The sequence below is a fragment of the Patescibacteria group bacterium genome (assembly GCA_024654625.1).
Classification (GTDB): domain Bacteria; phylum Patescibacteriota; class Minisyncoccia.
The window spans coordinates 1-57671 of record JANLHB010000016.1 but is presented as its reverse complement, the minus strand read 5'-3'; the positions used below and the strand labels follow the sequence as shown (position 1 = coordinate 57671).

General features: G+C 38.5%; 50 protein-coding genes and 1 other RNA gene (1 of these 51 running past the window's edge). 7 read left to right on the top strand and 44 right to left on the bottom strand.

Going from position 1 to position 57671, the window contains the following annotated elements:
• The 9 genes from rplL to NUV40_01160 form a co-directional block, all read right to left on the bottom strand.
• Positions 1–94 carry the 5' portion of a 50S ribosomal protein L7/L12 gene (gene rplL / locus NUV40_01200; GenBank protein ID MCR4342502.1) on the bottom strand. It extends 314 nt beyond the left edge of the window, so only the first 94 of its 408 coding nucleotides appear in the window; its start codon is at positions 92–94; its stop codon lies beyond the left edge, outside the window.
• Between the two features lie 141 nt (positions 95–235).
• A complete protein-coding gene (gene rplJ, locus NUV40_01195; protein ID MCR4342501.1) occupies positions 236–751 on the bottom strand; it encodes a 50S ribosomal protein L10 in 516 nt (171 codons plus the stop codon).
• A gap of 348 nt (positions 752–1099) precedes the next feature.
• Positions 1100–2017 carry a hypothetical protein gene (locus NUV40_01190; GenBank protein MCR4342500.1) on the bottom strand — a complete coding sequence of 306 codons (918 nt, stop codon included), beginning with the start codon at positions 2015–2017 and terminating at the stop codon, positions 1100–1102.
• A gap of 58 nt (positions 2018–2075) precedes the next feature.
• Complete coding sequence (locus NUV40_01185) at positions 2076–6866, bottom strand: lamin tail domain-containing protein (protein MCR4342499.1); 4791 nt, start codon at positions 6864–6866, stop codon at positions 2076–2078.
• The gene (locus tag NUV40_01180) at positions 6845–7372 is read right to left on the bottom strand and encodes a hypothetical protein (protein MCR4342498.1); all 528 of its coding nucleotides are present in this window, start codon (positions 7370–7372) and stop codon (positions 6845–6847) included. The genes NUV40_01185 and NUV40_01180 overlap by 22 nt, the downstream gene beginning before the upstream one ends.
• A gap of 276 nt (positions 7373–7648) precedes the next feature.
• Positions 7649–8314, bottom strand: coding sequence for a transposase (locus NUV40_01175; protein ID MCR4342497.1), 666 nt, complete (start codon positions 8312–8314; stop codon positions 7649–7651).
• A 29-nt stretch (positions 8315–8343) separates the two neighbouring features.
• A complete protein-coding gene (locus tag NUV40_01170) occupies positions 8344–8988 on the bottom strand; it encodes a hypothetical protein (protein MCR4342496.1) in 645 nt (214 codons plus the stop codon).
• Between the two features lie 261 nt (positions 8989–9249).
• Positions 9250–12798, bottom strand: a complete 3549-nt coding sequence (locus NUV40_01165) for a peptidoglycan-binding protein (GenBank protein MCR4342495.1) — start codon at positions 12796–12798, stop codon at positions 9250–9252.
• A gap of 640 nt (positions 12799–13438) precedes the next feature.
• A complete protein-coding gene (locus NUV40_01160; GenBank protein MCR4342494.1) occupies positions 13439–14284 on the bottom strand; it encodes an ArsR family transcriptional regulator in 846 nt (281 codons plus the stop codon).
• A 129-nt stretch (positions 14285–14413) separates the two neighbouring features.
• On the opposite strand from NUV40_01160, the gene NUV40_01155 reads away from it, so the two are divergent.
• The 3 genes from NUV40_01155 to recA are packed head-to-tail and all read left to right on the top strand — an operon-like array spanning position 14414 to position 18065.
• The gene (locus NUV40_01155; protein MCR4342493.1) at positions 14414–16675 is read left to right on the top strand and encodes a DNA translocase FtsK; all 2262 of its coding nucleotides are present in this window, start codon (positions 14414–14416) and stop codon (positions 16673–16675) included.
• A 26-nt stretch (positions 16676–16701) separates the two neighbouring features.
• On the top strand, positions 16702–17052 hold the full coding sequence (locus tag NUV40_01150) for a hypothetical protein (GenBank protein MCR4342492.1): 351 nt from the start codon (positions 16702–16704) through the stop codon (positions 17050–17052).
• 2 nt (positions 17053–17054) lie between these two features.
• Positions 17055–18065: a recombinase RecA gene (gene recA, locus NUV40_01145; GenBank protein MCR4342491.1), complete on the top strand. Its 1011-nt coding sequence runs from the start codon at positions 17055–17057 to the stop codon at positions 18063–18065.
• A 76-nt stretch (positions 18066–18141) separates the two neighbouring features.
• Here the strand turns inward: recA and NUV40_01140 are convergent, their stop codons facing one another.
• Both NUV40_01140 and NUV40_01135 read right to left on the bottom strand, forming a co-directional pair.
• Complete coding sequence (locus NUV40_01140; protein ID MCR4342490.1) at positions 18142–18492, bottom strand: hypothetical protein; 351 nt, start codon at positions 18490–18492, stop codon at positions 18142–18144.
• A gap of 2 nt (positions 18493–18494) precedes the next feature.
• The gene (locus NUV40_01135; protein MCR4342489.1) at positions 18495–19055 is read right to left on the bottom strand and encodes an RNA polymerase sigma factor; all 561 of its coding nucleotides are present in this window, start codon (positions 19053–19055) and stop codon (positions 18495–18497) included.
• Positions 19056–19163: 108 nt separating this feature from the next.
• On the opposite strand from NUV40_01135, the gene NUV40_01130 reads away from it, so the two are divergent.
• Entirely contained in the window at positions 19164–19742 is a 579-nt protein-coding gene (locus NUV40_01130; GenBank protein ID MCR4342488.1) for an elongation factor P, read from the top strand.
• Between the two features lie 72 nt (positions 19743–19814).
• Here the strand turns inward: NUV40_01130 and rpsR are convergent, their stop codons facing one another.
• The 28 genes from rpsR to NUV40_00990 all read right to left on the bottom strand — a co-directional run bounded on the left by rpsR (position 19815) and on the right by NUV40_00990 (position 49144).
• Positions 19815–20015 (bottom strand): 30S ribosomal protein S18, encoded by a 201-nt coding sequence (rpsR, locus tag NUV40_01125; GenBank protein ID MCR4342487.1) that lies wholly within the window; start codon positions 20013–20015, stop codon positions 19815–19817.
• A gap of 31 nt (positions 20016–20046) precedes the next feature.
• A complete protein-coding gene (locus NUV40_01120; GenBank protein MCR4342486.1) occupies positions 20047–20493 on the bottom strand; it encodes a single-stranded DNA-binding protein in 447 nt (148 codons plus the stop codon).
• A 21-nt stretch (positions 20494–20514) separates the two neighbouring features.
• Entirely contained in the window at positions 20515–20982 is a 468-nt protein-coding gene (locus tag NUV40_01115; GenBank protein ID MCR4342485.1) for a 30S ribosomal protein S6, read from the bottom strand.
• Positions 20983–21018: 36 nt separating this feature from the next.
• Positions 21019–21834, bottom strand: a complete 816-nt coding sequence (locus NUV40_01110) for a TatD family hydrolase (protein ID MCR4342484.1) — start codon at positions 21832–21834, stop codon at positions 21019–21021.
• Complete coding sequence (metG, locus tag NUV40_01105) at positions 21834–23288, bottom strand: methionine--tRNA ligase (GenBank protein ID MCR4342483.1); 1455 nt, start codon at positions 23286–23288, stop codon at positions 21834–21836. The genes NUV40_01110 and metG overlap by 1 nt, the downstream gene beginning before the upstream one ends.
• Before the next feature lie 7 nt (positions 23289–23295).
• The gene (locus NUV40_01100) at positions 23296–24351 is read right to left on the bottom strand and encodes an AI-2E family transporter (GenBank protein ID MCR4342482.1); all 1056 of its coding nucleotides are present in this window, start codon (positions 24349–24351) and stop codon (positions 23296–23298) included.
• Between the two features lies 1 nt (position 24352).
• The gene (locus tag NUV40_01095) at positions 24353–25633 is read right to left on the bottom strand and encodes an insulinase family protein (protein MCR4342481.1); all 1281 of its coding nucleotides are present in this window, start codon (positions 25631–25633) and stop codon (positions 24353–24355) included.
• 2 nt (positions 25634–25635) lie between these two features.
• Positions 25636–26943 carry a glycine--tRNA ligase gene (locus tag NUV40_01090; protein ID MCR4342480.1) on the bottom strand — a complete coding sequence of 436 codons (1308 nt, stop codon included), beginning with the start codon at positions 26941–26943 and terminating at the stop codon, positions 25636–25638.
• A gap of 22 nt (positions 26944–26965) precedes the next feature.
• Complete coding sequence (locus tag NUV40_01085; protein MCR4342479.1) at positions 26966–28876, bottom strand: hypothetical protein; 1911 nt, start codon at positions 28874–28876, stop codon at positions 26966–26968.
• 49 nt (positions 28877–28925) lie between these two features.
• Positions 28926–29510, bottom strand: a complete 585-nt coding sequence (recO, locus tag NUV40_01080) for a DNA repair protein RecO (GenBank protein ID MCR4342478.1) — start codon at positions 29508–29510, stop codon at positions 28926–28928.
• 4 nt (positions 29511–29514) lie between these two features.
• Positions 29515–30519 carry a cellulase family glycosylhydrolase gene (locus NUV40_01075; protein MCR4342477.1) on the bottom strand — a complete coding sequence of 335 codons (1005 nt, stop codon included), beginning with the start codon at positions 30517–30519 and terminating at the stop codon, positions 29515–29517.
• A gap of 3 nt (positions 30520–30522) precedes the next feature.
• A complete protein-coding gene (locus tag NUV40_01070) occupies positions 30523–31443 on the bottom strand; it encodes a DMT family transporter (GenBank protein ID MCR4342476.1) in 921 nt (306 codons plus the stop codon).
• A gap of 45 nt (positions 31444–31488) precedes the next feature.
• On the bottom strand, positions 31489–32736 hold the full coding sequence (locus NUV40_01065; protein MCR4342475.1) for a glycoside hydrolase family 1 protein: 1248 nt from the start codon (positions 32734–32736) through the stop codon (positions 31489–31491).
• Position 32737: 1 nt separating this feature from the next.
• Complete coding sequence (locus tag NUV40_01060) at positions 32738–36343, bottom strand: class I tRNA ligase family protein (GenBank protein ID MCR4342474.1); 3606 nt, start codon at positions 36341–36343, stop codon at positions 32738–32740.
• 102 nt (positions 36344–36445) lie between these two features.
• Positions 36446–37801 carry an FAD-dependent thymidylate synthase gene (locus tag NUV40_01055; GenBank protein ID MCR4342473.1) on the bottom strand — a complete coding sequence of 452 codons (1356 nt, stop codon included), beginning with the start codon at positions 37799–37801 and terminating at the stop codon, positions 36446–36448.
• Positions 37802–37828: 27 nt separating this feature from the next.
• Positions 37829–38482, bottom strand: a complete 654-nt coding sequence (gene tmk, locus NUV40_01050) for a dTMP kinase (GenBank protein ID MCR4342472.1) — start codon at positions 38480–38482, stop codon at positions 37829–37831.
• An 83-nt stretch (positions 38483–38565) separates the two neighbouring features.
• Positions 38566–40014, bottom strand: a complete 1449-nt coding sequence (locus NUV40_01045) for a thymidylate synthase (GenBank protein MCR4342471.1) — start codon at positions 40012–40014, stop codon at positions 38566–38568.
• 10 nt (positions 40015–40024) lie between these two features.
• On the bottom strand, positions 40025–41116 hold the full coding sequence (locus NUV40_01040; GenBank protein MCR4342470.1) for a 2'-deoxycytidine 5'-triphosphate deaminase: 1092 nt from the start codon (positions 41114–41116) through the stop codon (positions 40025–40027).
• A 54-nt stretch (positions 41117–41170) separates the two neighbouring features.
• Entirely contained in the window at positions 41171–41848 is a 678-nt protein-coding gene (locus tag NUV40_01035) for a CYTH domain-containing protein (GenBank protein ID MCR4342469.1), read from the bottom strand.
• 151 nt (positions 41849–41999) lie between these two features.
• Positions 42000–42422 (bottom strand): 50S ribosomal protein L11, encoded by a 423-nt coding sequence (gene rplK / locus NUV40_01030; GenBank protein ID MCR4342468.1) that lies wholly within the window; start codon positions 42420–42422, stop codon positions 42000–42002.
• A 97-nt stretch (positions 42423–42519) separates the two neighbouring features.
• The gene (gene nusG / locus NUV40_01025; GenBank protein ID MCR4342467.1) at positions 42520–43065 is read right to left on the bottom strand and encodes a transcription termination/antitermination protein NusG; all 546 of its coding nucleotides are present in this window, start codon (positions 43063–43065) and stop codon (positions 42520–42522) included.
• 43 nt (positions 43066–43108) lie between these two features.
• A complete protein-coding gene (secE, locus tag NUV40_01020) occupies positions 43109–43288 on the bottom strand; it encodes a preprotein translocase subunit SecE (GenBank protein MCR4342466.1) in 180 nt (59 codons plus the stop codon).
• 142 nt (positions 43289–43430) lie between these two features.
• Entirely contained in the window at positions 43431–43805 is a 375-nt protein-coding gene (locus tag NUV40_01015) for a septum formation initiator family protein (protein MCR4342465.1), read from the bottom strand.
• Between the two features lie 123 nt (positions 43806–43928).
• Positions 43929–45716, bottom strand: coding sequence for a translation elongation factor 4 (lepA, locus tag NUV40_01010; GenBank protein MCR4342464.1), 1788 nt, complete (start codon positions 45714–45716; stop codon positions 43929–43931).
• A gap of 88 nt (positions 45717–45804) precedes the next feature.
• Positions 45805–46386: a Fe-Mn family superoxide dismutase gene (locus NUV40_01005; protein MCR4342463.1), complete on the bottom strand. Its 582-nt coding sequence runs from the start codon at positions 46384–46386 to the stop codon at positions 45805–45807.
• Between the two features lie 113 nt (positions 46387–46499).
• The gene (locus NUV40_01000; protein MCR4342462.1) at positions 46500–47066 is read right to left on the bottom strand and encodes a redoxin domain-containing protein; all 567 of its coding nucleotides are present in this window, start codon (positions 47064–47066) and stop codon (positions 46500–46502) included.
• Between the two features lie 44 nt (positions 47067–47110).
• Positions 47111–47392, bottom strand: a complete 282-nt coding sequence (locus NUV40_00995; GenBank protein ID MCR4342461.1) for a rubrerythrin — start codon at positions 47390–47392, stop codon at positions 47111–47113.
• Positions 47393–47446: 54 nt separating this feature from the next.
• The gene (locus NUV40_00990) at positions 47447–49144 is read right to left on the bottom strand and encodes a hypothetical protein (GenBank protein MCR4342460.1); all 1698 of its coding nucleotides are present in this window, start codon (positions 49142–49144) and stop codon (positions 47447–47449) included.
• Positions 49145–49194: 50 nt separating this feature from the next.
• Here NUV40_00990 and NUV40_00985 point away from each other — a divergent pair, with 50 nt between their 5' ends.
• Complete coding sequence (locus tag NUV40_00985) at positions 49195–49419, top strand: MerR family DNA-binding transcriptional regulator (protein ID MCR4342459.1); 225 nt, start codon at positions 49195–49197, stop codon at positions 49417–49419.
• 37 nt (positions 49420–49456) lie between these two features.
• On the opposite strand, the gene rnpB is transcribed toward NUV40_00985, so the two are convergent.
• Both rnpB and NUV40_00975 read right to left on the bottom strand, forming a co-directional pair.
• An RNA gene (rnpB, locus tag NUV40_00980) (RNase P RNA component class A) lies at positions 49457–50030 on the bottom strand.
• Positions 50031–50116: 86 nt separating this feature from the next.
• Positions 50117–52396, bottom strand: a complete 2280-nt coding sequence (locus tag NUV40_00975; protein ID MCR4342458.1) for an ATP cone domain-containing protein — start codon at positions 52394–52396, stop codon at positions 50117–50119.
• Positions 52397–52635: 239 nt separating this feature from the next.
• Here NUV40_00975 and NUV40_00970 point away from each other — a divergent pair, with 239 nt between their 5' ends.
• Both NUV40_00970 and NUV40_00965 read left to right on the top strand, forming a co-directional pair.
• The gene (locus NUV40_00970; GenBank protein ID MCR4342457.1) at positions 52636–53034 is read left to right on the top strand and encodes a hypothetical protein; all 399 of its coding nucleotides are present in this window, start codon (positions 52636–52638) and stop codon (positions 53032–53034) included.
• Between the two features lie 6 nt (positions 53035–53040).
• A complete protein-coding gene (locus NUV40_00965; GenBank protein MCR4342456.1) occupies positions 53041–55503 on the top strand; it encodes a TraM recognition domain-containing protein in 2463 nt (820 codons plus the stop codon).
• 15 nt (positions 55504–55518) lie between these two features.
• Here the strand turns inward: NUV40_00965 and NUV40_00960 are convergent, their stop codons facing one another.
• The 3 genes from NUV40_00960 to NUV40_00950 all read right to left on the bottom strand — a co-directional run.
• Positions 55519–56280, bottom strand: a complete 762-nt coding sequence (locus NUV40_00960; protein MCR4342455.1) for a hypothetical protein — start codon at positions 56278–56280, stop codon at positions 55519–55521.
• 71 nt (positions 56281–56351) lie between these two features.
• Positions 56352–56816: a hemerythrin domain-containing protein gene (locus NUV40_00955; GenBank protein MCR4342454.1), complete on the bottom strand. Its 465-nt coding sequence runs from the start codon at positions 56814–56816 to the stop codon at positions 56352–56354.
• Between the two features lie 8 nt (positions 56817–56824).
• The coding region (locus tag NUV40_00950) for a class I SAM-dependent methyltransferase (GenBank protein MCR4342453.1) at positions 56825–57671 on the bottom strand (847 nt) is incomplete at its 5' end.

Here is a 57671-nt window from a genome sequence, read left to right as displayed (position 1 = left end):
CTGAAAGGTCAAGAACACTCATCTTTTCAATCGCCTCAACAATCTCTTTGAATTTTGAAGGCACTACTACATCTTTTTTTGTTTCTTCTGTCATAATATTTTTTAAGAAAAATTCAAAAGTTATTTTCTGTAGGATTTCCTTTATGACCGTCCCTGCCTACCGGCAGGCAGGCTTAAAGAAAATAAGCTTTTTAATTTTTCGTGATTACTTTAAATTATTTTTAATTTTTCTGAACTACTTTTTAATTTGACCTAAAACTCTCACAAAATTACCCATAACTCCATTCAAAGTGACGACCATACCTTGAACCGGTGAATTAATAACATTAACGAACTTACCATAAAGCACCTCTCTCGATGGTATGTTGGCAAGCATCAAGGCTTTATTTGCGTCTATATACTCGCCTTCAAGCATACCTCCCAACATTGTGATCATATCCTTGTGCTTTTTCCCAAATTCGAACACCTCTCTGGCTGGAGCGACAGCATCTTCTTTTCCAAAGGCAACTGCCACTTCTCCGTCAAGCTCTGGAATCTCTCCTTTTAACTTAAGAGTGCCAAACGCCTTCCTTATCAACGTCTTCTTTGCCACCACATAATCAACACCGCTATTCCTAAGATTGCTTCTAAGCTCAGTCTCTCCAGCTACGTTCAATCCGTGAAAATTCACGAAAATAGCTGAAGCGGATTTTTTACCCTTATCTTCAATATTCTTCAATATTTCTTCTTTCTTTTGTCTTGTTATTGCCATAATTTAGTACTTAGCCATTAGGGTTTAGCCAATAATAATCGATTTTTTGTTAGATTTTCTAGTCGCTAGCGGCTATCCGCCGCGGCGGACTAGTGGCTAAAAAAATAAAAACGACCTATAAAAGTCGCAAGAAACAGCCAAAAATGGCCAATGTCTCGGCAGGGCTTATTTTTCCCGACTATCGGGATATGCCTACTGTCTACGACTATATGATTATCAGTATACTCAAAGACAAAATCTTGTCAAACTTTCAAAAAGATAAGTATACAAAGTAGAACGACCGCTTCAAAACGTATACATCATGACTACGGACGTCGCATGTCCGTAGTCCATGTCCGTAGTCTTCTCTTAAATTATCCTCAACATCTTCCCTAATATCAGAGCTAGAATAAAAGATACGGCTACCAAAAGCCATTTGTGCTCTAAGATATATATCAAGGTTGAGAGTAATTTCGCGTAATAATTACTCTGACCGGTTTGGTTATCTTGGTTATTGGCTTCATCTACGGACGTCTTTTTGTCTTTTAGGTTGTCTACTATGCTGTCTATAGTTTCTCCTGTTTTCTGTCCGACAGACTTGGCGATATCTTTTATATCTCCTATTTTAGTGTCTCCTTCATAACTACGTAGATCTTCTTCGTCTGTATTATTCCCAGAAGCAACTAATGGATTAGTGCCACTTGAAACTTCGTCCCCATCAAAAACTCCGTCCCCATCTGTATCTTTATTTAGAATGTCCGTCCCTAACGACTTCTCTTCCTCATCAGATAGGCCGTCATTATCATCATCAGTATCTACAGCGTCTCCAATCTTATCACCATCAGTGTCAGAATCAATGAACCTTTTATCAGTATGGGAAGAATCAAAAGTTAAAGTTACAGGCTCAAATCCGCCGCCAATAATCGCCTTTTTAGTATCAACCAATTTTATATAAATATTATGGTCGCCCTCCTTCACACTCCAATCTGTCCACTTCTCTACCAACCGCCCATTTATCACCGAAAATTCTGATCCACCAATAATTTCCTCGTTATCAAAAAATTGAATCTTGCCGACAATGTCAAAACCGGAATTATTTTGAATAGCCGAATAGATCCGCACATTGTCACCGGCAAAAAAATTATTACTTGAGTACCACAAGCCACTCACAAAACCGGCATTTATCGTCTCCCCTGCCTCTGCGCGTGGCGCGTTAAATAAAGCAAAGTTGATGCCTAAAATACCGAGCGTTAAAATAACAGTAAAAATAAATCTTTTTATACCCATAAATCTATTATACAAATCTGACGACTACCCATATCAAGGACGGTCCTTGATATGGGGCTTAAAATAAGCTTTCCGGACTGGTGTTGGCGGTATTGCTTATAAATTCTATTAAGCTGGCAGTGAGATTTGAAGCTGTGTCAACAAGAATACCAATCGCGTTATTCTCAAATAAAAGACTATTTAAGGTGGTGGAAGAATTATAGATTGCAAGCGCCCCTTGCGTGCCCCACTTACCGCTATAATTATTATCTCTAAATACAGAATTCTCTATTACTAAATTTTCCGACTGTTTAGACAGCAACCCGAATGGATAATTATTAGTAAATAGTGCTTCTGATATATGAGCGCTACCCTCTTCAATAGAGACTCCTGACTCACTATTTCCATAAAAATTATCACCCGCATAACGAACAGTAAATCCTTTAGCGTTCATTAATCCGCCCTTTAAAATATGGATACCCTTCCATTGAGGAGATAATTTCGGAGTAGTGGTGCCGCCGACAATGGTGCCGGGAAAAATCGTATCATCATAAAGACTTGTAAAGATGATATCATCTGACTCATTCCCTTCAATTATAAGCTTACCATTTATTCTAAAGGCAATATCTTTTGATTTAATGACCGCGCCGCTTTCAATGACCAGAGTAGAATCTTCAAATAAATCTATATCACTAATATTCGCCACATAAGGAATATTATCGCCTTTTAAAGTTGTAGTGGATCCACGATCAGCAATATGAGTAGAAATTATAATACCGTTTACACTGTTGCCTGAAGCGCTATTATTTGTAAACTTAGGAACAATGCCTGACACATAAACAGCCTCATTTGCATTTGAATCAAAAATATTTGAATCAATAACAATGCCGTTTCCTGTTACATAAAGACCTCTATCATTGTGTTTAACTGTATTATTTTTAAAAACAGGATTGCCTTCACCAATCACAACGCCTGAATTTATCGCAGACGAATCGTGACCTTTATTATTATTCCTGAAAATATTATCTGAAATTACAGAATCTGAATTTGAAAGCCATAATCCCGAGAGATATGATTCTTCAAAAATAGAATTGGTAACATGGGCAAAGGCGCTGTCAATCTTTAAATTAGCGCGCGGAGAATATTGCTTGTAGAAAGGAGCGCCGGCATAACGAAAGACTACGTTATCAAAGACAGATTCACCGGAATCATCGCCTTCAATCATTACACCATACCAACTACCTGATGTAGGAGAAGTTGATGTGGCATCATTGTTGATATCGCCACCATACTCATCATCATAAAAACTGGTAAAGACTATCGGGTCGTCCGGTGTGCCATCGGCGATAATACTTGCATTTTGGAATTTAAAACCAGCGGAACCATGAAACTTGATTACAGTCCCCGGCTCGATTGTAAGACTCGCGCCATCTCTAAAGGTCTGCCATTGATTGTCTACAAGATATGGACTTTTTTCTTTGGTTAATACTATGTCTTCTGTGATATACAGTTGCCCTCTGGCTATAAGATGAGAAATACTATTTCTTGATTTCGGTGTTCCCTTTATGGGAAAGTCGCCAGCATCTTTGCCGTCTATTATTATAAGATTATTTGTTCCCCAGTTTGAGCCATCTTCTCCGGATACAAGAGAATCTATTCTCTCCATTGTTCGATAATTAGAAGTTGATCCACCGATCCATACCCTTCTATTATTTTCTAATACTGTTTTATCAACAGTAGTAGTTGCACTCCCTTCTTTCTTGTAAGAAAGCATTAAGACCTCACCGCCATTGGAGAGCCCGGAGCTGTTTCCAACTCCACTAAATGGCGCAGGTAAATCCGCCTTTATGTCACTTATCGTGTCATCATCGCTTCGCTCAATCAGATAATAATCTTTTGCTTTTATAATTCCAGAGAGTGGAATATATGGCGCGCCATCTTCTGCCTCAAGTATCCAGTTATCAAGCGAAATGTCGTACTCTGTGTTGTTATAAAGTTCTACCCATTCATCAGAAGGACTGTCTGCCGTGCCGGCCCAAACCACTTCGTTTATCACCACAGGAGAGTTGAAGGTTGAGATGGTCCTAGTGCTTGTGGCGGATCTATTGCCGGCCTTATCTCGCGCCGAGACGCTAAACGAGAACAGAGAGTTTTCAGGCATAGAAACAAGAGTAGAAGTGGCTGTCGTGGTGGCAAAAGTGCCATTACTGTTAATCGTAAAGTAATCCAAGTCGCTAGCGCTTGAAGACCAGGAGATATGGGACTCTGTGCTTTTAGTGAGACAACCGGTGGAGACGAGCGAATTTTCGCACTCTAATACAGTAAGTGAGATGTCAGGAGAGACCGAGTCAACTAAGAGTGACGTCTCGGTCGAGCTTGAAGTATTGCCTGCCGTGTCTGTCGCGAAGAAATTGATGATACTTGCACCTTGTGGGAAAGCTAACGGTAGTTGCCAAGTGCCATTTGAGTCTACTGTGGTAGTGGCATTGTCAAAATCCGTCGAGATTATAGAGGAAGATTCGGCTGTGCCTTGAAAGACTATCGTGCTTGTTGTGAAAGTTTTAGAAAAATCTGAAGGCGAAGCGATGATGGGTGCGTCGGGTGGAACAGTATCTGCTTCAGAATTATTATTTTGTTCAACATCTTCAGTGAAAAATATATCTAGCTGACTATTGTTGGCATATCCCGCAGTTTGACTTTGAGTATTTTTCGTAGATTCTTCTGTTGTGATGGTTTTTACCACTGGAGGCGGTGCTCCCCCGCCGAAGCCGGGCGCGGGGATTGGTGTCGGTTGAGTTGCCGGGGTTTGATTATTCGCAATATTTTGAGTAGCAGATACTGCTATGACAGCGCCAATTGGGCTACTACTTAAGCTATTCGCTTGAGTTTGCAGGGTGTTGATCATGGCTTGCGCGCTGTCTAACTGACTTTGCAAGGAAGTTAAGTTGCCAGCGGATGAGAAAATCGGCGCTGATACTACAGAAGCCGAAGCTGTGTTAACAGCTTCGTTAATAACATCCGACGCCGGTGCTAATACAGCTTCCAGAACACTCGAGTTCCTCATCTGAAGATCGACTGGATTCTCCACGGCACTCAACACAGATGAAGTCTGCGCCACCGATGTGCCGGAGAAGAGGTTTTTGATACCTGAAACAGCGTTATTAATAATATCTTTCGACTTTGTCAAGTAAATATTTGTATCAACAACCGCCTTATCGTAAGCACCTATACTATTTACAGCAAGCAAACGAGGGGATTTCTGGATATAACTTGATATTGCCTCATTTGAGTCAGGAATTATTTCAGGCAATAACTCCGGATTTTCTTTATACATTTCAACTTCCCTGAAGAATAGGTCTAGGACGCTGGCACCGGTGAGAACTGCTTTAGGGGCGAGATGAGTGAAATATGATGGGAGAATAAGGGATGAGTCGTTGAGGGAATATACAATTTTACCTTTTTTAATTTCATAACTCGTGAGAGGAGTATCTTCATCATTATATAAATAGCCTGTCTTTTTAATTAAATTTTTCAAATCCGGCTCATTATACTCTTCATTACTGATAGTATCTTTTGAAAAAAAATTATTATTAGAATAATTCGCCAAATAATCAAATGCGTCTTGTATAGAAGAAAAATTTATTAAATTATCATTCTTTAAATTTTCCGCAATATCCAAGCTATTAAAATTAGTATAATTTTGAGCATATATTTCATAAGGGTCTTTAGTATCTCCGTGAATATCCGCATGCGTATCACCTCTTGTATGGGCAGGGACAGACACATCTTCCACCAAGTGAAGAATATGACCCAAGGCGATAAAAGCAGTTTTTTCATCCCCTTTTACATAAGCATTAATCGCTTTCTGCCATGTCTGATTGCCATATTGCCTGCCATAAGCCGATTGATATTCCTGGTTAGTTACCCAATCTATAGAGGCAATAGCCGGCATCGGCGCCATTGATTCACCTTCCCATAATCCTTCTTCTTCAGAAAGATCCCCGAAATGCTTCCCCGACCAGCCACTTTCATGAACAGGATCATAGAAGTGATTTATCCATCTAGCGGGCGTATCTTCATCAATAGCACCTTTTCTCATCCAGTCTATCTCTTTTTGAGATATCCCTAGACTCTGGTTATCATTTTTTAGATTCCAAAATTTGGCAATCTCCTCTGTTAAGTCCGGGTGAGTGTAGTATGGCGAATAGGCAAAAACTGAAGAGATTACAACAATATTAAAAATTAAGAGGAAAATTAGAATTGATTTTTTAAAAAATATTAAATTATATATTTTTCTGTAATCAACTTTATAATATAAAAAATAATATATAATAATAAAAATCAAATGTACAGGTAACATTAAATTAAATAAAACTGCGGCCGCTAAGCCGATCATATCTGTCTCACTTGCAGACAAACCTAGGGTAATTATAAGAAGTAAAGAGACAATAGAAATAATCGGGGTTAAAATTATCTTGATTATTTTAATGTGTTTAAAATACACGAGTAGGGCAAAACAAAACAAAACAGGCGCACTAAAATATATCATCTCTCCTCCATTAAAACCTGACAATAAGCCTAAACTTATAAAAATAATTAATAAGGCAACAGAAATAATTAAAGTTGAAATTAATTTAATATGAATAATATGTTTGATAAAAAATATATCCAATAACCCCGGCATAATCAATCCCACAATATATGAGCGTATCATCCAGCTGTCAAATTTCCCACTGAAAAACTGCAATATAAAATATCTAAATTCAAAATGATCTACAAAATATAAATAAATGAAAAAAACAACAAATAAAATAAATAACCCTAAAAGATATGATCTGATTATTTTTGTTATAGATTTATTATTTTCCATATTTTAGTATAAGGGTTGAGATAGAATTCAATTCTATTTTTTATCATATCATCTGTTCCTGGTTCTTTAACCATATAAAAATAATGAGCGCGAGTTTTATCCGCTAAAATAAAATCTGGCAAAGAGGTATCTTTTTGGAGTGGCGCAGAGAGTTCTCCAAGATACACTTTTAAGGTATCATCTTTCTTGGCTTCTTGTAAAAATTGTCTTTCTTTCTCCTGATCCCCCACTCTGTGATACCTACTCGCCAGCTCGATATCGCCCTCTTTTAAAGCGCCCATATACATAGCCCAGGTTTCCTCTGGTGTTTTACCACCATAAATATCATCTTTATACGGCTGTTCTAAGGCATTTTGAAAATTTTCTGTAATTTTATCAGCCTTACGAATATCAAGACCATATTTTACAATGCCACCGGCAAGATAACCAACAACAGCAGTTGCTAAAAGAATGGCAACTATTATGATTATTTTTAAAATTTTCTTAAATAATGTTTGATTTTCCATAATTTTAAATTCGATTATTAAAAAGGCTTTAGCGCATCTAAAAACGTCGGGCCAGCCCCCGGCCATTTCTCATCATAAGAGACCATGGTTCCAGCCACATACCCTACAACAAAAAATAGAAAGAAAATAATTATAATTGTAATTATAAACTTCCTAGACTTTAAAAAACTAAATAAAGTATTCATATACATTCATCCTACCCCAAATTAACCAAACCTTCAAATCTTTTATATCAATCCTATCCAAATCCTATCCAAGGGGTCCCCTTGGATAGTCTTAAAGTGTCACCTTTTTAGTTTGATACTTTAACCATTCACTTATAAAATCATCGAATTCCTTAAAATCAACAAAATACTCCGGAAACTCACTTTTGTTCAGGATCACTGCTTCTTCCCTGTTTTGCCCAATATAATCAAGATAACTTGAATATTTATAGCTATTTAAATACTCTTTTGTCTTCTCTATGTCAGAAATGCCCTTTTCTTTCCACTCCGGATCGATCAATTTAACAGGATTTAAGTGGATATAAGCGAATAAATACTTCAAATATTCATCATTATCCACATGGGTGGCCTTAAAAACTCCCTCAAAAAGCTTCCCTGTCCTCTCATTCTTTTTATTAAAATACATAGAATACCCTGTGGATAACTTACCCAAAAACTTAGTTATCCCTCCTTCGGTCTTTTCTCTAACTAGTATATGGAAATGATTCGGCATCAAGCAATAAACCCCAATATCCACTAATGTTTCCCCTCTATCAATCCTATCCAAGGGGACCCCTTGGATAATCTTAAATACAACAGATTTATTATTATTGCAGACAAACAAAAGCTTCATAAATCTTTCAAAGTCAGAACCATTTAAAAATATACCTCTTTTATCATTTCCTCTATTATAAATATGATAAAATTCACCTATAGAAAATTGGATTTTACGTTCCATGTGTTAACAATTATAACTCTCATTCTAAATTAATCCAAGGGGACCCCTTGGATAGGCATGGAGAAAAGGGACTTTAGGTCATCGGAAGTGTCCGGATTAGAGGCTATACCCTCCTCTAAGATGGCTTTTGCCTTTGCATCATCTTTCATACCATATTTATAAAGCTCATAGAAATTAGTGTAAATATAAATCTTTGAAGGGTCATTGGCTAGTGCTTTCTTAAAATTTACTTCAGCCTTTTGATAATCTTTTAGCTCATAAGTATATAAGTTACCTAGGTTAGCAAAAGAGGTAGAGTTTAATGGCCTTAATACGCCTGCATACTGCCACATATCTTCTGCGGCGCTATAATCCCCTATGGCCTTTAAATAAACGCCTAAAACAAGCCAATTATCAATAAAATCAGCATTTTCTTTAATCTCATCTATTGTAGTATTTATCTTTGATATATAAATCTCTTTAACGTCAGAAGGAAGACTGTCTTTAAAATAGAAATCTCTGTCTAGATCTGGCATTTTCTCGCTAATTTGACCTAAATTGCTACTATTTTCAGAATCCAAGGGGGCCCCTTGGATTAGTGGTGGTGGTAATTTATTTAGATCGCGCCAAGCATAAAAACCAGCGCCAGCCACGATTATCAAAATAGTAATTATTAATATATACTTATTTTTCATATGATTCTATTTTTTAATAATCCAAGTCCAAGGTGACACCTTGGACGTTAGATTGGATACTATTTAATAATAGGTAGCTATATTTTAACAAAATTCTGATAAAATACAAACTCGTCAATTAAAATCTCACTCTAAAATCAAATTCAATCAAATCCAAGGGGACCCCTTGGATTTGATTTAAATAGCAAAAGCCCCCGATCTCTTTCGAGAAAGGGGGCTTTTGACTAACCATCAGCCTAAGGCTGATCACAAGAGGTTAGATTATTGTGACAATACTTCCGCAGTCAAGTTTGCTCCTGGAAGACCGATTACGTTGTAACCGTTTATCCAGTCTGCATGCGCATTGGCTGAAGTTGTAGTTGCATTTGGTGACCAGATAAAGTCATCATTTGAACCAGCGTCATCGTCAACTAGAGTAACGTCACCCATGTAGCTAAGAAGCTGAGGGTATGCGGCGTCACCTTGTAGTTGTGTTGATACTGATGCTCCAGCTGCTGAACTTGCAACAGTGGCAGTAACCTCAAAGTATCGTGTCTGACCTGCTGGAATTTGAATGTTAGTAGCTGTACCTGCATTATCCATAACGACATTAATGTCTGCGTTGTTAGCAAATGAAGCTTTATCGCTGTTCATCAACTTACCTCCGGCATTAACACCTGATACTGGATTTGAGAATGCGGCGTCAGTATAACCATAAGCGTTTAAGTTTGTTACAACAGCAGTTGTTGTAGAAACCTGGACAGTGAACTTATACAATCCAACATCGCCTGCTGAATCAGCAGTAACCTTGAATCGTAGAAGTGTCTTTGTACCATTGCTTAAGCTATTTGTAGGAACAGATACCTTAGCAACTGTAGGTAGAGATTTGAACATCCTCAAACCATTTACAGCTGAGTCAGCTGTTGAACCTGTGTTGATTGTAGAGCCTGAATTTACACCTGTACCTCTTGTACCAGTTGAATCAGTGCCGTCATAATCAACTGTTACCAAGTGACCTTGTGTACCAAGACCTGTTGTGCCGATTGTAGCAAGATCAGCTTTAACTGTCATATACTTATCAGAATCTTTTGGAATTCTGAAAGCGCTTGTTAATGTTGATGTTGCGTTGTTAGCAGTCGTGAAGAATGCTTCGCCAACCTGCGCACCTGAATCGTAGTCATGCAATGTAACTCTTACAATGTCATTTCTAGATGTTGAAGCAGATGTTATCTGTAGAGCAACTCTAGTAATATCAATTGCTTCGTTTGTAGCATGGAACTTCAATACACCTACAGTATTACCTGTTGAACCGGCTACAGCCGCAGCTTTAGATGAAGGGCTCTTACCAGTATCAAGGGCTACTGTGAATGATCCGCTTGAAGCCAGTGTTATCAACTGACCATTCGCGTCTGTAGCTGTAGGAGTAACTGACTGATTTGATGTTAAGCCTGTTCCTGCAAATGTGGCTGCTGAATCAATTCCCCATAGGTACATACCTGTGGCATTTCCAGCTATATCACATTTCAATGAAACTGTCTTAACTGTTCCTTTAGGAATTACAAGTCCTGATCCATCAATAGTGAATGATGTTGAAGAACCGGCAGCTGAAGGATTAACAACATTTGAACCTGTTGTTATCTGTGAAGCGCCGTCATACAAAGCACAGCTTGTAAGGTTTGTTGCTGAACCGTCACCTGACACACCGTAAGCTAGAGGCAATGTTGACATCTTGATGTCTTCACCTGAAGCAGTTGTATCAAAGTAATAATTAGCAAAAGTGAATGTACCTCCGGCAACAACTGTCTGAGCAGCTGGATCCGGTGATACGGAAATTGTCAATGATGACGCCTTAACAGTCATTGTATTAGCTACAACTGCTGATGTAGGTGAAGGTGTAATACTGTTTCCAGTAACCTGACCTGTAACAGTCGTCCAATCTGTTGAAGGTGTAGTAGAAGCCTGAATTGTGTCGTTATTAGCGAAATCAGTTCCTATCTTACCTTTCAATTGGTAAAGGTGTTTACCGATTGGGAATGTAACTGTATCAGAGAATGTAACTGTACCGCCTGAAAGTCCCACTGTTGCTCCGTCTGCAGGACCAGCAACTATGCTGCCGTTTTCATCAACCAAAGTAATATTAGTGACGTCTGCAACGCTTTGCGCTGAACCTGATGTTGTAGCAATTGTGAAATGGAATACCAAGCTTGCAGCAGAAATTTCTTCACCCTTAGCTTCTACCAAGAAACCGCCAAGAGGCTGATCAGTTACGTTCTCTGCAATGTTCTGAGCTTCTACTGTAGTAGCCTTCTGAACATTAAGAGTTCCAGCTGATACTGTCACTTTAGAACCATCAAACCATGGTGTTCCTGTAGTGAATTGTGATGAAGTGTCAGCTGCTGTAGCTGTAGTCTCTCCTGAAGGAGTGATTCCATAACCGAATGTCTCGCCTGTTACATTGATATCAGTATTCTTGTAGATATCAAATATTATTGTTCTTCCTGAACCACCTGCGATATCACCTTTGATAGAGACTTCTTTTGAAGAACCTTTATCAATAACGATTCCTGAGCCGAAGTTTGTAGTGTAATATTGACCATTTGAGCTTGCGACTACGTCATAAGCTGTACCGTCAACATAAGTCTTCAAATTCTCCAAGTCTGTAGAACCGACTGAACCTGACTGATTCCATCTGATAGAATTCAAACGAATTTTCTCAGCTGAACCAGATGTAACCTTAACTGAAGCGAAAGTATAACCGGTTGTACCGATTGGCTTGCTTGCGCTTGCATTAGGATCAAGTCCTCCTACTGCAGGAGTAGCTGAACCTATTGCAAGATTAATGTTTATTGTGTGTCCAGCGCCTGTAATAGGAAGCGCTCCTGATACATTAGCTGAAGTATTTACTTTAACAACTGAAAGGAATGCAACCTGACCAGCGTAGCTGTCTAGGCTTGCTAGCATATTTCCAGCGATTGTAACTGTTCTTGTCTGTCCAGCCTTAACAACAAAAGGATCTCCTACTGTTGCCTGGTGAACTGAGTTCAAAGTCTTAGCGATACCGATCTGATTTCCGTTCTCATCCAAAAGGACGATTCCGGCAAAAACAGCGTCTTGCGCCAAACCTGTTCTTTCAACAAGGATTGAATTTACAGTAACGTCTCCATCTGCTGAAGCTGTCAAAGCAACTTTAGTGAATGGAAGTCTTGCTGCGCTCTCAACTGCAAGTGATGCTGTTGGTTGAGCGACAGAAGATACTGTAAGTCCTGTACCAACTGAAGTTGGTGGAGGTGTTGTGTCTTCGCCTGTTGTTGGAGGTGTAGTTGGCGCACATGTTCCAAAGAGAGCATTTAACTTAGCTCTAGTGGAAGGACCAACATAACCTGTTCCTGTTGTAAGACCAACTGGGGTCAAAACATCAGAAGCGTATTTGTTTTGGAATTTGATAACAGCTGACTTTGTCAAAGAACCGAAATACGATGATTCGTTCCCTGTTGAGCCAACTCCACTTGAAGCAACTTGTGTTGCTTGATCTGAGTTAAGAACCTTTTGAAGATTCATAGCATCTGACCCTGTATCACCCTGCTTCAAATTCGCACCGAATGTGAATCCGCAAACTGTTCCTGTAGCAACAGACCCGCCTGAGATGCCAGACATCTGACTCTGTAAAGCTTGGATCTGAGCAAGAAGAGTTGCGATCTGCGCCTGAAGTTCTTCAACTGTTGCCGCGCTTGCTGGAGTAACCAATACTCCGCCAAACATCATAACAGCAGTCGTAAGACCTAAAGTTACAGAAACTATTTTACTCAATCTAGATTTCTTAAATCTACTCATAAATTGTTTCTAATTAATAATCTCGTTGTACTTTATCTCGTCGCGCTTCGCTCCGTATTAACGGATTAACGAGTTTACGTGAGTCAATAAAACATTCACAAAATTATCATAAGCATAGAGAAATTTAAGTTCGACAGTTCCTAAATAATTCTATGCAACTACTAAACTAATAATTACTAATTTAATTAACCCCGACACCAGGTCGTCTTTTCAGACGAAAAGATGCAAGGAGAAATTACAATAAAATAAACTTTTTAACTGACCTGAATTTCAATCTTTTCATCCGTAAATATTTTGTTTTCAATGTGCCCTCTTTCACTCAGACTTACTAAACCCGATGCTACAATAAAAAGGCGCGCAGTCAAATCAAATCATCTAACTTAAACACATTATAAATCGTCAAGTATCTCTTTCAAAATTATAATGTGGATAACTCTAGCCCTTATAATAAATAAGCCGGGCCAATGACCCTAAGCCTGTATATAAGGTATATTAAAGTATATATTTTCACCCCTCTTAAAGTCAATAAAAACGTAGACAGGACCATATATTATAATGTTGTAAAGACTACTCCAAGTTACCACAAAACAAGGAGGATTCTGTAAAAAAATAGTCAATCCGCCGTGGCGGATTGACTATTTTATTTTTTTACAAAATACCTTCTCCAGCGTTTGTCACCTTCTTTTTCCAAGAGTCCATTATCTACCACATAAAGCAATCTTCTTTGTATCGTCTTCTGGCTCATCTTCGGAAAATTAGAAGAGATGTCCTTTATAGTTACATGTCCATTCTTCTTAATAAAATCAATGATATCCCTTAATTGAGCGTCCTTTTGACTGTCTATAAACTGATTTTTATTAATAATATTTTCATTATTATTAGATATATTTTTATTTTGATTAAGGCCACTATTCTTACTGCCTAAGCGTTGCTTATCTTGAATACCCCCTACACCATAATAACTATTCATAACGGACATATTTTGTCCTTGTCCTTTATAGCTATGTCCTTTATATAAGCCCTGTCCTTTATCCAATGCTTGTCCTTTATACTGTCCATTATGAATGTCTGTTTGTCCTTTATTAAAATATTTATCCTTATGAACACTATCGGTCAACTCAGGAAACAGCTTATCAGAAAATAGTATTTCTTCTTTCTTATCGGTCTCTATAAGCTCTCCTATTTTCTCATATTCTCTCTTTAGAATTTCAAAATTCAAACCGGCTATAAAACTGCTAATACTTGCGATATCAAGCATATGGATAACCTTATTTAAAGATTCAAATATCTCTGCAAAAGAAGTTATCTTGCCTTGAGAGTCTTTATCTTTCAAAGAGACAACATTTATCAAAATGTTGACTGAAGCGCCTCTTAAAGACCACTTGAGAGGCTCTTTATCAGACATAAAATCCGTCACCTTGTATAAGGCGCTTGTGATCTTCCCAACCCTATCCGTCAGATAATTGTAAGTCTCTTCATTTGCCATAACTTAAACTTAAAACTTAAACAGAAAAAAGTAAACCCCCGTCGCTCCTACCTGCCGGTAGGCAGGCGCGAGCGACGGGGGTAAAGTTTTCCGCTTCACGCTTTTTGCTTTTCGCTTTATAATGTCACCATGGCAAAAAAGAGTAAAAAAAATAATAATACCGACAAATGGCATTCAGGAATAAAAGAAGAAACAAAACATTCCATCCTCGCAATAATCTCATTTGTCCTTGCTCTGTTTCTTACGCTGTCAGCAATGGGAAAAGCAGGCATGGTCGGCGAGTCAGTATTCAAATTTTTTGAGTTTCTTTTTGGCGGAGGATTTTTCCTTTTGCCTATTTCTTTTTTCTTAACAGGAGTATCTTTCCTGACATCATTCAGGCCGAATTTTATGCTTGCAACACTTATCAGTAGCGTATTCTTTTTTATCTCAAGCTTAGGCATTACAGACATCATCCTCAAAGACGGAGAATCAGGAGGCTTTGTGGGAAAAATAATTTCCTTCCCGCTTATAAAACTTTTTGACTTTTGGGTGAGCCTCATAATTCTTTTTGCAATTCTTATAATCTCGCTTCTTGTTATGTTTAATATGAGACTCAAACTCAGCTGGCCAAATTTCTTAAAGTGGCCAATTTTTAATAAAAAAAATGATTACGAAAAATCACAAATAGAAACCGATGAAGACGAATATGAAGCAGAAGATGAAGAACCGGAAGAAGGCAAAAACTTGGAGATTCAGCCTCTAAGTCCAGTTGGAAGTTCAACCTCTAAATTAGAAGAAAAATTAAAAGGAGCAGTCATTGCTGTAAAAGATAAAATGACAAGTAAAAAAGGGGCATTAGATGAGGGTTCTGAGCTTATCATAGAATCAGGCTCACGTTCAGGGATAGTGTTCTCGCCTCCGCCAATCTCGCTTCTTGAAAATGATAAAGGTAAACCGGCGGTCGGAGATACAAAAGCGAATTCCAATATCATAAAAAGAACCCTTCAAAACTTCGGAATTGAGACAGAAATGGGCGAAATATCAATAGGTCCATCTGTAACCCAATACACACTTAAGCCGGCAGAAGGAGTCAAACTCTCAAAAATTGTCGCTCTTCAAAATGACCTGTCTCTATCTTTGGCCGCGTATCCAATCCGCATAGAAGCCCCGATCCCGGGAAAATCACTTGTCGGCATAGAGATCCCAAACACCATCAAAGCTATTGTCGGGTTAGCTTCACTTCTGAAAGATGACGAATACCAAAACTCTCCCTACCCGCTTCTTTTCGCACTAGGAAGAGGCGTCTCAGGAAAAGCATTTTTCTCAAATTTGGCAAAAATGCCTCACATACTTATTGCAGGAGCAACCGGAGCGGGAAAATCAGTAATGATACACGCGCTTATAACTTCACTTCTTTACAGAAACTCCCCGGAAAATCTTAAACTTATAATGGTAGACCCAAAGAGGGTTGAATTAACACTCTATAACAACATACCGCATCTTCTTACACCCGTAGTAACAGACGCAAAAAAAGCCATTCTAGCCTTAAGATGGGCAGCAAGAGAAATGGACAGGAGGTACGACATCTTAGAAAAATACAGCACGCGCGATATCCAGTCTTATCATAAAAATATACTGGCGCCATATGTTAAAGAGAACCAAAAAAGAGTATCCGAATCTGACGAGAATGAAGAAAATGCGAGCGACAAGCCAGAAACTCTGCCTTATATAGTAGTGATAGTAGATGAGCTTGCCGATATAATGACAAGTTATCCAAGAGAACTTGAGTCTGCCATAGTAAGGCTCGCTCAAATGTCCAGAGCGGTAGGCATACATTTGGTAATATCAACCCAAAGGCCGTCTGTGGAAGTTATAACCGGACTTATCAAAGCGAATATACCGTCTCGTATAGCCCTCCAAGTAGCTTCTCAAATTGACTCCCGAACAATCCTTGATATGTCAGGCGCGGAAAAACTCCTAGGATCCGGCGATATGCTCTACTTGGCAAGCGATATGGCAAAACCAAGACGAATACAATCACCGTTTATCTCAGAAAACGAAGTAAAGAAAGTTGTAAAATTCCTCAAAGACCGGTATGAAGATTACCCGCCGGCTGATGGTCCGCAATCTTTAAACCTTTTCGGAGCCGAGAGTGAACAAAATTCCATTTTCAACCAAAAATTTGATGACGAAACAAACACAGGAGACGATGACGAGCTATATGAGGAGGCAAGAGAGATTGTAATAGAAGCTGGAAAAGCTTCATCGTCATATTTGCAGAGAAAATTAAAAGTAGGCTATGCCAGAGCGGCGCGATTACTTGATATATTAGAAGAGCGGGGGGTTGTAGGTCCGGCTGACGGTTCAAAACCAAGAGAGATATATGAGGAGCCTAAAAATGATGACTAACAATAGCTTAAACAATAAAAAGAAAAATGACGGGGAATAAAGACAAACTGATTACACAAGGGATAATCGGCTCTATATTATTCATAATAGTCGCCGGCTATTCTTATTATGAGGTTAAAGATTTCATAACAGGACCAAAAATTGAAATAACATCGCCGAAAAACGGAGAGGTTATAAATCAATCATTTATAGAAGTGCAGGGGACAACAAAAAATATCTCCAAATTATTCTTAAATGATAGACAGATATTTACAGATGAAAAAGGCATTTTCAACGAAGAATTGCTCTTGTCGCTCGGCTATAATATAATAGAAGTTAAAGCGAGAGACAGATTTGAAAGAGAGACAAAAAAAACATTAGAAATAATATATAAATAAATATGGCGAAAGCGAAAGATGAAAAAACATCAAAAGAAAAAGATAATAGCATAGAAGACACGCTCAAGCTCATAAAAACAAAATTTGGAGAAGGTTCTATAATGAAATTAGGAGAAACACCTAAGGTTGATATTGATGTAATATCATCCGGCTCTATCGGACTAGATGAAGCGCTAGGCGTAGGGGGAATACCTTTAGGGAGAATTATAGAGATATTCGGCCCTGAATCATCAGGAAAAACGACTTTATCCCTTCTTATGGCGGCGCAAGCTCAAAAGAAGGGCGGTCTATGCGCGTTCATTGACGCGGAGCATGCCATGGACCCGGAATATGCAAAGAAACTTGGAGTCCAAATAAATGATCTTCTAATTTCCCAGCCGGACAACGGCGAACAAGCGCTTGAAATAACAGAGAGCCTGGTCCGCTCCGGCAAGCTGGACTTAATCGTGATTGATTCAGTAGCCGCGCTTACTCCAAAAGACGAAATAGAAGGAGATATGGGGGCTTATCATGTTGGGAAACAAGCCAGACTGATGTCGCAAGCGCTCCGCAAACTCACAGCCATAGGCGCAAAAAGCAGAACATCAGTAATATTTATAAATCAGATACGCATGCAAATAGGTGTGATGTTTGGCAATCCGGAGACAACGCCTGGAGGCAAGGCTCTTAAATTTTACTCTTCGGTAAGAATTGACGTAAGACGTATCGCTCAAATCAAAAAAGGAGAAAATGTAATAGGAAATCGCGTCCGTGCCAAAGTTGTGAAAAACAAAGTCGCCGCCCCTTTTAAAAAAGCGGAATTTGACCTTATCTTCTCGGAGGGGATATCCAGAGAAGGAGAATTACTGGCACTCGGCGAAAATCATGGAATTATAGAAAAAAGCGGGTCCTCATACAGTTACGGACAAGAGAAACTCGGGCGAGGATATGACGCCTCTCGCCTATTCCTTAAAGAAAATCCTAAAATATCAAACGAAATAGAAAAAAAAATTAAAGAAGAATTGAAAAAATAATCTTTAATTTTTACAAACGTAAAAGCCGTTCGTCAATCTAACGAACGGCTTTTACGTCAATTAAATCTATTAGCTATTAATTAACACGACCTCTTATCCTTATGGGGATAACAAAATTCAAAACACCTTTAATCCAATCTTTAAAAAACAAAAACGCTAAAACAGATATAAGTACGAAGAACAGTTTGACAATAATCTCTGTATGCAAAAAAGCGCTTAGCATAAAACTATACATAGAAGGAATATCAAAAAACGACGGACTATTGCCAAAAACATCGCCAAAGGATATATAAAGCGTCATTTGCCAGGCAAAAAATAATAATAATCCTGTTCTTAAATTAAAAGTATTTCTAAGAAGCCAGATGGCATAGATCCTCCTCATTACTCCTTTTTTAAATTTTACGCTTTCTTTATAATTTTGCATCATTCTTATACAACATCTGCGCAAACCCGCTTGAGTTCTTTTTTGGCGCGATAAACTCTAGTCTTCACGGTCTGCAATGAAACCCCTTCAATTTTCGCAATCTCCTTCTGTGGCCTGTCTTCTATATAATACAAAGACAATATTCTACTTAAACTTTTTGGCATCTTAGAAAATACCGAGATTATAAAATCTTCAAGTTCGTTTCTTTTAACATAATCCGTCTCATCGGCAATATTCTCATAAAACTCCACTTCTTCATCAACAAACCAGATTCTCTCTTTTTGTCTTTTTCTATAAAATGAAAAACTTGTATTTAAAATAATCCTATACGCCCAAGCCTTGAAACTCCCCTCTTCTACTTCTCTAAACCGAGAGGCACTCATGTAAATCTTCATAAAAGATTCTTGGACAATATCCCTGGCGAGCTCATCATCATGAATAATATCTTTGGCTTTGCGCAAAAAAGCATTTTGGTATCGATTGACTATTATTTCAAAAAGTGACGGCCTATCAATAGACAGACTTAAAATCTCCTCGTCGCTTTTTGTTTTATCTTCAAAATCCATTTTATTAATTTAAAATCGATAATTATCTCTATATATATTATAACACTTTGGAAACAAAAAAGGTTGCAACTGGACTTTTGGCCTAAAATCCTATAAAATAAGGTCATTATGGCAATGTTAGAATACAATGAAATACGACAGAGGAAGTTTATAATCTTCGAAGGCGAACCTTATGAAGTCCTAGACTCGCATGTTTTCCGTAAACAACAAAGAAAACCGGTAAACCAGACAAAATTGAAAAATATGATATCTGGAAGAATTGTCGAACATTCTTTCCATCAAAGCGACAAAGCAGTAGAAGCAGAAATGGAAACCAAACAAATTAAATATTTATACTCCAATCCAAAAAAAAATGAAATCTGGTTCTGTTATGAGAATAAGCCTGGCGAACGTTTTGCCCTTTCTGAAGATATAATTGGCCCAGCCCTTAAATTCCTCAAAGAAAATACTATTGTTAACGCGTTAACATTTGAGGATCGTATCATCGGGATAAAACTTCCGATAAAAGTAGAACTTAAAGTCACAGAAGCTCCGCCGACAATCAAAGGTAATACCGCTCAGGGCGGAAACAAGCAAGTAACGCTTGAAACAGGAGCTAATGTAAATGTGCCTTTATTTATAAATGAGGGAGATATAATAACCGTAAATACTGAGACAGGTGAATACACAGACAGAGTTAGTAAATAATCTTTCTCACTAAAATATGTCCTAATAAAAAATCGCCAATTAGGCGATTTTTTTGTCGATTATTTACAATTTTTACCTTCCGATAAACGGCAGAAGCGCTAAGAAACGCGCGCGCTTTATAGAGATAGTGAGTTTTCTCTGGTGTTTGGCGCAAGTACCGCTCTTTCTCCTTGATAATACGCGCGCCAAAGGATCAATAAATTTCTTTAAAGATTCTATATCTTTATAATCGACTAATTTTATATTATTTGTACAAAAGTAACACTGTTTCATATTTTAACTTTTTAATTTTTAGCTTTTTAGATTAAAATGGGATTTCATCAGGGTTAATATCGTCTTCAGGATATTCTATAGTATCAACGCTTTCATTCTTACCGCTTTCTTCATGTTTTTCTGCTCCTTGTGAAGAAGATTGCCCATCAGTTCTCCTTGGACCAAACTGAACTCTCTCAGCTACAATTTCTGTCCTGTAGCGCTTATTTCCGTCAGGTCCGTCCCAGCTTCTATTCTGAATCCTCCCTTCAATAAGAGCCGAGCTCCCCTTCTTAAGATATTGCGCCACTATCTCAGCCTGCTTACCGAAAACGACAACATTATGAAATTGTGTATCGTCCTTGCGCTGTCCGCTTTGGTCTTTCCATACTCTGTTGGTAGCGACTGAAAATGAAGCGACTTGAGCTCCAGAAGGAAGACTTCTCAACTCAGGATCTCTTGTCAAATTACCTATAAGCAAAACTTTATTTAAATTCATTGATATAAATTAATATTAATTTTATAAACCTGCAATTTCTTCTAATTTTCTATCAATTTCTTCTTCTTTTATTTCTTCTCTAGAAGATTCAGGTGTCTCTTCTGCGCTTTTTGCTTTAATAGTCTTAAATGGTTTTTGAGAGACTGTTTCCTCTTCCGCATTTAAGATCAAAAATCGCAAAAGATTAAGATTGGCGTCAAAACTCTTTTTAATACCTTCTAAAGCATCCGGTCTTGCCATGAATCTAATCCAGCCAAAAGAAGCAGTATTAAACTTTTTAATTTCATAAGCGAGTTGCCTGCTTTTAGGAGCCTCCTCTCCGACTATTAGACCTTTTTCTTTCTCAATAGCGCTCCTGATCAGATTAACCTCATCAGCCAGCTTGTCTGTCGGTATTAAAGGCGTCAAAAGATACCCTATTTCATACAATTTAGGGTCGGCTTCTATATTTTCTTCAATTTCATATTTAATTTCCCCTATCTCGTCCATAGGCGCTATATTAGCAAATATATTTATATATTGCAACTAATGTTCATAAAACATTCTTAATGCATTCTCTGTCGTAATCTCTGACACCTCTTCATAAGAGATGCCTCTTATTTCAGCGATTTTTTTAGCTACTTCTTTCACATAAAGCGGTTCATTGCGCTTGCCTCTATACGGAGCTGGCGCTACAAACGGCGAATCCGTCTCAATCATTATTCTTTCAAGAGGCGCCCTTTTTATCACTTCATCATAATCTCTTGAAAAAGTGATGACACCGGCAAAAGAGATTGAAAAACCAAGGTCAAAATATCTTTGCGCAATATCAATATCTCCTGAGAAAAAATGAATGTTCCCTCGCAATTTAGCGCCATGTATCAAAAAATACGAATTAAGAATCTCTAAAACTTCATTATGAGCGTCCCTACAATGAATCATCAGCGGTTTATCTATCTCTAGAGCCAGCTTGACATGCTTCCTAAATACATCCTCTTGTCTTTTTAAATCGCTTCTCTCCCGACGAAATAAATCTATTCCGCATTCGCCTATGGCAACAACTTTAGGATGCATGGCAATCTTTTTATAATATCCATAATCCCAGCCTAAGACTGGTCCGCCTTGGGCGGAAAACTCGCCATCTTCTTTATCTGTCGGGTGCAAGCCAACAGAAGCGAAAAGGTTATCATCCGCCGAGGCGGATTCTGCAAGTTTTATGGCGCTTTTAGAAGTCTCTTTATCTGTACCGACAACAATAGTAAAGATACCTTCTGCCTGCATTTTTTTTATTATCTCTTCCCTGTCATTATCAAACTCAGGAAAATTCAAATGCGAATGAATGTCAAAAAGTTTTGGCTTCATTATTCTTTCCTTAAAAACAACGGTTCCGGCATTTTATTTGCCTTTATCGCTTCTTTTATCTTTTGCGAAGTTTCCGGCATAAATGGAGCGAGTAAGTTGGCGATACCCCAAAGCTCATTAACCAGACCAGCAACATCATCAATAGCTTTCTCTTTATCTGTCTTTATAAATTTAAATGGTTGAGTCTCCTGTATGCGTTTATCAATACCGCCTATCCTCTCCCAAATAAAATCCATCACTTTGCCAAACTCAAAAGTTGCTATAAATTCTCTATAATCCCTATAACTCTCACTTTTTACCATTTCTTCAAATGGACTAAAATTGAACTCAAAACCATAATTATAAACATCATAAGCGACAAACATCTTCATAGTCCTTGAGACTAAGTTGCCAAGGCCGTTTGCCAGATTGGCATTATAAGCCTCTTTGAATTTCTCCTCTGTAAAATCACTATCTTCAAAAGGAGAAACTTCGCGCGCTAAATAATACCGCAAAGCGTCTGTTCCATAACGTTCTACTATGTCAAAAGGGTTTATAACATTGCCTAAAGTCTTTGACATCTTCTGTCCGTTACTTGTTATAAAACCATGTATTACAACCTGAGTGGTATTTGGCAGTCCGACAGACATAAGCATAGCCTGCCACATTACAGCTTGTTGTCTGAGATTATCTTTACCCGCTAATTGAACACCGGGCCAAAAAGCGTGAAATTTTTTTTCGTCTTCAGGCCAGCCAAGAGTAGAAATATAATTCACCAAAGCGTCAAACCAAACATACATCACATGATCTTGATCGTTCGGCACAGGCACTCCCCATGGCATCTTCTCTTTCAGACGAGAGATACTAAAGTCGGAAATACCGCTTTCTACAAATTTTTTCGCTTCATTAAATCTTTTCTCCGGCAGAACAAAAAAAGAATTTTTCTCATAAAAATCAATCAGCCTGTCCTGATATTTAGAAAAACGAAAAAAATAATTTTCTTCTTCAATTACCTCTATCTCCAAATTAGGATGATCCAGACATTTGCCGTCTTTAAGATCAGAATCAGTCTTCTCAAGCTCGCAACCGACGCAATATTTTATTTTATAATTTTTCTTATAAATATCGCCGGCATCAAAAGACCTGCGCCAAAATTCTTGCGCCGCCTCTTTATGGTGGCTGTCTGTAGTGCGGATGAAAGCATCGCTTGTCAGATTAAGAGCCGGTTGCAGCTTCCTGAAATTCTCGGCGCAAGAGTCGCAATAATTTTGAACTATCTCTCCTTTCTCTTGCGCCTTCCTGTAGACCTTAAGACCATGCTCATCTGTCCCGGTATTAAAAAATACCTCTTCACCTAGCCCCCTATGAAAACGAGCGACAATATCGGCCTCAACTAACTCAAGAGCATGACCAAGATGCGGATCGGCATTAACATAAGGGAGAGTTGTTGTTATATAAAATTTACCTTTTTCCATTAAAGCATTATATTTCCTTTTCAAAAATATGCTTTCTTTCCGCGATATCTTTTGAAAGCTCCATTAAAACAGTCGCCACAGGAATAGCCAAAAGCACTCCAAAAAAACCGGCCAATTCGCCGCCGATAACTAGAGAAAGAATTACAAGTATCGGAGGGATACCGATAATTTTCTTTACAACAAGAGGATAAATTAAATGATTTTCAAACTGTTGGATGACTAAGTAAAGGCCAATAACCATAAGGCCTAGAGTAGGCGACTCAAGAAATGCCACGCCTATTGCCGGTATAGAAGCCATAATTGGCCCGAAAATAGGTATAAGCTCAAAGAGAGCTGAAATAATGGCAAAAACAAGAGCATATTTCACTCCTAAAATAGTAAGTCCCAGATAAACTAAAATCCCCACCAAAACACCTAAGAGAATCTGCCCTTGAAGCCAAAGCCCTATCTTCTGTTCAGCTCGCCGCCAAAGTTTTACAACATACTGCTCTTCACTGTCGGGAGTTATAATCCGTAAAAAATTCTCCAAACCTCCCTTTTGGACAGAAAGATAAAATGAAATAACAACGATAAGAATAAATGAAAGCGCCCCTCCAAAAACAGCAGATGCCGCCTGGAAAAATCCTGAAGTTATCTTGCCGCTGGAAGCCTCAAGAACTTTAGTAAGGTCTGAGATAGCTACAGATAGAGATTCCGGAATACTCGTTATAAACGATGAAAAAGTCGCGGACTCAAACGGCCTATTGAGATAACTTGGTATTGTCTCTGTAAAGCCTGATAAATCACTAAAGACAGGTGGAATAATAAAGACAAATATCGCCCCTATTATCAAAAACGATATTAGATAAACAAACAAAACACCAAATACCCTGGGTATGCGGCGATTTTCAAACCATCGAGCTGCCGGTTCAACAGCTGAAGCGATAACAACAGAGGTTAAAATCACAGCCACCATATCGCGCAAAATGTATAGAAGCAAAACGGCCGCAACAAAGACTATTATCTTTAAGATACTTCCACTTGTAATACTTATTATTATATTTTTTTCATTTTTTGTTTCCATATTATTTTAAGAATATATTTCTTATTTTATCAGGATCCATACTCTTACCATCCTCCGGGATAATACCGGCTATGTTGATATTTTCCGGACGGAAGATGTCACCAGCTACTTTCATAATATCACTTGCGGTAACTTTTTCAATCTTTTCCATAATCTCTTGAGGAGTAAGAATTTTATTATAAAAAAGCTCTTGTTCACCAAAAAAATCGGCCACGTATTCAGTATGTTCAAGAGTCAATGACATCTTCCCTCTTATGAACTCTTTAGCAGAGTGAAGTTCACTTTTTGATACTGGACGCTTCTTAAAATCATTTAATAATTTAGAAAATACCTGAAAAACAGTATTGATCTTATCTTTTGGTACTCCGGCTCGCATGAGCAAATATCCCGAATCCTCATATTCCATATTGCTTGCGCCAACATAATAAGCCAAACCGCGCTTTTCTCTTAATTCTTTAAAAAGACGGGATGACATGTTTCCACCAAGGACCACAGATAAAATTTCAAGTATATATTTTTTCTCATTAGATAATCCGTAAGCTCGCACTCCAACAGCCAGATGAGACTGGTCGCATTTTTTATTTTTAATTTTTATATTTATATCATTCTGTTTAATCTTTGGCGGTGGAATTTTATGCTCTTTATCGGCCTTAAGCTTGCTAAAGACTTTTTTAATTTTTTTCAAAGCATCATTTCCGTCTATATTGCCGACGACTATTACTATCATGTTATTTGAAATATATCGTTCTTTTCTATATTTCAAAATATCATTCCTTAAAATATTTTTTACGCTATCATTAGTACCAAGAGTCATCATACTATGAGGGTTACCTTCATAAAGCATCTCTTCGACATACATCAATGCCTTGCTACTAAACTGATCTTCATAAGAAGAAATCTCTTGCAAGATTACTCCTCTCTCTTTTTCTATCTCTTTAGTGTCAAAAATCGGATTTAAGACCATATCTGAAATAACATCAAAACCTATATCAAAATCCTTTGAGGCTAATTTTACCCAAAAACCGGTAATCTCTTTGCCTGTAAAAGCATTATGATCCGCCCCAATGCGATCAAGTTCTTTACTTATTGTCCCAGGCTTAGGTCTTTTCTTGGTACCTTTAAACACAAGGTGCTCCAGGAAGTGAGAGATACCATTTATCTTTTTATCTTCATTCTTAGAGCCGGTTTTAACAAGCACTTGAAAAACAACCGACTGAGTATTATTCATCGGGACGATAATAACCCGAAGGCCATTCTTTAAAGTATACTTTTCATATTTCATAACTAAATAAAATTAATTTTTTCTTTCAACGATGCAGTTATTTCAGAAATCTTTATACGATCTTGCTTCCCAGTGTCTCTGTCTCTTAAGGTTACAGTGCCGTCTTCCAATGTGTCAAAATCCACAGTTATACAATAAGGTGTCCCTATCTCGTCTTGTCTTCTGTATCTTTTGCCGATGTTGCCGTTACTATCAAACATTATCTGCGGAACTTCTTTTTTAATCATACTGTAAACCTCGCGCGCCTTAGCTACAAGTTCAGGCTTGTTTTTGAGAAGCGGGAATACAGCTACCTTTACAGGGGCAATATGAGGCTTAAGTCTAAGGAAAATGCGAGGCTCGCCTCCTAACTCATCTTCCGTATATGCGTCAATTAATACAGCAAGAATAGTCCGGTCAAGACCAAGTGACGGCTCAATTACATGAGGAATGAATTTCTCTTTCGTCTCTTCATCAGTATAATCAAGAGCCACGCCAGAGTGTTCGCTATGCTTACCCAAATCATAATCAGTGCGATACGCAAGACCATAAAGCTCTTTCCTGCCAAACGGATAATCAAATTCAAAATCAATTGTTCGTTTTGAATAATGCGCGCGTTCCCCATCTTCTATCTCATGCTCATGCACGCTCTCTTTTTTAATACCCACTGCTTCTATCCACTTCCACATAATATTCTTCCACATATCAAAATATTTTTCCCATAGAGCAGGGTGTATGAAATATTCCACTTCCATCTGTTCAAGCTCACGCACGCGGAAAATAAAATCGCGCGGAGTAATTTCATTGCGAAACGCTTTGCCTATCTGTCCGACACCAAAAGGAATCTTTGGGTGAAATGAGTCAACAATATTTTTAAAATTTACAAAAATTCCCTGCGCTGTCTCAGGCCGCAAATATGAGATTGCGGCACTGTCCTCCATAGCGCCAATTTGAGTTTTAAACATCATATTAAATTGACGTTCTTTAGTAAGTTCGCCTCCGCAGACAGGGCATTTATCATCTTCCAAATGATCAGCTCTAAAGCGCTTGTGGCATTTCTTGCATTCTACAAGAGGGTCTGAAAAACCGGAAACATGCCCTGACGCTTCCCATACTTTTGAATTCATCAGAATCGCCGCGTCCACGCCATACATATCTTCGCGCTCTTTCACGAACATCCTCCACCATAGATCCTTCACATTATTTTTAAGCTCAACGCCCAACGGTCCATAATCCCACGTGCCGGCAAGTCCTCCATAAATATCAGAACCAGGGTATATAAACCCGCGCCGTTTTGCCAAAGATACTATTTTTTCCATTTTATTTTCCATATTTTATATTAGTTATATCAGATTATTGGACCACTTTATCTTGATTAAGATTAAATTTAGGATCATTGTCAAGTCTAGTGCTTAACGATCCCTTAACTTTCCTAATATCCGTACCGACAAAAGAATCCTTCCCTTCAATTACGACTTCTGATATAAGACTGGGCGCTAAGCCAACCTGAGAAAGAGAAGGAATAAGTCTTATTTGGAAAGAGATATCTCTTGCCGGATTTAATACTCCGGTTCCGACAGAAATAAGGCCCGCTTTCCATACAACTTCACCGGTATTTTTATCGTAAGAAACAATAGCATCTTGCGGAGACAGAGACCCCTCCCACTCAACATAAGAAGGAAGGAAAGCTCTCGCCGTCACATTTAAAACATCGTTTGTAGAATTAGAAAGAGACCACACTATCGTATAAGTCGTTTTCTCTCCGGCTTTAGGAGGAAGCGGACCGGAATTAGTAAAAACTCCTTCATAATAAAGCGCTTGTGACGCAAATTGAAGATTAGAAGCTATCTTTATATCTTTCTTAGTTGCGCTTCTCGCTTCAGTATCACCAGCGACTCCCGTTGCCTTCCTACCAAAGATACTCGCATCTAAAGACACTACAAAATTTTTATCATTTATATTTCCTTGAATCAAGCTACTGAGCATGGAAAATGTAAAACTGACTTTCCCCTCTTCGCCTGGCTCTATAAATCTAAACTCCGGCACTGATGAAGCATTCCAAACTAAGGCCTGGTCAGAAACGCGATAAAAACCGTTTACAGGAGAAATAGACTGAGGATTGGCAGCTTTTCCTGTTATTTTTACTTCAATAGTTCCATTTTCTATTCTAACCGGCAGATTATTCCTCCAAAATATATCAACTCGCATAATATCACCTAAAAAAGCGACATTCTCTTTATCGTCGTTTCCATTTATAAATATCGCGAGATCCAAAAGCATCTTTTTAAGGACAACTGTCTCCCTGGCTTCTCCATACACCTCAAGCTCATTATTATTTATGATTCCAACTTGAGCTAAAAATCCTTTTTCGTCCAAATCAACCCCGTCCATAATGCCATTAATTTTTATAATTCTCTTCTTCCCGGGCTCCAAAGTACCGATGTTCCATAAATTATTTTTATCGGAAGATACCTTTGGACTACTGTCTTTAAATTGGAAACCGGGCGGATATTCCATTTGCAAAACAAGTCCATCAATAACACTTTCCGAATTAGAAATGTATTCCACCTCTAAACTCATCTCTTGTCTGGCATTTACTTCCGAAGGAAGTTTTATGGCAACCTCTACCGGAGATTCAAATAATTTAACAATTTTTTTCACTTCCTTAATAAAAATAGCATTTGATCCGGTGATCCTGTATTCCAAAGTGGCATTTATAACTTTCTCGCTACCGGCACTTCCAAAAAAGATAAGATCCACAACCTCAACAGACTTATCACCCGGAGCTATCTGTCCAAGCGGGTATCTTTTTTTCAAAGATTTATCTTCATCTTTTAAGTCGCGTGTTCCGGAAGGATATTCCAAGATAAGATCGGCAAATTCAAGAGGAGCATTATTATTATTCTCAACGATAATTCTCCAACTATTAAGCTCTCCTCCTGACACGCTTTCAGGTCCTTCAAAGATAATATCAATATCGCCGGAAGATATAAAATTAAATCCCTTATCCCAAAGATAAGCAGTCGCAAGGAGCGAGACAGAAAAAAATATGCCGGCAAAAAGAAGCGCGAAACGCATCATTTTAGAGATAAAAGTCTTTTTCTTTGTCATATTTAAAGAAGGGTCCCATTGAGCTTTATCTTCTGATTCCTCAAGCTTAATTCCGGCGCCAAGAGACGGACGTTTTATCCTTTTCTGAAAAGAAGCCCCTTTTCTATAAAGCTTCATCTTTAACTTTTCTATATTATCATTCTCTTCAGGCATTTTATGATTATATCATAAAACTCTCTTAAATCGAGAGTTATAATATTAATTAAAGATGACTCTCTTTTAGTCCTTTTTTTATTTCAACAACAGCCTCTTTTTTAAAATTATTCATCTCATCAATCATACCCAAACAAAACTTTTTATCTAAAAATCTGCCTAAATTGCCAACCTCGCCAATATAGCCAAGATTATTTAGTATCCTAATGGCCATTATAATCTCAAAATTAATTAGAGCTTTTTTGTCAAAAGAATTTCTGTCTAAAAAAGATATACCATCTTTAACAATATCCCAAAGATTTTCATTCCTTTCTTCCCCTTGAACCAAGCGGGAAAGAAGTTTTACGATCCTGCCAAGAGATGCTCTTTTATCATTGTCTTCCTTAATGTTAAATCTTGAAATCTCTCTCGCGTCTATTATACGCCAAGACTCTTTTCCTCGAACAAATGAGAAACTGGCATATGAGAGATTGTCTAAATTATATCTAAGCTTTGACTTCAATAGCCTTACCCCGTTTGCTACCGCATTAAGCCCGCCCAAGCCTGAAGTATAAAAACTTATAAACTGATCGGCTTCGCCAAAATTTTTTTTCCCAAGGACAATACCTTCTGTCTGATATATGTGATGAGACATTTATTTATCTTTTTTCATTTATAACTTTTTTTACCCCCTCCCAAAACTCCGGTCTGTTATGCTTCTCTTTCATCCAATACCACCATTCTACGCCCCATAAATAAATTTCTTTAAAGCCGGTCTTCTTAGCGTATTCTATATTGCTATGAAATTGGTCTATGTTCATAGAAATCTCCTGTTCAGAAAGAGGTGTTTCATAAATCATCTTAGGCCCCCATGGCTCCATCTGGAGTTCGCTTATAATAATCGGTTTATCAGGATAAAACAGGCGAAGTAAATTTGCCTTAAACCAAAAAAAATTCGGCGGAATCGGATATTCAAAATAGCCAAAATATTTATTCCAGATTATCCTATAGACACTAGTACCGAGAATATCGGCTCTCTTTGCGGCAGAAAACCAAGTCCCGAGCTCACCGCTATCTGTCACTATGATAGGTCGACTTGGATCAATAGAGCGCGCTATTTCAATCTCTTCGTTTAAGAATTCCCTATTAAATCTGTCACACTCCCCAAAATGAAGAAATGGCTCGTTCTCAATCTGCCAAGCGTAAATATTATCATAATCTTTATAACGCCTAATTACTTTATCTATAAGATGAATGATCTCATCTTTTTTCTCTTCTTTACTCAAAGGATCAACCCAAAGAGGAATTTGGCACTCTGGCCAGCGTGGCAATTTTTGTCCAACTGCTAAAACTAATTTTATATTTTTCTCTCTGGCCATTTCTATCATCCAATCGTAATCATCAAAAAAATAAACTTCTCTTTGAGGTTCTACGTCTTGCCAATAAAGCGGCAAGCGAATCACGCCGGGCTCAAGCTCCTCTAACATCGCAAGATAAACCTCTCTAAAGTCCAACCCCATATCTTGACTAAAAGCCTTAGAAAAAGTTATACCCCAAACATAATCAGAAGCATTACCTTGAATAGGGGTGAAGAATAAAAAAGAAAAAAATCCTAAGATTAGAAATAAAATTACAAGCAAAATTAAAATTACCTTTTTCAGCATCTTTTAAAAAGCTAAAACCACTAGCCCTATGCCTATTAAAAATACCGCCACGACCTTTTGCAAAAAACATTTCCAATGATGCACCTCTTCTTTTATAGCCCCGGGAGAAACCCTAACAATAATCCCAGCTAAAAACAGAATAGAAATATACTGTATCCCTTGAAGCGCATTCACTAAAGTAACACTTCCGAGAGAGATAGCATAGTTTAGAAGAATAAAACCTATACCTGCTAAAAACTTATTGAAGATAAATAAGCCTCCTCCTTTTGCCCCAACATTTTTTGTAGTGTGAAAAACTGATCGCCTAAATCCTTTTGGCAAAATAAGCAAAAAAGCGGCAAGAAAACTCCCCACCCTAGTCCACACAAAAGTTGAAACAAATGGCTGATTCAAGAAAACAAATTTTGTTAACACATAAAAAAGAGCAAATAAAAAAGCGGCTAAAATTGATATCTCAATCTTTCGCCAAGAATATTTTTTAAATGCCGAATTATTGTGGAGATGGTGCTCTTTCCTTCTGGCTAAGATTAAAATTCCTCCTGCAAAAAGAAAAACAAAAGCTGTTATCTGGTGCCAAAATAATCTTTCTCCTAAAAAAAGAAAAGAAAGTAAAAATACAAAAATCGGCGTGAAAGCGCCGACAATAGGAGCGATACGAGAAACCTCGTCTTTGCTTAAAGCAATAAAGAAAGCCAGAAGCGCGCAAAGAAAAACCGCCCCCACAAGAAAACTCAAAAGAAGTTGCCCAAGACCGGGCCACACCAAACTAAACGGCGCAAAAGCCAAAGCAAATATGCTGAACAAACCTACATAAAATGTGTAAGCAATAGGGTTTGGAATATTCTTATCTAAGAGCAACTTATCAATAACCGAATTAACGGCGTTTATAAAGTAAGCTACAATGGCAACAAAAACCCAGCTCATATTTTTAAATTATACCTTAATTAAAAATTAATACTAAAGAATAAATCAAACTTCAATCTCATTTGTCTTGCAAATCTTCGCGTATTCGTGGGCGCTGGGGCGGATTTTCCGCTCTAGCGTTTTATAATCAATCTCCACCAACCCAAACCTGGGCCAGAAGCCTTTATCCCATTCAAAGTTATCGAGCAATGACCAGTAAAGATATCCGCGCACATCCAAGCCTTCCCCCATCGCTCTTGCCATACTTTTTAAATTCTCTTCTATAAACCAAGCTCTGTATCTATCTTCCCTATCGGCCAAGCCATTCTCCGTGATGTAAATCGGCTTATTATATTTCTTGATATCCAGTAATCCATAATATAGGGCATCTGGGTAAAGTTCCCAGCCCATATCAGAAAGTTTATCATCATCATTTTTATTAAAGCCGTAATTGATGCGGTTATGATGATAGTTGTTAAGACCGATAAAATCCTGATAATTTTTTATACTATTTAGGAAAGAAAAGTTCCACGCCCAATCAAGTATATTTTTAAGCAGACGATTTAGAAATCGTCCTTTATAAGCATCGAAGTAAACATTGTGCTTGGAGATCCCCACCTGAGAATCTTTATTTATCTCTTTAAGTATCTTGTAAGCTGCGCGGTGTGCCTTAACTAAATTCCGTATTACAAAGAGTAGATATACCGGGTTCTTTTTCTGTGGAGGCCATGCCCCCTTAAGATATGAATGTGTGGCATAGACCAAGGGCTCATTAAGGGTAATCCAAAATTTGACATCAGCGCCGAGCGCTTCTGCCATCTTCATGGTATATCTCCCAAAATGATCCACGATTTCACTTGACCTCCATCCTCCCTTATCTTTAAGCCACACCGGCAGTGGCCAATGCCAGAGAGTGACGAAGGGCTCAATACCGCGAGCGCGCAAGGCCTTGACCACCTTTCTATAGTGCCATATCTCTCTCTCATCAAACCTTCCATCTTCCGGCTCGATGCGCGACCACTCTATGGAAAAACGAAAAGCATTTTGACCTAAAGATTTTACAATATCAAAATCCTCTTCATAGCGGTTATAATGATCGCAAGCCTTTCCCGAGATATAATTCTCCGGATTCTCCGCTTCTTCTTTAATACTCTCCCAGTTCGGAAGCTTGCTGAATTTCTTTTTAGCGTTCTTAGCAAGCCTATCGGCATTTTTCTTCTCCCAGATAGACCAGTCGTTCACATTACCGCCTTCTACTTGGTGGCTCGCCGTCGCACTCCCCCACAAAAAATTTTCTGGAAATTTATATTTCATATTATTTCGTGATTTTTATATGTATTTCCAGGTCATCTAATTTCAACAGCTCTCCATCTTCTATATCCTTGAACTCCACAGTCCTCGCGTTAACAATCTCCTTAAACTCATTTTCAAATTTCTTTAGTAATTCTTGTCCGGAAGAACTCGTCTTTACAGAGACGGAAATCTCATCATCCGGTGTCAAGCTGGCTTTCTTCCTCAAGCCCTGGACAAATCTCACCATATCCCTAAACTGCCCTTCGGCGATAAGCTCCGGCGTCAGCTCCAAATCTAATTTCACTTCATTTGAGATGCCGGCATCAAAAGCTACCTCTTTCACATTCACCTCATCTTTCACCAGCTCAAGTAGATCATCTTTACCTTTCAACTTTTCATTTTTGATTATCAATTTTTGCAAAGGCTGCCTTACCTTAAACCCCGCTTCGGCGCGCGCCTCAAGACCAAGAGAGACGATTTTTCTTATCTCTTTCATATCATAAAGAATATCCAAATTTTTAGTAGATTTATCTACACCAAACATACCCAGGACATTATCAGCTAACGACTTCTTATAAGGCCATTCATCTAAATGAATACTCTCCCTAAATCCGCCTTTGGCGGATCGGGCGATCAAATTCTGTGAATTTGATTTAGCCTCATCTTCTCTACTAATCAATTGATATAACCTCTCTGATATAAATGGAATAAAAGGAGCGATAACTTTAGAGAACTCCACTAGAACAAATCTGGTGGTTAAAATGGCACTCCCTTTATCTTCACCTTCATTCTTGAATCTATCCCTTGAGCGCCTGATATACCAAGTAGAAAGATCATCTACAAAATCAAAAATAGGTCTTGTTGCTTTATCAAGTTCATACTTCTCAAGATTTAGAGTTATCTCTTCCTCCAGCTCGAGAAGTCGCGCGATTATCCACTTATCCAGCACGTTCTTATCCCCATTTGGCGGTTCAACCGCCAAATTTAATTTGGCGGTTGAACCGCCAAGTGCGTACATATCGTAGAAACTGTAAACATTCCATAAGCGCAGAATCACTTTCTTATACACTTCATCAACGCCATGCTCGGAAAAATTAAGATCCTCGGCGCGTACCACAGGTGAAGAAAGAAGATATAAACGCAGAGCGTCGGCGCCGTATTTATGCACCACATCCATCGGATCAGGATAATTCTTAAGACGCTTCGAGATTTTCTGGCCGTCTTCAGCCAAGATTATCCCGTTTACAATCACATTCTTATAGGCTGGCTTTTCAAAGAGAGCCGTAGATAAAACAAGCAGTGTATAAAACCATCCTCGAGTCTGGTCTAATCCTTCAGCGATAAACTCGGCCGGTAATGCCAAGCATTTTTGATTTTTGATTTTTGATTTTTGATTTTGAGCGCAAGCGAACGGATAATGCGCCGAAGCATACGGCATAGAGCCGGACTCAAACCAACAATCAAACACATGAATAATTCTCTTCATTTTACCCCCACAAGAACAAGCAAATTCAACCTTGTCTATATATGGCCTATGAAGATCAATTTCATAATTTTCATTATGAGGGAGTGGCACAAAATCAAGTTCCATTAACTCCCCTGTTTCTATATAATCATCTCTTTTTTCCTCTTTCATCTTTACAGACTTCTTAATATCAGCCCCGACAGCTCCTGCGGAAAGAAGCCAGATAGGATACTCATGGCTTATTATTAAAATATTTTTATCTTGGTATTTTTCCTCAATATCATACAAGAATTGAGATACTCTATTTTTAAGCTCAACCAAATTTTCTCCTTCAGGCGGCGTCTTTGTAAACTTCTCTTCAAGAGTAGAAAAATAATCATGATAATCTCTCGGCCTTTTACCATCAAAAGTTCCTGTGTTTAATTCCCTAATACGTTTATCATAAATTATCTTCCTTTTATCGCAACCTATCTCGCTTGCCAGTAGCTCAGCAGTCTCCTTTGTCCGAACGAAGTCTGAAGAGAATATAATATCAATGTTTTCCTTTTTTACCTTTTGAGCAATCTCCTTTATATCCGTCTTCCCTTTTTCCGTAATATGATGAGGATTTAAAACATTAGAGCTGACAATATTTTTCTTATTATGCTCCGACTCCCCATGACGCATTACAAAATATTTATTGCCTGACTTTTTAACTTTATTTCTAATATCGTCTATTGAACCGGCAATTTCCAGCTTATCGCACTTATCGCACTTCCACACCGGAAGAGGAGCTCCCCAAAATCTGCTCCTTGATATCGCCCAATCTCTGGCACCTTCAAGCCATTTGCCAAAACGCCCGTCCTTTATATGAGCCGGTACCCAATTAATCTCTCCATTATTCTTAAGAAGATTATCTTTTATCGCAGTAACTTTAACAAACCAAGACGAAGTCGCATAATTCAAGAGTGGCGTGTCGCATCTCCAGCAATGCGGATAAGAGTGAACGATCTTCTTCTTGGCGAATAATTTACCCGCGTGCGCCAAATGTTTTATTATCTCAATATCAGTCTCTTGATGATTTTCTTTCGGTTTTACAAATCTGCCGGCAAAATCTTTTACCTCACTCTTAAATCTTCCGTCAGCTGAGACATGTTGAACAAAAGGAAGCGCATATTCTAAAGAGACATTCATATCATCCTCGCCAAAAGCCGGCGCAATGTGGACGACTCCGGTTCCTTCTTCCGTCGTCACAAAATCAGCCGAATAAATCTTCCAACCGTTTTCTCTGTTCTCTAAATCTTTTTTCTCTGAATAATAATCAAAAAGCGGTTTATAACTCTTACCGGCTAATGCAAAACCTTTAAAAGTCTCTATTATTTTATACTCGCCTTCAATAGTATCAAGGCGGTCTTTCGCTAAAATAAACCTCTCTCCGTCTTTTTCAATCTTCGCATATAAAATATCAGGATTTACTGCAAGAGCTACATTGCCCGGGAGTGTCCAAGGTGTTGTCGTCCAAGCCAAGACAAAAGTGCCCGGCTCGTCATCAAGCTCAAATTTAGCCGTTACTGAAATATCAGTAATATCTTTATATCCTTGAGATACTTCAAAGTTTGCAAGAGTCGTCTCACAACGCGGACAGAGATGCATCGGCTTGTATCCCTCATAGACAAGCCCTTTATCGTAAAGCGTTTTAAAGACCCACCAGACTGATTCCATATAACTTGGATCCATCGTCTTATAGTCAGCCTCCATATCAACAAAACGACCTATCTTAGGAATAATTTTTTTCCATTCGCTTGTATCGCGAACTACCACATTCCTTGCGGCCTTGTTAAACTTCTCCAGTCCAAGATCTTCAATATCTTTCTTAGCTTTAAGTCCGAGTTCTTTCTCAACCACATTTTCAACAGGCAGACCATGACAATCCCAACCCCATCGGCGCGGGACGCGATACCCTCGCATCGTCTTATAGCGAGGGATGGCGTCTTTTATCACACTGGCCAAAATATGCCCATAATGAGGCAAACCGTTGGCAAAAGGCGGCCCATCGTAGAAGATAAAATCTCCCGAAGGAGCATCCTTCTCCAATGTCTTTTCAAAAATTTTATTATCCTGCCAAAACTTCAATATGTCCTTTTCCGCCTCGGCCGGACTTTTAGATTTTAAATCATCTTCCATTCTTATAATACTACTATTTTAAACGCCAAAATTCAAATTTTATAAAAAGAAAACCCCAGGAAACCATTTGATGGTTTCCTGGGGTTGAGGTATTGAATTGTGCTATACTTTTCTCTCTATGAAGCAGTTTTCTTTCATGTCTCTTCCGCAATACCTGCTTCCTTCTCCGCATTTTCCCGTCTTGACGCAAGAAGGAGAAAACATCTTAAGTAGAGGGCTGTTCTCTCCTTCTTTTTTAGAAACTTCGTTTCTTACAGAAAGAACAGAATGGTATATCTCCTCCTGAGTACACCAGCAAAGCCGTTTGGTATACTCATGAGAGGCGGCATTGAAATCAGCTCTTTTTGGATAAGAAACCATAGCCCCGTAAGGAGCGAGCGCCGTAACCAAGCTTCCAGGAAGAAGGCTAAGAAGTGAAGACCATGCGAAAGCAAAACTTTCCGCAACTCCCTCAAGTCCACAAAGTCTTGGGATTGGAGGAAGATAAAATCTTTCAGTGAACCTTGGTTGGCCTCTTTTAACAGTTCTGTGGCGCTGGTCCTGTCCCATTGTGGCAACAGAAATCTCTACTTCCGTTTCTATTACCCCATTGGTATTACTCATATACCGGGGGGAGAAAGGAAGAAGGTCAACAGGGTGTGAGTCCCCACCTTTCGGCTCGGTAAAAGAATTTGCATTCTCTATCCTTACAAGCTTTCCTTTCGGCTTGGACAACACAGGTATTGTGGCTTTATGATACCGAGCAAAAAGCTCTAGGGGCCACTCTTCCTGTTCTTCTTTTTCAAGCATAAAGTTAAGCTCTGGTGTGTCGCAAAGAGCAAGACGCATCATCTCCGAAGTTACATGCTTTAACACAGGAGACCATGCCACCCTATACATTGAAACAAGGGCGGACAAGTTAAAGGTTACGGTTATCCCTGTTGGGAATATTGTTGGGACAAACATCCTCATCTGCTCTTGAGCAAACTTTCCGGCATTCGCCTCTATGTAGCTTTCGGAAGCAAAAGGCCGTTCTCCTTTAATTAGATGCTTGGCGATTTTTGTCGCCTTGTCTATGTTTGACTGAAAGATTTCAATCCCGCCTTTTACAAGATTTAAAGCAAGAGCAACCTCTCCATTTCCAACCTCGGGCCAATATGTTCTTATGTACTGTTCTATCTTTCCGTAGTCGGGAGAGGAAAACATAGCAGAACAAAATCTGCCTGACCTCTGGCTTGAGTTGTAAAAGGGGCTCGCAAGGTGCAGGCCAAAGGTTATGTCGCTTACCGCTATCCCTTCTATGTGAAAAGTATAGTGATTGTGCTGAAGAACTGTGTGGTGCCCAACGTTGAATATGCGTTTTTGAAGATCTATCTTCTTACCCAACTCCGGCTCTTCCGCTTCATAGCATCCTTTTGCCGCATAAGAAGCAAGGACTTGAGGATCTATTACACTTTTTGAAACGAGCTTTATATTCATCTCCTTTACCTCCTTTTATTTCGCAAGTTAAGTGTTTACAGTTTTTTCAACTATCCCCCACACGGTTTTCTTAACCTCTTTTTCCGCCATCTTTGTTGTGGCAACTAAGAACCAGGCGGGGTTGCTCCTATCTTTAATCGCCTCCTTATACTGCGCAGTATACCCGGCACGCACCCTTTCATGAAAACTAAGATTCTCCACATCAAAGCGCGTACAGTGACCTTCGTCGCTCTTGTGCTTCCTTTCAAGACCGACGACCGGATCAACATCAAGGTAGATGACCGAATCTGGTCTAAGACCCGTCTTGGCAATATCATTCAACAGAATAAAAATCTTCTGAAAAGTTGGCCTCTGTCTGCCATAGATCTGATACGCCAAAGTCGACATATCAAATCTGTCGCTTATTACTATCTTGCCGGCCTCAAGCGAAGGTCTTACAAGCTCGTCCACATGTTGCGCCCGAGCTGAGCAGAAGAGGAAAAGTTCAGCTAAAACAGATGTGTTCTTATTCTCTTTATCCATAAGGACTTCTCTGATCTTCTCAGCAACAGGAGTTCCCCCGGGTTCCCTCGTAAAGACGACATCATCACGTAGAGCCAACTTCTCCCTCAAAAACGCCATGACCATACCCTTACCGGCCCCTTCTCCACCCTCTATCACTATGAATTTGCCTTTTTTCATATTTATCTCCCTTTGTTAGGTTAATTTTTAAATATCTATCTAGTGATACTTTTACCTCATAATCAGGATATTTGCAATAAAAATTACAAAATCAATGGATTATCTTGTATGTACCTATGACCATATTTTAATGCAATTTCCGCTTTCATTAATTCCATACCCAAATCAGCGGCATGCGGCATTATCGAAATATAAAAAATAATCTTATCCATTATTTCAGAAGCTGTTTTTCCTTCCCACCTTAAATTAACCGGGTCATTAGAATTATAAACTTTAATTAATCCGTCTTCTATGCTTATGATAAAATAACCCCTTGGATCCCAAGCGCACTCCAACCTCTCGTTACTAGATAACATCTTTTTAACATCCTCCCACTCTCTTTCGTATACATGAGCAGAACAAGAAATAGTTGTAATTGAACCTTTCACAAGTTGTTCTCCTTTTATCTTTTTATTCACCTCTTCAATTATAAGCTTCTGAAGAGAGAGTAGCCCAAAAGCATTTTCAGGCCAGGCCATATACATATCATTTGAACGAATATAACTTGTTAAATATAATTTATTTTCTTGGACTAACACTTGAACAATATCCAAGCACGGTGGATTACCACTACCACTATCCATCTTCACGTTGATTGTTGAAGCGACAGCCCTTCTTGAAAAGGGTGCTTCACTTATCTCATTAATTATATTCTGAATCTGATCAACTCCATCATGATCTCTTAATCTTTGACCATATGTATACTTTGACCCTTCAACTTCCATAGCCGTTGTAATAGTTGGTGAGTAATCTTCAATCTGTTTTTTTGTTAATTTAACATAATCCGGCAAAAATGGGTTATCAACATCTTCATCCTCGATAACCGCGACAAGATTTATCACTTCTTTTTGCCTGTCACCATATTGAGTCCCTTTAATATTCCCGAAATGTGTTATGTTCTTTAAAATGTCTAACCAACAGTGTGCTACCTTATTACGCCTTACAACAAATACCGCCCCTTCCGACGGCAACTCAACATCTTTTGTTTTTTCTGGTTCCGGGAATAATTTAACTTCAAAAGTCTTATTTTTCTTTTTCAAATTTTCGTTAATGGCTTCTTCTATTTTTGAAACATCATTAACGCCGAGAAGATCTATAATTTTAATTCTTTTCCTGAATTCATTAATATTTTCAACCGGAATCTCTTTTTCTATTTTTGAATAATTTGAACCTATGATCTTATGATTTTCATCAATTCCATTCTTAATAAGGTTTAGGAATGCACGCCCTCCCCTAGTCTCTTCTATCATTCCCTCATTTCCACATAATATAATCGTATCAATATGTTGATGAGCCATCACATTTCTTATGATGGACGATATTCCTATATCGCTACTATAGAGCTGGCCCATTACCAGATAATCCTTATTTTTTAAATTATCATCTATTTTGCTCTTCAGTGTCCAATTACAAACAACTCCGATATTTGACTTAGGATTACCCAGCAGCAACATTTCCTGATATCTAATTGGCCAAGATAAATCCTTATTCATATTTTTATGATTAATACCAGAGTCTATTTTTAAAATGCTTGCTTAGAGACGGCTTATTGCTTACATAGTTAGAATTAAGATCTTTTCCATAAAGCATTTCTGGAACCTCTTTAGTCTTTTCAAAGGTCATTCTGCAAATAGGCTGATTATCGCAAATTCTGAAAGGGACATCATGCACCCTGACCTCAAGCACGGCCCTGGTTCCATCGTCACCTCCGAAGCCATTGTCAAAAAAACCGGCATAATGAGTACGGAATTCGCCAAAATTTAAATCATAAGCTTCAACCTCGGCGCAGACAGAAGAAGGAATTCTTATTCTTTCTTTGCTGGCAAGCAGATAGAATCTACCGGGGGTTAATATCAACTCTCCATTCTTGGGGCGCTTTATCGGTATCCAAAAATCATCAGCCTCATAAAAATCTTTTTTGAATAAATTAATATACTTACCGGAATTATCCTTTGCCTCAAACCCAACGACATCACTCAGCAAATCTACATGAAGATAAGTGCTATTATTTTTTATTACCGGATTGTCATCCTTGCCGACATCGTTGTAAATTATACCATCACTCTTTTGAAGACTTTTTAAGTCATCATCACTAAGAAAAACATTTTCTTGCCTAATCCTCATCTGAACCAAAGCAAGGCCCGGCGTAATACCGACCGAAAAAGATTGAGGAGAAACTTCCAAGTATAGATTACCACTATACCCAGATTCAGTTATGTCGTAATGAGGATTCCCGTCAACTAAAACACGGCAAAAGACATCAACTCTACCGGTCGAGCTCTTAGGACTAAAAATAGCGTTCAATTCGTCTGGCAAATTAAGCTTCTCGAGAAGGGGAATTATATAAGAAGCTCCTTTTTCTAAAACAGACCCCTCCCTAAGCTCAAACTCATATAACTTATATTTATCTATAAGTTGAGCGATTGACTCCTCTCTTCTTGGTATCATTGCAGTGCTCATACGATAAACCCTATTACCAAGCCTACAATCAATAGTAGAGGGTTGAATCTGATTTTCGGCAAAGGGGATATCAGACAAAATAATAGGATTTTGCCCTGAGATCATTCTTTTTATATCCTGAAAAGATAAAACCATTTTAATTATTATTACAAATAAGAAACTTTAATCTATATTGACTATGTATCAAATCTACTCTATTGAAAAAACCTTATCCGTGCCATAGTAATCCTTCCAATTATTATTATAGTGTTCAAACATCCGCGCGAGCCTGTCTTGATCAAGCTCTTCGGCCTCCATCTTTTCCATCAATCTATATATCCTATCTTTCACTTCTTCCGCTTCACTAGCATCACTCACCACTGATTCAAATTCAACTAAATAACCGTAACCTGCATTTTTATCCAAACAAATATTTATATCACCTAACTTATACTCTTCCCTTTCCCTAGACCACTTGGCCTGATAAGAAAAACCAGCATCAAATAATATTTGATCTAACTCATCAATGCTCAAGTGTGGCATCTTATGTTCAAACTCAAGCCGTGAGATACCGTTATCGCTTGTAGTGTCATCTATAGAAGACTTGATGACGAATATCAAATCTTCATCGGCCAACCGCACTCTTATAGAATGATTTTTTCCATCAACAATAATATTTCTTAAGTTCTCATGCTTCTCTTGTGGAACATGTGCCAGCATCTTCTCATGGAGAAAATTAATATCACCATCTATAAAATAATGGTTTATCTGACTATGCCGAGAGATAGTTTCCACACTCGGGTCAATCTCCACCATCTTCTCTCTAAAGGCTTGCGCCATAGACTCGTTCCCCAATAGACTCTTCACTTCAATCTCATATTTATCCATAAGGATCATTATAGCAAAATAAAACGCCCCGACAAAGCGAGGCGTTTTATTTTATTTAAGCTGTTGCTTCTATTCCTTACAGGAACAGTACACCTTGTCGATATTTCTTTTCATGCTTTCAAGAAATATCTGGCAAGGTCCATAGAAGTGCCTATTGCACTTCTATGCCCATGGAGCGAGCGCTCCCTTCTATGATCTTCATCGCCGCCTCCACATCATTGGCATTTAGATCCTCCATCTTCCTCTCAGCAATCTCGCGAACTTGAGCTTTAGTCACCTTTCCAACTTTACTTGTTATATTTTTACCGGAACCTTTCTCCACGCCAGCCGCCTTCCTCAATAAGTCTGAAGCCGGAGGGGTCTTCATCTTAAAGTCAAAACTTCGATCATCGTATACATATATCTCAACAGGTATTATGTCGCCCATCTTATCTTGGCTCGCATCATTGAATTTCTTTACGAAATCTCCAATATTCACGCCATGCTGACCTAAAGCAGGCCCAACAGGAGGAGCAGGATTAGCCTTCCCAGCCGGAATTTGAAGTTTTATGATTGATTTAATTGCTTTTGCCATTTAATTTAGTCGTTAGCCAATAGGGTTTAGCCAATAGAGTATCACTAATTTTGGTAATTTTAGTGGCTAATGGCTATCTACTAGTGGCTAGTTTATATTAAAGTTTCCTAATTTGCAAGAAGTCCAACTCTACCGGTGTTTCCCTCCCAAAGATAGAAACCAGGACTTTTACCTTGCCACGGGAGTCATCCACTTCTGACACCTTGCCCTCAAAATCTTTAAACGGTCCGTCGTTAATCTGAACCGTCTCGCCTATTACAACATCTATCTTGTGTTTTGCGTTTCCGCCATCCATCTTCTTAAACAAAGACTCTATTTCACTGGCATCAAGCGGAGTCGGGGTAGTGCCTGCGCCTACGAAACCTGTAACTCGAGGGGTATTCCTGACAACATACCATGAGTTATCTGTCACTATCATCTCAACCAGCACATAACCCGGGTAAACTTTCTCTTCTATAACCTTTCTTTTTCCTCCTTTTATCTTTATCTTTTTTTCCGTAGGAACAACAACGTCAAAAATCTTATCTTCCATACCGAGAGATTCAATCCTCTGCTTTAAATTGCGCACAACAGCATCCTCATACCCGGCGTAAGTATGAATAGCATACCAATTTCTTCCTGTTTGTAATTCCTGTTTTGCCATATCTTTTTTAAAATAAATAATCCATCTAGACGAATTTTGATGATTAAATAATCAATTTATCTATGATATAACCGAAGATAAAATCAAAGAAACCCAGATAAAGCGCGACAAAAATTGATATCGCTATCACAACAATGGTAAACCGAACAGTATCCTTCTTGGAAGGCCATTTAACATGCTTTAATTCTCCTTTAGTATCTCTTAAATAATCCGTTAATTTCATAAATTCTAATTTAAAACGCCCTCTCAGGCGCTACTGTTTATGATACTTTATATAGGCATTATGTCAACCACCCTTGAGGTTAAGTCATGTTCTAGCCCTGCCTGCCGGCAGGCAGGCGTTGAAATATGAGACAGGGCTTCATTTATCGGCCAAAAATATTCCAAAACCAATTTAAGCTTTTTCTCGGAGTGGCGTCTTCACTGTCATCTTTCTTGTCATCAACGATAATGATCACCCTCTCGCCCGGTTTGGCTATCTGAAATTTATCACGAAGCTCATCTTCAATACCGGCATTAGTATTAAGACGATCTATCTCCGCTTCAAAATAATCCTTCTTTGACTTTATATCATTTAACTCACTACTGACTTCTTCATTCTTCTTAATCGCCTCCCTGCTCTTATTATAAACATCTGCGATAGAAAAAATAAAAAATATAAAAATCACCAATAAAAAAAAGATGGAAACATTAGAATACATCAAGCGCCGCAATATTCTCCTTTGTTGAAATTCTCTCATTATTGTTATATTATAGCAGACAATGAAAACCAATAAACAAAAAAAGAGGAGTCAACTTATCTGGATAAGCATATCACTCCTTGCTGTAATAGGTATGGTCCTATTTACAATAGCGCCACTCTTCTAACTTTTCATCATCTTTAAGAAAACTTCTTGAGGAATGTTTACCTTAGAAAAAGCCTCTTTTTTTTTCTTGCCTTTTTTCTGTTTTTCCCATAACTTCTTTTTCCTGGAGATATCTCCTCCGTAAAGATATCCGGTAACATCTTTCTTCATCGCGGATATTGCCCGAGAAGAGATTATCCTGCCAAGCGCTTTGGCCTGGATTTTAATGACAAAAAGTTGCCTAGGCAAGATTTTATGCAGTTTCTCAACAGCTTCTTCTGCCTCTATGTTTACTCTCCTTCTTGATATTATTTTAGTAAAGGCGACAATCGGCTCATCGGCCACAAGTATCTCAAGTTTCACCACATCAGCCTCCCTCATATCGCCTATTTTATAAGAGATAGACGCATACCCCGAAGATACGCTCTTAAGCTTATCAAAAAAACCTCTCATAAGTTCGCGAAGAGGCATCTCTCCATTCATTGAAATCCTTTCTTTTCCAAACTGATTTGTGTCTGCAACCAGAGCCTCATGCTCGTAACAAAGCTTCATAATATCTCCCACTTTTTCCGAGGTGGTAATAATCTCAAAATTAACCCACGGCTCAAAAACTTTTTTAATTAAATGCGTTTCCGGAAAAAAAATAGGTGAACGAATAATCTCTTTCTTGCCGGAAACAAATTCCACTTCATAAGAAATAGTAGGCGAAGCGGTTATAAGATCCAAAGAAAATTCTCTCTTTAGGCGCTCAAGCACTATCTCCAAGTGAAGCATTCCCAAAAAACCGCAGCGAAATCCTCTCCCAAGCGCCCCCTGAGTCTCTTCCTCAAACTCAAGCGATGAATCAGAAAGGCTTAGCTTCATAAGAGCCTGTTTTAAATCGTCAAAATCATCTTGCCCTTCAGGATAAATACTTGCCCAGACAACGGGGCTCGGCTTGAAATATCCGGAAAGAGGAGGAAGAGGCTTCTTAAAAGAAGTAACCGTATCGCCGACTACGGCAACATTCGGCTTTTTTATATTTGTAACGATATAACCAGTCTCGCCCTCGTTTAAAATGGAAATTTCTTTCCTCTCTGGAGTAAAGATGCCAACCTCTCCGGCAATAAATTTTTCTTTACCGGCAATCAAAACGAGCTCATCGCCCTTCTTAAATGAGCCGTCAGTTACTCTGGCATACACAATAACGCCCTGATGATTGGAATATTCAAAGTCAAAAACAAGCGCTCGCGACCCTGATTCAGAACCGTGAACAGGAGCAGGAATACGTTTGATTATCTCTGCGATAAGTTCATCTACTCCTTCGCCTGTCTTTGCCGAAACTTTAAGCACGTCCTTTTCATCGCAACCCAAAAGATCCATCACTTCTTTCAACACAACATCAACTCTTGCGGCTGGCATATCTATCTTATTTAAAACAGGGATAATGACGAGTCCGCTTTTCTCTGCCATCTCAAGAGTGGAAAAAGTCTGAGCTTGCACTCCTTGAGTAGCATCGACAAGAAGTATCGTTCCCTCAACAGCCTTTAGAGCCCTTGATACCTCATAAGAGAAATCTATATGCCCGGGAGTGTCTATCAAATTTAGCTGATAGTTTGTATCCTGCAACTTATAGCTCATCCTCACGGGTTGCATTTTTATAGTGATACCGCGCTCGCGCTCAAGCTCCATCACATCAAGCACCTGCTCTCTCATTTTCCTTTTTTCAACAGCGTTAGTTTTGTCTATCAAACGATCGGCAAGAGTTGATTTGCCATGGTCAATGTGAGCGATAATGCTGAAATTTCTTATATTTTTAGTCTCCATCTACTATATCCTACATCAAAAACAGTTCAATTTCCAGAAAACAAAAAATGTCAATCCGCCGTGGCGGATTGACATTTAAGGTTAGTATTTATCGCAATCTTGATTCAACAGTATTCCAATCTATCACCTTCATAAAGTTCGCGATATAATCTGCCCGCTTTAAACCATAGTCCGTGAGAAAAGCATGTTCAAATACATCCATCACAAGAAGAGGCGTAGCGCCAGACAAGTGTCCAACATCATGTTCGTTTACCCAGACATTAAACAATCTTCCGCTCTCTTTATCATAGTACAAGATTACCCAGCCGATCCCCCTCATCGCGCCCATTGAACGAAAATCTTTCTCCCACATATCATAAGAACCCCACTCTTCTTCAATTTTCTTATAGAGATCTGCATTTTTATTTATTTCTTTGCCCACTTTTGAAATATTACCAAAGTAAAGTTCGTGAAGTCTCATACCGTTAAATTCCCACCCAAATCTTCTGTTTAATTCCGCAAATTCCGGCGAGCCGAATTTATCTTCCTTTTCCATAGCAATAAGAATATCATTCAATTTATTAAAATTGGCCACATATCCTTCGTAAAGAGTAAAATGATTTTTCAAAAGAGTATCACTGAAACCCTCTGTTCCGATAAGTGCTTCAAAATTTTTTGTTTCGTATTTCATAATTAAGTCAAAAATAATTTTAGAAATTTGACTTCTGAAGAATTTCCCTTCCGCCAGCTGGCGGAGACCGTTCTGGAAGAAGTCAATTTCTAAAATTATTTTTATGTTATCGCTTATATCTTCCCCACCAAGTCCATTCCCGGCTTTAGAGTATCCTTGCCCGGTTCCCAACTTGCCGGACACACATTTCCAGAGTGCTCTGCTACAAACTTTGCCGCCTGAAGCTTGCGCAGAAGCTCTCTAGCACTCCTACCGACACTGTTGTCATGAATCTCATAAGCCTTCACTATGCCCTCTGGATTGATAAGGAAACTTCCTCTTAGAGCAAGCCCCTCCTCTTCTATATATGCACCAAACTCCCTAGAGAGATTACCTGTAGGATCAGCCGCCATAGGGTATTTAATCTTTTTAATAGCCGGTGAATTGTCATGCCACGCCTTGTGAACAAAAACCGTATCAGTGCTTACCGAAATAATCTCCGCGCCTTCTTTCTTAAAAAGATCATAACTATTGGCGAGCTCTTCAAGCTCTGTCGGACATACAAAAGTAAAATCCGCAGGATAAAAGACCAGCGCCACCCACTTGCCTTTATAATCCGCTAATCTTACCTTCTTTGTGTCTTCATTTTGATACACTTCAAACTCCATATCAGTTACTTTTTTATTAATTAGATTCTCCATAATTTTGACAGTTAATATTTATAAAGCAGGGCTATTATCTTTAATTATTTTAATTCTTCTTCAACCTCTTTCCTGCCTTCTTCAAGCTCTCTTTCTTGCTCTTTATCAATACCTAAAAGCAATGTTTGAAATTCGCCTACATGTGTCTTCTCTTCTTTTGCCACGTCAAGCAGGACTTTCTTAATATCTTCACTTTGAGTATTGGCGGCAAGCTGTTCATATAAACTAACAGCATCAAGCTCGGCAATTATCGCCACTCTAAGTATCTCTTTATCTATATCCTCTTTTTTAACTTCATCTAAATTTATAGGTATGTTTGATAGCATATTTTTTATTAGTTAACATCTATAATTATCCATTATCTTACTATTTAAATATTTTTACAACTCCTCAGGCTGTGGAGCAATAGGCTTGGTTCGCCAAAATTTATGGCGAAAAGACTTGATGATTTCTTCCAATTCCCTATTTTTAAGAATAAGCAACACGCTGACTCCAGCCACAATACCTATCATCCCTGACAATAATCCTTGAAAAAATATCCCTATAAAAGTATTTATATCAAAAATATTATTAAATACAGAAAGAGATACATAAGCTACTACGCCAATAACAACAGTTGAAGCAACCGATTGGGCACTCACCCTGCGTAAGCCGGATAACCTGCCAAAATCTTTTTCAAAAATTCTCCATAATATAATACCGTTTAAAAGCACTCCGAATGAATAAGCAATCGGCAAAGCTATCACTGTTGAACCATCAACGCCATTGATCCTTAAAAGGTCTTCAAAGAAAATACGAATGAAAGGAAAAGAATTAAATAACCTTATAAAGAGAAAAGCTGAAATAATTATAATAACTGAGGAAACAATATTGATAATTATCGGCTTCTTCGTTTCGCCTGAAGCATAATAACCGCGAACAAATAAAAGTACTAGACTCTGAGAGACAAGCGAAAAAATAAATACAGCTAAAGCCGCTGCCACAAGCCTCGTGTCAGCCCAGTCAAAAGCGCCTGTCCCCAATATTACCCTGACAATCTGAGCCCTAAGCACGATGAAAAGCCCTGCCAAAGGCACAGACCAAAAGATGATATGTCTTCCGGCTATCAATATGTGATTCAAAAATTCTTCTCTTCTGTTCTCTGTAAAAAAGCGCGCTAAAGTCGGAAAAGCGGCTACTGAATAACTCGCCCCTATCACAGCAAGAGATACAGACTGAAGATTGAAAGCAAAAGTAAAAACAGTAATACTGCCGATACTTATCTTAGAAGCCAAAGCCACGAATATGGTAATCACAAACTGAGTAACCGAGAGACCGAAAGCACGCGGAAGAGAGAGCAGAAAAACTTTCTTTATGTCAGAAAGGTTTCTTACTATCTCAAACCTCGGCAAGAAACCAAGTTTATATACGACAGGAATCTGAATTGCAAAATGGAGAAAAGCGCCAAATAATACCCCCGTGGCGAGTCCGTTTAACCCAAAAACAGGATACAAGAAAATAATCCCAAATATTATCCCCAAATTATAAAATATCGGCGCAAGAGCATAAATAAAAAATTTATTGAAAGATTGAGTAATACTTGAGAGTATTCCCGAAAGCCCCAAAAAAACAGGAGAAAGAAGAAGGATCCTCGTCAGGGCGATAATTTCTTTCGCTTCATTTTCGCCAAAACCAGGGGCGATAAATTTCACCAGATAAGGAACAAAAAAGAATAAAATTACTGCCAAAGAAAGTATTAGTATCATAAAAATACTAAAAACTGAATTTATAAACCGAGAAGCTTCCTCTTTTCTTTCATTTTTTGTTTTCTTCTCATCAGAAAGTTTACCTAAAAAGACCGGTATCAATACAGAAACTGAGACAATTAAAGAGACGGCAAAAACATATACCAAATCCGGAATCCTAAAAGATGCATAATATATATCAAGCTCTAACCCTGCGCCAAACTTACCGGCAAGAAGCCTGTCGCGAAACAGCGCCAAAATCTGAGAACCCAAAGCGGATAATGCCAGAAGAAGCGCCGCTTCATGTAAGCCGTCAAAACCCTTATACACAAAATCCAATATTCTTTTTACCATTTTAACAAAAACACTTCAAAAACCGATTAAAGTATTATACGATATAATATATGAAAAGACGCATGGGGATAAAGTATCTTACAATCAAAGAGGCCTCGCTTCTTTTAGGAGTATCTCCACAGACTTTAAGAATATGGGACGAAATCGGAAAATTCGAAGCAAAAAGAGACTCAAAAAATAATTATCGCATTTATAGAATCCCTGAAATAGAATCCTTTATAAAGAAAAATAATTTCAAAATATCAACAAACAAAAGACTCATTATTGATGAATAAATGAAAAATCCACCCGTTAAGATGGATTTTTCATTTATTCATGTTTACGTCTATAAGCCGAATTCTGTACTGAATTTACCCGAGAGTAAAAACAGCGATAATCATTTATCTGTTCCGCCAGTTGCCAAGCGGAATCAAGCGGCACTCTGCCAACGCTACGCATTGGAAGCACGAAATCATAAATCCGAAGCACGAAACAATTTTGAATTTTAGTATTTGTTTCGAATTTCGATATTCGAGTTTCGGATTTCCAATGCGAAGCGCTGGCAACACGGCCTTGCACCAAACAGGGTTTACCACTTATAATCGTTGCCGATTATAACACTGAGGTAGCATCCGCTAACCGGCGGAACACCTTCAGTCTTTTCACCTTTTGTCCGCCGAGGCGGACTAGTATTGTCTCTGTGGCACCACCGACCTTACTGGTCGAGTGTCCTCGATTTTGATAAATCAAAATCGGGATTTCCCTACCCCAACATCACTGCTGGAGCGGAGGGTATTACCCTCTGCTTACTTCTCTCAATCCGTCCGCCAGCTGGCGGAGCGGATTGGAGGGTGTTCGGACTTTCCTCCCTGTTTTTTAAAAACAGAGCGATTACCCAACGTAAACTATATTAAATTATACCACTATATTAGCAAATATGCAACCCCGTCGCTCGCGCCTGCCTGCCGGTAGGCAGGAGCGACGGGGTAAGTCCTATATCTCGCAAGTACCTGCGGCGCATGCAAGCTCTTTTTTTACTTCAGTGTTATCCTGCGCCTCATGCAACACGATTCTTGAAAAATCAATCTTCCCTAGCTTATTTACCATCTCTTCATATCTTTCTTTACTAATAGCTTCATAAGGAGCGAGTAAGTAGACATGATCTTCCCTCGGCAGGAACGATAAACCACCTACAAGATCCCAATTCTCATAAAGCCAGTTAGAGACTCCAAGCCATTCATTCTCCCCCACAGAGATAGTCACTGAAGGATTATGCTCTGTATAATAATTCTTCACCATCTTCCAGTGTTCCAATTGCTCTATCGCATTCATATCATCTTTAAAAATAGACCCTGATGGCGCCTTAACAGGAAACTCTAAAACGAAAGTATGAGCTTCGTCCATATTCTGGCCGACTTCCGGCTTATATGGGAACTTCTGATCTTTCATCATTTTAAATAAAGGATCTGTAGCTGAAATCCTTACACGCCTTATATAATACTTTGCGTGCCTTGGATGCATTCCTGATGAAGAATCCACAAGCTGAGAAAGTGTGCCTGACGGTTTAATGCAAGTAATGGAAGTGGATTGATTCACGCCAAACTTTTTGGCATATATTTTATTTAATCTGACCGCTTCATTTTTAAGCTTTTCTAACACTTTTCCGTCACGGACAGCCGGGCAATCCCACTGGCCGGTAATAGAAATGCCAAGCAACCGTTCTTTCTCGCAATTTTCTTTCCATTCTTTAGAAAGATATTTAAAATTTGTGAGAGTAGACTGATAAGTCCCTAAAATAACCGCGATCTTCATCTTCTTTAAAAGACTTTTCTCATCATCTATGGCGCGCGCCACTATTTCAGAAAGGTTGCAAAATTGCCTTGGTTGAAGAATTATCTCTCCGCAAGGATTAACCCCCAAGTCATTAATATGTCCTCCTAAAACCTTAATACGTCTTTCCGGAATAGTTTTTAATAACCCCCCTCTATTGAATATGCCCCTTTCGCCGGAACGACTCTTCATAAGAGCCACCCATTCATCCATAAACTCTTCATTGCTTGGCTTTTCTAAATAAACAGCGGAATTATTCGCAAGCATTCTATGTGGTTCTGCCAGATAAAACTGTCCTTTCTTTGCGTCTCGCATTTCCACATCATCAAGGTCTGAGAGTGATATCAAGGCGCTTCTTCTCACTCCGCCCGAAACAACCACTTCGCCTATTTTGCATACAATATCATGCACATCTATATTTAAGAGCCTCCTGCCCTGTTTCTTCAATATCTTCTCGCGGGTAAACTCAAGCACCTGTCTTAATGGATCAGGACCGGATGATCTTCCTCCAAAAGTCTTAAGCCTTGCTCCGGCTGGCCGCAACTTTGAATAATCAAACTCAACATCATTCCCATCAAACCAAGTTTTCATCCCATGAACAATAGCATCAGCCCAGCCTTCTTTACTATCAGCAATAACATATACCGGAAGTTTCTTACCGCTTTGTTCTTTTATCTGCGGTAATGCTTGAACATTCCTGCTCTCAACAGAAAAACCAAGACCTGTTCCACACATTAAAATATACATAATCTCTCCGAAGTCCTGCAATCTTGAAGGAGCGATAAATGAACAGTTGTAAGCGCAAACGTTCGTCTCACGCGCCGGCTTGCCGGCAAATTGAAACAGCCTCATAGATGGCATCGCATCTTGCCTTAATATCGCTTCTCTCACTTCTTTATATTCAACATCGCTAAGTTTGCCTTTTAAATTCTCTTTCATAAAATCAATATAGCGGTCAACAGTTTCAATCCACGTCTCTCTTCTTCCTTCACTTTCAACCCATCTGGCATAAGTTCTATAGAAAATAAATTCCGCCAATTGATTTTTAAAATATTTACTGCTTTCTTCCGTAAGCTTCTTCACATTTTCAGGAACCTGCGATTCTTGCGCGCGCACTTGCGCCCTCCTGTCGCGATAAATAATATAAGCCTTGGCAGTATCGGCAAAATCTTCCCAGATAAGCTCCCTTTCCACAGTATCTTGGACTTCCTCCACAGTAGGGATGAAATACTTATTCTTAATATTGGTTTTATATAGATAAAGAACTACCTTTTCAGCTATTCTATGAGCGTCAAACTCTCCTCCCTCACCGGTAGATTTCATCGCTTTGCCCACGGCACTTGAAATCCTGTTAATATCAAAAGGGACAATCTTCCCGTCGCGTTTCTTTATGCTTTTTATAAGTTTGGAAACGTTTTTTGTGGCCTCAACTCCTTTAACCATATTTTTTAGTGCTTCCCCTTATTTTTCATCTCTAATTAAAAATTAAAAAAGAAAAATAAGGGGAGAATTAATATTTATAATTTGTATTGGCATTATAACAAAACATTGCGAGCCAAAGGAAGTGGAGAACGCTAAAAAAGCAACTTAAAAAACAAAAAAATAAACTTGTCCACTGGCTCTTTAAAAATCAGTGGAAAAACCCTTTCATTTTACTGTCTTAAAGTGCTATAATTTAATCAATGTTAAATACACCGGAACAATCAAAACAATTTAGATCGCCCGAAGAAGAGATTGAGTCATTAAAAAAGCGGATTGAAGAGCTAAAAACAGTCTCTCCCGAAGGAAACAAAGAGGCTGTTATTGAAGCGGTAAAAGAACACACAAAAAAAGCGCCTAAAGAGACGCTTCATGAAGAATATAAGTATGTTCCAAATACCGAAGAGCTGGGAAAACATAATGCATCAATTTTTGATTTGCCGGCCGAAGAGCATGACCGGCAAATAATTGAATTATTAAATCTTGCTAAAGAAAAAGGCATCATCAATGCCGTTAATCTAATATCAAAAACAGGCAATGCTCATTTATTAGATGATTTTGAAAGAGCGCTTGCCAGAAAAATATCAGAAAATGCCAATTAATCATAAATGATAAAAAATTTACCATTTAATTCATCTTCCATTCCATACGACATTGTGCTTATTGCCTTAATATTGGGAATACTTTTAGTATTAATATATTGGTTGATTTTATTCTTTCTTCATCGTTCAAGTTTCAAGCACCGCCTGATATGGTCTCTGAATATGGCTCTGGTGGAGATCACACTCCCCCACCAAGAAGCAGAAAAAGACCAGACAAAAACATTCAAAGACATCATCTCCGTAATGGAGGAATTCTATTCAGGCATGATTGCGATAAAAGATATGAAAGGATCATGGTTTGAAGATAACCCGTATTTTGTTTTAGAGATCGGACTACCAGCAAACGGGACAGAAGTTTCATTCTTCTCCGCCGTGCCAAGAGCCAAAATACAAATTTTTGAAAAACACCTTCACGCGCTTTTTCCAAGCGCGAAATTAAGAGAGGTTAAAGATGATTATAATATATTCAGATATGAAGGAGAAAATGCCGGCGCGATCGGTTCTCTTTCAACTTATGATGTTCTGCCGATAAAAACATATGATAAGTTTAATGCCGATCCGCTCTCTACAATCATCAACACTTTTTCAAAATTGAAAAAAGAAGGAGAAGGAGCCGCGCTTCAACTCGTAGTTTCACCCGCGCCAAACACTTTTCTTCTTAAAAAAGTAAAATCAACTCTTGATAAAGTCAGAAAAGGAGAAACTCTAAGCAAAGCTATGTCTAAAGAAGGGTGGCTTGACGCCGTCTTCAGCCTTATTGATGAAATAATTTTAGGGAATACTCCTAAGAAAAAAGACGAGAATAAAGACCCGATAACCGCAGACGAAGAAATAAAAAAACTCCTTGAAGAGAAAGCGTCACGCCATATATTATCATCAAATATACGCCTCATCGCCTCTTCGCGCGACAAAGGCAAAGCCGAATCAATTTTAAATGAAATAGAAAGCGCGTTTCTGCAATTTAGCGCTCCTCACGGAAATAGTCTAAAATTCAAGAGATTAAAAGGTAAAGCCTTAAGAAACTTATTTTTGGAATTCTCTTTTCGTCTTTTTAATAAAAAAATGATTATCCCTTTAAATACGGCTGAGTTAACCAGCATTTTCCATTTCCCAGTCGGGATAACTTCTTCTCCGCACTTAAAGCAAGCCAGGCTAAACGAAGCGCCTGCGCCTCAAAATATGCCGGAAGATGGAGTTGTGGTTGGTGAGAACAATTTCCACGGGGACAAAAACCTTGTCTATATTGGGGAAGATGACAGACGGAGGCATTTATACATTATAGGACAAACTGGCACCGGAAAGACAAGTCTAATGAAAAATATGATTGCGCAAGATATTAAAGAAGGAAGAGGCGTCTGTTATATAGACCCGCATGGCTCAGATATAGAAGATATTTTAAGTATAATACCGAAAGAAAGAATTGAAGATGTAATCTACTTTGACCCGGCAAATACTGCGATGCCGATGGGTCTCAACATGCTTGAGTATGACCCTCTCTATCCGGACCAGAAAACTTTCGTGGTAAACGAACTATTGGGGATATTCAATAAGCTGTTTGATATGAAAGTCGCCGGAGGACCGATGTTTGAACAATACTTCAGGAACGCGACAATGCTTGCAATAGACGACCCCAAGTCAACGGCAACTCTTATTGATATATCCAGAGTCTTATCAGACAAAGATTTCCGTGACAGAAAAATCGCCGCCTGCCTTAACCCTGTGGTAAAATCATTTTGGCGCGATGTGGCGGAGAAAGCCGGCGGTGAAGCCTCTCTTTCAAATATTGTTCCTTATATCACAAGCAAGTTTGACACATTCATATCAAACGATGTTATGAGGCCGATATTAGTCCAGAAAAATTCTTCTTTCAACTTCAGAAGAATAATGGACGACCAAAAAATACTCCTCATTAACCTATCCAAAGGACGGCTTGGCGATCTAAATTCAAATCTTCTAGGGCTTATAATTGTCGGCAAAATCTTGATGGCTTCCCTCTCTCGAGTAAATATGCCGGAGAGAGAACGTAAGGACTTCTACCTATACATAGACGAATTCCAAAATGTCACTACAGATTCAATATCAACCATATTGTCAGAGGCCAGAAAATATCATCTTGACCTTATCGTCGCCAACCAATTCATAGGACAGATTGAGGAAAATATCAGGAAAGCGATATTCGGCAATGTCGGCTCTATCGCCTCTTTCCGAGTGGGTGCCGAAGACGCGGAATTCCTCAAAACGCAATTTGAGCCGACTTTCTCTGCACGCGATCTTATAAACATTGATAATTACAATGCGTATGTAAAACTGCTTGTAAACGGACAACCAGCCAAGCCATTCAACTTAAAAACATTTGCATTTAAGAATGGAGATTATCAATTGCCGGAAAAAATAAAAGAATTCTCAAGTCTTAAATATGGCAGGCCGAGAAATCTTATAGAGATGGAGATAAATGAAAATTATAAATAATTATAATATAATCTATCAACCATTATTAGTTATCCTATATTTATCAGTACGGAGAAGGCCCGTTAAAATAATCAAGAAAGCGACTAATGTTAATATATGAAAATACCACCACACGATATTCCATTCTTCATAAAAGAAAGGAATGATTCCGATATTTATCAAGATAGAAAAACTTACAATAAGGCATAAAATCAGGTTAGTTATGGCATCCTTGTACCTTACCAATAATATAAGGGCGCTTATTAAGAACGAGATTGCCGTCAGACCGGTGATTATATCAAGTTTGGAACCTATATATTCAGCTATAGGCGGTGTCCCTAATATAAAAATAGGATAAGCGACAGTCGCGGCAATAAAACCTGCAATAATTTTTGATCTTTTATTATAGATATCTTCTCTCCATTTAGATAGAGATAAGCCTAACCCTAAAAACAGAATGGAGCCAAGAAACAATCCGGTATGCTCAAATATATCAAAGAGCATCTCATCAAAAAATAAAAAACCTGGCACAAAAACTCCGTGAGCGAGGAAAATGAAGCCGAATATATAAAAAGCTAGCGCTAAAAACAATTCATAAACGTTTTTAGAATATGAATAAGAAACATAAGCGCGATATGCCGCAAAAAATGAGACGAGGCATACAGCAATCATCACCGCGCCATGCAATAAATGATTATGAACAAATAAATCCGGAGTAGCTACTCTTTTCAAAATATAAATAAATGCCCCGAAAGATACCAAGAAAGATACGGTGGAAAGAATTATAGCTTTTTTCATTATATTTCTATAATAACTTTTTTAAATCCAAAAATAAATATAATTATGTGTATAACTAAAGAGCCGAATCTCTAATGCGAACAACCGCAAGTATTAGGCGGGGTGATCTCTTTTATCTTATTAAAAATCGCCTTTCTCTCCTCCTCTTTAATTGACTGGTCAATCCAAGGGTAAAGCAAATTCTCTTCCTTGTCATTATGGCTTCTTAAGATACTATCTAAAATGCTCTCCATTTCTCCTGTATTGAAATTGCCTGCTTTTATCTCCTCCCTTATCCGGTCAAGCAAATCTTTAATCTCAATATGCTCCGCCCTCATCACAGAAGTAGGGCCGTTATCCTTCATCCCCGTCTTCTCTTCAAAGATCGGGAAAAGTATCTCCTCCTCCCACCCTATATGGACGAAAAGCTCTCTTCTGAAAGGACAGAAGTTCTGCTTCGCTTCTTGCGGGCTCTCGTTCTTAAGCTCACGGAACTTTTCAAAAAGCCCGTCTAGCCTCTTATGATCACTCTGCATAAATTGTGTTATCGTTTGCATGGTGGTTATTATTTCTTTGTTAAAATTAGAATAGCCTGATCCATTTTTTCACCATCTTGATCTTTCTCGTCAATAAGCCCTTTCCAATCTCCCAAATAAATATTAAAACCGAAAGTATCAGCCAACTCTCTAAACTTATCGGCAGAGTGAAAGTATTTCACAGTCTCAGCTCCTTCAAGATAACCGGCGTTAGGGTCGCCGGACACTTTAAAAAATTTAACCGTAAAGTTATCTCCATCTTTCAACACGCGCACTTCATCATCCGGAAATGGTTCTCCATTGTACAGAAACCGCGCATTAGTAGAATAACTTTTTAGCTCTGGACTCGTGCTTCCGATAGTAGATACTAATTTACCGCCTGGCTTTAATTTACTGGAAAGTAATTTAAACAAGCCTTCTATATTTTCTATATGATCAATAGTGTATTTCATTATGGCAATATCCAGCTTTCCATCTTCTAAACCGCGTATATATTCTAAAATATCACTTTTGATAAAACTTATTACTTCTTCTCGTCCTTTATACTTATCGTCCCCTATGTACCTCTTCGCCAGATCCAGCATATAAGGAGAGACATCTACCCAGTCTATGTGCCCTCTTGGCTCTGTGAGCAGTTTACTGAAAAAATCATGATATCTGTCAGGGTGAGCTCCTCCACCCAACTCGGCCGCATAAACAGGATTATTAAAATCTTTGGTTTCTTTCATTAAAACCCTATCGGCAATACGAGCAACCCTAAAATTCTTATCATTTTGCTCAAGTTCTGCAAATTTTAGAGCAACTTCCGGAGAGAAGTACATCTCTAATTCTTTTTGTTGTTTCTCTTGTTGTGGCATTTCATTATTATTCATAACA

What these genes read in the sequence shown, in the direction of transcription:
- NUV40_00995 (MCR4342461.1), bottom strand. Translation starts at nt 47,392, where the DNA reads ATGCTATCAAACATACCTATAAATTTAGATGAAGTTAAAAAAGAGGAT.
- NUV40_01060 (MCR4342474.1), bottom strand. Translation starts at nt 36,343, where the DNA reads ATGGAAGATGATTTAAAATCTAAAAGTCCGGCCGAGGCGGAAAAGGAC.
- NUV40_00985 (MCR4342459.1), top strand. Translation starts at nt 49,195, where the DNA reads ATGAAAAGACGCATGGGGATAAAGTATCTTACAATCAAAGAGGCCTCG.
- NUV40_01055 (MCR4342473.1), bottom strand. Translation starts at nt 37,801, where the DNA reads ATGAATATAAAGCTCGTTTCAAAAAGTGTAATAGATCCTCAAGTCCTT.
- NUV40_00975 (MCR4342458.1), bottom strand. Translation starts at nt 52,396, where the DNA reads ATGGTTAAAGGAGTTGAGGCCACAAAAAACGTTTCCAAACTTATAAAA.
- NUV40_01155 (MCR4342493.1), top strand. Translation starts at nt 14,414, where the DNA reads ATGGCAAAAAAGAGTAAAAAAAATAATAATACCGACAAATGGCATTCA.
- NUV40_01135 (MCR4342489.1), bottom strand. Translation starts at nt 19,055, where the DNA reads ATGGATTTTGAAGATAAAACAAAAAGCGACGAGGAGATTTTAAGTCTG.
- NUV40_01185 (MCR4342499.1), bottom strand. Translation starts at nt 6,866, where the DNA reads ATGGAAAATAATAAATCTATAACAAAAATAATCAGATCATATCTTTTA.
- NUV40_01170 (MCR4342496.1), bottom strand. Translation starts at nt 8,988, where the DNA reads ATGAAAAATAAGTATATATTAATAATTACTATTTTGATAATCGTGGCT.
- NUV40_00955 (MCR4342454.1), bottom strand. Translation starts at nt 56,816, where the DNA reads ATGCAAACGATAACACAATTTATGCAGAGTGATCATAAGAGGCTAGAC.
- NUV40_01005 (MCR4342463.1), bottom strand. Translation starts at nt 46,386, where the DNA reads ATGAAATACGAAACAAAAAATTTTGAAGCACTTATCGGAACAGAGGGT.
- NUV40_01130 (MCR4342488.1), top strand. Translation starts at nt 19,164, where the DNA reads ATGGCAATGTTAGAATACAATGAAATACGACAGAGGAAGTTTATAATC.
- lepA (MCR4342464.1), bottom strand. Translation starts at nt 45,716, where the DNA reads ATGGAGACTAAAAATATAAGAAATTTCAGCATTATCGCTCACATTGAC.
- NUV40_01150 (MCR4342492.1), top strand. Translation starts at nt 16,702, where the DNA reads ATGACGGGGAATAAAGACAAACTGATTACACAAGGGATAATCGGCTCT.
- NUV40_01085 (MCR4342479.1), bottom strand. Translation starts at nt 28,876, where the DNA reads ATGCCTGAAGAGAATGATAATATAGAAAAGTTAAAGATGAAGCTTTAT.
- NUV40_01075 (MCR4342477.1), bottom strand. Translation starts at nt 30,519, where the DNA reads ATGCTGAAAAAGGTAATTTTAATTTTGCTTGTAATTTTATTTCTAATC.
- NUV40_00970 (MCR4342457.1), top strand. Translation starts at nt 52,636, where the DNA reads ATGTTAAATACACCGGAACAATCAAAACAATTTAGATCGCCCGAAGAA.
- NUV40_01015 (MCR4342465.1), bottom strand. Translation starts at nt 43,805, where the DNA reads ATGAGAGAATTTCAACAAAGGAGAATATTGCGGCGCTTGATGTATTCT.
- NUV40_01090 (MCR4342480.1), bottom strand. Translation starts at nt 26,943, where the DNA reads ATGGAAAATAAAATGGAAAAAATAGTATCTTTGGCAAAACGGCGCGGG.
- rpsR (MCR4342487.1), bottom strand. Translation starts at nt 20,015, where the DNA reads ATGAAACAGTGTTACTTTTGTACAAATAATATAAAATTAGTCGATTAT.
- metG (MCR4342483.1), bottom strand. Translation starts at nt 23,288, where the DNA reads ATGGAAAAAGGTAAATTTTATATAACAACAACTCTCCCTTATGTTAAT.
- NUV40_01000 (MCR4342462.1), bottom strand. Translation starts at nt 47,066, where the DNA reads ATGGAGAATCTAATTAATAAAAAAGTAACTGATATGGAGTTTGAAGTG.
- NUV40_01115 (MCR4342485.1), bottom strand. Translation starts at nt 20,982, where the DNA reads ATGGACGAGATAGGGGAAATTAAATATGAAATTGAAGAAAATATAGAA.
- NUV40_01160 (MCR4342494.1), bottom strand. Translation starts at nt 14,284, where the DNA reads ATGGCAAATGAAGAGACTTACAATTATCTGACGGATAGGGTTGGGAAG.
- recA (MCR4342491.1), top strand. Translation starts at nt 17,055, where the DNA reads ATGGCGAAAGCGAAAGATGAAAAAACATCAAAAGAAAAAGATAATAGC.
- tmk (MCR4342472.1), bottom strand. Translation starts at nt 38,482, where the DNA reads ATGAAAAAAGGCAAATTCATAGTGATAGAGGGTGGAGAAGGGGCCGGT.
- nusG (MCR4342467.1), bottom strand. Translation starts at nt 43,065, where the DNA reads ATGGCAAAACAGGAATTACAAACAGGAAGAAATTGGTATGCTATTCAT.
- rplK (MCR4342468.1), bottom strand. Translation starts at nt 42,422, where the DNA reads ATGGCAAAAGCAATTAAATCAATCATAAAACTTCAAATTCCGGCTGGG.
- NUV40_01045 (MCR4342471.1), bottom strand. Translation starts at nt 40,014, where the DNA reads ATGAATAAGGATTTATCTTGGCCAATTAGATATCAGGAAATGTTGCTG.
- NUV40_01120 (MCR4342486.1), bottom strand. Translation starts at nt 20,493, where the DNA reads ATGAATTTAAATAAAGTTTTGCTTATAGGTAATTTGACAAGAGATCCT.
- NUV40_01070 (MCR4342476.1), bottom strand. Translation starts at nt 31,443, where the DNA reads ATGAGCTGGGTTTTTGTTGCCATTGTAGCTTACTTTATAAACGCCGTT.
- NUV40_01110 (MCR4342484.1), bottom strand. Translation starts at nt 21,834, where the DNA reads ATGAAGCCAAAACTTTTTGACATTCATTCGCATTTGAATTTTCCTGAG.
- NUV40_01190 (MCR4342500.1), bottom strand. Translation starts at nt 2,017, where the DNA reads ATGGGTATAAAAAGATTTATTTTTACTGTTATTTTAACGCTCGGTATT.
- NUV40_00960 (MCR4342455.1), bottom strand. Translation starts at nt 56,280, where the DNA reads ATGAAAAAAGCTATAATTCTTTCCACCGTATCTTTCTTGGTATCTTTC.
- rplJ (MCR4342501.1), bottom strand. Translation starts at nt 751, where the DNA reads ATGGCAATAACAAGACAAAAGAAAGAAGAAATATTGAAGAATATTGAA.
- NUV40_01040 (MCR4342470.1), bottom strand. Translation starts at nt 41,116, where the DNA reads ATGGTTTTATCTTTTCAGGATATAAAAAGAATGATCTCAGGGCAAAAT.
- NUV40_00990 (MCR4342460.1), bottom strand. Translation starts at nt 49,144, where the DNA reads ATGGTAAAAAGAATATTGGATTTTGTGTATAAGGGTTTTGACGGCTTA.
- NUV40_01065 (MCR4342475.1), bottom strand. Translation starts at nt 32,736, where the DNA reads ATGAAATATAAATTTCCAGAAAATTTTTTGTGGGGGAGTGCGACGGCG.
- NUV40_01180 (MCR4342498.1), bottom strand. Translation starts at nt 7,372, where the DNA reads ATGGAAAATCAAACATTATTTAAGAAAATTTTAAAAATAATCATAATA.
- NUV40_01095 (MCR4342481.1), bottom strand. Translation starts at nt 25,633, where the DNA reads ATGAAATATGAAAAGTATACTTTAAAGAATGGCCTTCGGGTTATTATC.
- NUV40_01140 (MCR4342490.1), bottom strand. Translation starts at nt 18,492, where the DNA reads ATGATGCAAAATTATAAAGAAAGCGTAAAATTTAAAAAAGGAGTAATG.
- NUV40_01035 (MCR4342469.1), bottom strand. Translation starts at nt 41,848, where the DNA reads ATGGATAAATATGAGATTGAAGTGAAGAGTCTATTGGGGAACGAGTCT.
- NUV40_00965 (MCR4342456.1), top strand. Translation starts at nt 53,041, where the DNA reads ATGATAAAAAATTTACCATTTAATTCATCTTCCATTCCATACGACATT.
- NUV40_01100 (MCR4342482.1), bottom strand. Translation starts at nt 24,351, where the DNA reads ATGGAAACAAAAAATGAAAAAAATATAATAATAAGTATTACAAGTGGA.
- NUV40_01175 (MCR4342497.1), bottom strand. Translation starts at nt 8,314, where the DNA reads ATGGAACGTAAAATCCAATTTTCTATAGGTGAATTTTATCATATTTAT.
- secE (MCR4342466.1), bottom strand. Translation starts at nt 43,288, where the DNA reads ATGAAATTAACGGATTATTTAAGAGATACTAAAGGAGAATTAAAGCAT.
- recO (MCR4342478.1), bottom strand. Translation starts at nt 29,510, where the DNA reads ATGTCTCATCACATATATCAGACAGAAGGTATTGTCCTTGGGAAAAAA.
- NUV40_01165 (MCR4342495.1), bottom strand. Translation starts at nt 12,798, where the DNA reads ATGAGTAGATTTAAGAAATCTAGATTGAGTAAAATAGTTTCTGTAACT.